This window comes from Promicromonospora sp. NPDC050249 (assembly GCF_040656015.1).
Lineage (GTDB): Bacteria > Actinomycetota > Actinomycetes > Actinomycetales > Cellulomonadaceae > Promicromonospora.
In genome coordinates this window covers 57,672-112,488 of sequence record NZ_JBFAKY010000018.1, presented here as the reverse complement: position 1 = coordinate 112,488, position 54,817 = coordinate 57,672, and the positions used below count along the sequence as shown (strand labels likewise).

Genomic DNA, 54,817 nt, shown 5'->3' with positions numbered 1-54,817 from the left:
ACGAGGTCGACGGCGATCGCCTCGACGTCGGTGCCGGCGAGCAGGGCGAGCCCGTCGCCCGCCGCGCTGCGCAGGTCGCCGTACGGCGCGGTGACCAGGATCGCGGGGCGTTCGGCCGTACCGGTCGCCCCGGCAGCGGGGGACAGGTCCGTGGCGAGCCGCGCGTAGGCCCGGCGGACGGCGTCCGCCACCTCGTCGAACGGGACGTCGAGCAGGTCGGTGACCAGCGCGGGCTCGTCGAGCTGCACCCAGGGAGCGCCCGCGGCGGCCAGCGCGCGCAGCACGTCGGCGTAGGCGGCGACGACGTCGTCGAGCCGGTCGAGCGGGTGGAAGCCGTCGGGCGCCTCGTCCGCCGGCTTGCTCAGGAGCAGGAACGTCACCGGTCCTACGAGCACGGGGCGGGTCACGACCGCCTGGCCGCCGTCGGCGGGCCGGGCGAGCTCGGTGAACTGGTGCACGACGCGGTCGTCCGCGAACCCGATCGGGGTGTCCGGCCCGATCTCCGGGACGAGGTAGTGGTAGTTCGTGTCGAACCACTTGGTCATCTCGAGCGGCGGCTTGTCGCCCTCGCCGCGGGCCAGCGTGAAGTAGCCCTCCAGGGAGAGCGCGCCCGTGGCCTCGTTGGTCGAGCCTGTCGAGACGAGGTCCCGGAACCGCTCGGGCACCGCGCCCAGCAGGGCGACGGCGTCGAGCACCTGGTCGTAGAAGGAGAACGAGCCGGGTACGGCGGCCGTGCCGTCCAGGCCCAGTCCGGCGAGATGCCGAGCGGTAGCCAGCCGCAGGTCATGGGCTGTGGTCTCCAGCTCCTCGGCGGTGGTGCGCCCGGCCCAGAAGGACTCGACGGCGCGCTTGAGCTCGCGTCGTCTGCCGATGCGCGGGTAACCCAGGATCGTGGCGTGGGGAAGGTGCGTGAACTCGACTGCCATGCGTATCAGCTCCATCGGACCTGGCGTTAGCACCTTGCCCGGAATTGGCGCTCCGGAGGCAGGTTGCTGCGGTGTCGTTGAGCCAGGACTCTCGACCGCTCTGGATGATTGACCTGGATCGTAAGCATGACCGCGATGTGAGCGGAAAAGCGTCCACCCCTCGGGACGATGCCATCTGGGCTGGTCAGCCGCCGAAAAGTGTGCCACGCGGCCGACCGCGCACCTGCTGCCCGACGCGGCCCCGATCTGGCAGCAGGTGCATGGTCAAATCGGTGTCATAAGCAGGGTTATGGCCGCGCCGGGCCGACCCGGCATTCGGTGATGGATCCTGGCGTTCTGGTCAGAGCCGCGACACACCGCGGCGTCCCTGCCGGCACGACCCGGCGGGCATCCCTCACAGAGAAGGTCGGAACCACCGATGTCGAAGATCCTGATGGTCCTCTCCGCCGCGAACAGCCTGCGCCTCGCCGACGGGACCGCCCACCCCACCGGCTACTGGGCCGAGGAGGTCGCAGCGTCGCACCGCACGCTGACCGCCGCCGGTGCCACGGTCGTCCTCGCGACGCCCGGCGGCGTGCGGCCCACCGTCGACGAGGTCAGCCTGGACGAACGGGGCGGCGTTGCAGCGGCCGACGCCGCGGAGTACCGGACCTACCTGGACACCGTCGCGGACCAGCTGGCTCGCCCGCTCGCGCTGGCTGACATCCGCGCCGACGACTACGACGCGATCTACATCCCCGGCGGCCACGCCCCCATGGCCGACCTGGTGTCCGACGCCGACCTCGGCCGGCTGCTGGTCGCCGCCAACACGCGGCAGACGACGGTGGCCACGCTCTGCCACGGCGCCGCCGCGCTGCTGAGCGCCGAGACCCCGGACGGCGCCTTCGCCTACGCGGGCCGCGCGCTCACCTCCTTCACGGACGAGGAGGAGCGCCAGGGCGGCCTCGGGGACGGCACGCCGTTCCTCGTGGAGACCGAGCTGCGCGAACGTGGCGCGGTCCTCAGGACCGGCGCGCCCTGGAGCAGCACCGTGGTCCAGGACGGCAACCTCATCACCGGGCAGAACCCCCAGTCCAGCACCGCGACCGCCGAGGCGGTGCTCAAGGCGCTCGCCGCCCGCTGACCGCCCGCCGTCGTGCCGACATGGTTAGCCTGAGCACCAGGCAGGGCTGGGCCACGACCTCGGGGGACGGATGGTGACGCGGGTGCCGGGACTCGACCTCCTCGCGACGTTCCTTGAGGTCTACCGCACCGGCTCGCTGTCCGCGGCGGCGGAGCGCCTGGGCGTGAGCCAGCCCGCCGTCACGGGCCAGCTCGCGCGGCTCGAGGAACAGCTCGGGGCGCGGCTGTTCGTGCGGTCGCGCAGGGGTGCCGAGCCCACCGAGCGGGCAGTGGCGCTGGCCACCCAGGTGGGCCTGCACGTGGACGGGCTCCGGGCCGCGCTGGGCCCCGCGGACGAGGTCCCGGCGGTCCGGGGGCTCGTCCGCCTCGGCGGCGCGGCGGAGCTGATGACCGTCCGGGCGCTACCAGCTCTCGCGCCCCTGGTCGCCCAGGGCCTGCAGGTCCGGGTCATGCTCGGGCTGGGGGACGAGCTGCTGGCCGCGCTGGCCGCTGGGCACCTCGACCTCGTCGTGTCCTCGGTGCGTCCCCGGCAGGACGCCGTCGTGGCGACGCCGCTGGTCGACGAGGAGTTCCTGCTCGTGGGCCCGGCGTCGCTGGCCCACACCGTGGACCCGGTGCGGCTCGCCGCCGACCCGGTCACCGCGCTGTCGCACCTGCCGCTGGTCGCCTACGCGGAGGAGCTCCCGATCGTGCGCCGCTACTGGCGCAGCGAGTTCGGGCTCCGGCCGCCCAACCTCACGTCCGTCGTTGTCCCGGACCTGCGCGCGGTGCTCGCCGCCGTGACCGCGGGGGCCGGCGTCTCCGTGCTGCCGCGGTACCTCGTCGCGCCGGCGCTGGAGAGCGGGCAGGTCGTGCAGCTCCACCATCCAGCGGCGCCGCCGCTGAACACGCTGTACCTGGCGGTGCGGCGGGGCGCGCCGCCCAGCCCGGCCCTCGCCGCCGTCCACGCACGACTCGCCCAGGCCGCCGAGGAGTGGGGCAGCCTCTGACGGCCGGGCCGGGGACCCCTGTGGTCAGCTCGCGGCGCGGCACCTGCCGGCCGGATGACCATGCACCTGCTGCCGACCAGCGCGCCATCCTGGCAGCAAGTGCATGGTCAGAAAAGTGTGCCAAGCGGCTCGGCCAGAGCGGCCGCGTCCCGGTCAGCTCGGGGGAGCGGTGGCCCGGCATCGGCTCGTCGCGGACCAGAGCGCGGCGGCGATGGCGGCGAACGACGCGCTGACCACCAGCGGGCCCACGAGCCCGAGTGGCCCGATGGCGAGGCCGCCGAGCAGCGGACCAACCAGTGCGCCGAGGTTCAGCGCGACCGTCGAGAACGCGCCGCCCATGGTCGGGGCGCCGTGGGCCGAGGCCATGCCGCGGGCGATCAGCGTGCCGCCGACGGCGAACGAGAGGGCGCCCAGAACGGGCGCGAGCACCCACACCGCGGACGGGCTCGCCGCGAGAACGGCCCACAGGACCCAGCCCGCGACGAGAACAGGGATGCCGATCCCGAGGACCAGGTGCCCGTGCGCGTCGGCCAGGCGCCCCGCGGCCGAGACGCCGGCGAAGGCCCCCAGCCCGAACAGCGCGAGCACCACCGGCACCAGCGACGAGCCGAGCCCGGCGCCGTCCGTGACGAGCGGCGCCAGGTAGGTGAACGCGCAGAACGTCGCGCCGTTCACCAGTACCCCGAGCGCGAGGTAGCGCAGCAGGCCGGGGGAGCGGAGCGTGCCGAGCTCGGCCCGGAGCTCCACCCGGACGATCGGCACGCGAGGACCGGGCCGCTCCGGCGTCAGCGCGGCGACGGCGGCCAGGGCGAGCGCCGAGACCCCGGCGATCGCCCACAGGGCCGAACGCCAGCCCCAGACCTCGCCGAGAAGGGCTCCGGCCGGGACCCCGGCGATCAGGGCGAGCGTCGTGCCGCCGAGGATCGCGGCGAGCGCCCTGGCCTGCTTGCCGGCCGGGACGATCGTGGTGACCGTCGAGAGCGCGACGGCGAGGAACCCGGCGTTGGCCAGTGCGGCCACGAACCGGCTGACCAGCAGCACGGCGAACTGGTCGGTGAGCGCGCCCGCCGCGTGGGCCGCGACGAAGACCAGCAGGCAGCCGGTCAGGGTCCAGCGCGGTGGCAGGCGGCGGCCGAGTGCCGCCGTCAGCGGTGCGCCGACGACCATGCCGACCGCGAAGCCAGAGGTCAGGTAGCCGGCCTGGGCGATGGTGATGCCGAGGTCGGCGGAGATGCCGGGCACGAGCCCGGCGAGGACGAATTCCGACGTGCCTTGCGCGAAGACCGCGACGGCGAGCACGTAGAGCAGGACAGGCATGGATGCCTCCGAAGGAAGGGGAACGGGTAGGCCTGAGCGGCACTACGGGGCCCTTCGGATGCGCGGGGAGGCGGCCGAGCGGCAGCTCGGCGGTCTCTACAGGGGCATCTCGGGCTACCGGAGTACCGGCAGCCCGAACCTGGATGCTTCTGGAGACCTCATGTGCCGAGCCTAGACGGCTGGACTATCCGGCGGCGAGCCGCGCGCCGGAATCGGTACGCGCGGGCAGCGGCCGGTGCCACGCGACCTCGCGGTCCAGCTGCCCGGTCGAGCGGAACAGGCGCACCTGGTGGGCGTCGGGGAGCGCGGCGGCGAGGTCATCGGTGGTCGTGTTCGTGAAGCCGAGCTTCTGCCAGAAGCCGCCGGAGCGGCGGGAGAACAGCCAGGCCTGACGCGCCCCGGCGTCGGCCGCCCGGTCCAGCGCGAAGCGTGCCAGGCGCAGCCCGTCCCCGGCACCCCGGAGGTCCGGCCGGACGGCGACGCTGCGGACCAGCGCGTGCTCGCCGCTCGCCCCGAGCTCGAAGCCGGTGGTCGTGCACACGGCGCCGTCGTCGTCGCGGTCGAGCCACAGGTGCACGGCCGGTTCCGCGAGGGCGGCGACCGTCAGGTCGGCCGAGCGCAGGAACGCGGCCAGGTCGTCGAGGTCGCCGGGTGTCGCGGGGCTGAGCACGCCGGAATGCTACCGGGAGCGACTCCCCGGGTCGGCCGGTCCCGGGTCGCCGTCGGTGGCCTCCGGGGTCGGGCTGCTGCTGGGGCTGAAGCACGACGTCCAGTGGAACTCGCTGTGCACCTGGTACCCCTTGCCGCCGTCGGACCTTGCCCAGGTCTCCGCGGTGTACGGGAGCCAGGTGGCCGTGTCGACGACCACGTCGATCCGGGTCACCTCGCCGCCGAGCACGAACTTGCCCGGGGGTGTGAACCGGATCCGGACCATGGTCCGGCCGTTCTCCTCCTCCAGCAGGAACTCGTCGTCCAGGCGGTGGTCCGTGCCCTCGAGGCCGGGTAGGTCGAGGGCCGCGCCGACGGTCGCGAGCTGCAGCGCCTCCAGCGGCTGCGTGCTCAGCGGGATCGGCTTCGGTGTCCCGGTGTCTGTCGCGGGGCCGTCGAAACGGGTCGCCGACTCCGTACCGAGCGTCGAGCGAGTCTTCACCGCGCAGTCGGCGCCGGCCACAGCGGGCGCGGCGCGGTCGACCACCTCGGACGGCGTCAGCGCGATGGTCGGCGACGGTCCCGGCTCGGAGGTGGTGGTCGGCGAGGGGCCGCTACCGGGCGACGAGCCGGGCTGCACGCCGGGCGCCGGCAGGTTGACGACGGTCACCACGACGGCGGCGGCTGCCGCTGCCGCGACGCCCCACACCAGTGCCCGCCCGCGGCGTGCGCGGGACGGGCCGCGCCGGGGTTCCGTGTCGAGGTCGTGCAGCAGGATCTCGACGCGCTCGTCCGTCGCCCAGTGGTCCTGCGCGTGCTCATGGCTCTGCTCGTACAGGGTCTCGTCGCCACGCAGGTGGTCGCGGACGCCGTGCGCGCGTGCCCGCGACTCGGCGTACACGCGCGCCAGGTCGAGCTCCGGGTCGACCCCCCGCAGGGCGCGCCGTGCGCGGGTCAGCTCTTCGTCTTCCACTTCAGGAACCTTCCTCGGTGAGCCGTTCGTAGGCCGCGCGCAGACGGCGGCGTGCCCGGTGCACCCGGGTGGCCGCCGTCGCCGTCGTGCAGCCGAGGACCTGGGCGACCTCAGGGGTGGACAGCTCAGCGGCCGCGAGCAGGGCGATCACCTCGCGGTCCGCGGGGCGGAGCAGGGCCAGCGCCCGGCGCAGCTCGTCCAGCTCGCCGACCAGCCGCACGCCGTCGTGGCCCGCCGGGGCCGGATGGGCGCGGACCCGCTCGACCAGAGCGTTGCGCCGCTGCTGGGCGCGCACCTGGTTTGCCATCACCTTGCGGGCCACCCCGAGGAGCCAGGCACGCGGGTTGTCCGGCGGCTCGCCCTTGCGCCACGCGACGGCGAAGACCTCGGCCACCACGTCCTCCGCCTCGGCGGCAGGGAGCCGCGAACGCGCGAACCGGTACACGGCGCTCGCGTGCGCCACGAACAGTGCCTCCGTCAGGGCAGGCGTGAGGTGGGCAGGCGTGTGCCTGCCCGGTTCGAGGCGCTGTGGCTCGGTGTTCGTTGCCAGGGTGGACTCCGGAGACGAAGAGACGTGCTTCCGACTCAGTGTGTCCGGCAGGAGCGCCCCCATGACACCTCACGGATGTTGTCCACGTCACAGCCCGCCGCTGTCATCGCGGTCCGCGCCGTGCACACCAACGCTGATGTGACCGTCTCCTTCGTCCGTACCCGTGGCCGCGCCCGTGTCCGCCCGGCGGGGCCTGGCGCCGTCGTCCTCGTCGCCAGCCTGCTCCTGGCGGGCTGTGCTGCCGCCGACCTGGGCAACGAGGGGGGCAGTGTGACCGGGGCGGAGCCGCCGGCCACCGCATCCGGCCCGGCGGAGAAGCCGGGAGAGAAGGGCCCGGCCGAGAAGCCGGTGGAGAATCCGGAAGGTGCCCGGGCGCCGCAGACCGAGCCGAGCCCGGTGGCGGCCCCGGCGGAGGGCCCCGTCGACGCCCCGCCACCGGCCACCGGCCTCGACCTGACGGAGCACTCGACCAGCGATCCCGCGAGCCCGTGGGTGGTCGTCAACAAGCGCACTCCGCTCGACCCGGTCGACCACGAGCCCGACCTCACCACCGTGCGCGGTTACCTCGTCCGGCCGGACGCCGCCCCCGACGTCGCCGCGCTGCTCGACGCCGCCGACGCCGACGGTGTGCGCCTCACCCTGCGCAGCGCCTACCGGGGCTATCCCAAGCAGGTGGCGGTCTACGAGGGGTGGGTGGCGCAGCTCGGTGCCGCGCGGGCGGACTCCGTCTCGGCCCGCCCGGGGCACAGCGAGCACCAGACGGGCCTCGGGGTGGACGTCGGAGGGACCACCCGGCCGGAGTGCGACTTCGAGGCCTGCTTCGGCGAGACCGTGGAGGGTCGCTGGGTCGCCGAGCACGCCGCCGAGTTCGGCATGCTGGTCCGGTACACACGCCAGAACAGCGCGGTCACCGGTTATGCGCCCGAACCCTGGCACCTGCGCTGGGTCGGCCGGGAGCTGGCGGCGCACATGCGAGCCACCGGCGTCACGACCCTGGAGGAGGTCTTCGACGTGCCGGGCGGGGACTACGCCGACTGAGCTGTCGACCGGGCCGTCGACCGGGCCGTCGACCGGGCCTGGTCCCGCGGCAGGAGCACCAGGGCTTGACCCTGCCCCTGCGGCAACCCTGCACCCTGCCTACATGACGACCGCCGCCAGCACGTCCGCAGGCAGCAGGAGGAGACTGGCCACATGCTGACGATCAGCCAGCTCGCGTCGTACGCCGGGGTGACCACGCGCGCCGTCCGGCACTACCACGCCAAGGGCCTGCTGCCGGAGCCCGGGCGCGACCACTCGGGCTACCGGCGGTACGACGCCCAGGCGGCGGTGGACCTGATCCGGATCAGGGTCCTGGCGGAGGCGGGTGTGCCGCTCGCGAGGGTCCGGGAGCTGCTGCGCGCCGACGCTGAGGAGTTCGCGGCCGCCGTCGCCGAGATCGACGCGCGGCTCCGTGCGGAGATCGACGACCGGGAGCGGCACAGAGAACGGATCGCCAGGCTCGCCGCGGGCGACAGCCTGGCGCTGCCGCCCGAGGGCGCTGCCTACCTGGACCGGTGGCGCGCGCTCGGCCTCCCCGAGCGCGTGGTCGAGATCGAGCGGGACAGCTGGATCCTCACCCTCGCGGTGCTGTCGCCGGAGCAGGTCGCCGGGGCGATGGAGCTGAAGGGCAGGCTGCTGGACGACGAGCAGTTCGTCGAGACCCTGCGGCGGCTCAGCGCGGCGGTCGACTGGATGCCCGATGACCCGCGGCTGCCCGCCCTGGCCGACCAGGTGGCCGCGATGCTCGACGAGCACGCCGCCTGGTCGGACGGCTCGGCGAGCGAGCTGGAGGCGGGGCTCGTCGACCTCTTCGACTCGCTGGCCCTCGACTCCTTCCCCGCCGGCCGCCGCCTGGAGCAGCTCCTGGAGGACCGCGGCTGGTCGGGCTGGACCCGACAGGAACGTACGGGCTGAAGCCCGCCGGAGCCGTCAGAAGGGCAGCCAGACGACGGCCGCCAGGGCGGCCAGGTAGAGGGCCTGCTCCGCCAGGCGGCGGCCGACCGGGGTGGCCGGCTTGCCGCCGAACAGGACACCGCGCCGGGCAGCGGAGATGTTGGCCGGCGTCATGGCCAGCGTGAGGAGCCCGAGGCAGATCGCGGCCGCCGGCGCCGTCGCGGGGACGAGCAGGCCCACCGCTCCGGCCAGCTCGAGGACCCCCGTACCGGCGACGAGCAGGTCGGGGCGGGGGAGCCCTGGCGGCACCATGCGTTCGAGGTCCTGGCGTACCCGCGGGACGATCCTGCCGGACGCCGCCAGGAGGTAGACGGCAGCGGCGCCGACACGGGCGGCGTCGTGCCAGGAGTCGAGGGCAGGTACCGCGACGAGACCGACCAGGCGGGCCAGGGCGGTGACGCCGAGCAGGAGGACGGGAAGCGGGACGGGCATGACGATCCAATCTTGACGGCGACAAGTTCGGACGTCACCTCACCACCCGCACTGCTATCTTGTCAATGGAAAGATGAGTCGGGGAAAAGGCGGACGGGCGCAGCGCGCCGGACAGGAGCGGGATGAGCTACCACCACGGAGACCTGCGGCGCGCGATGACCGCCGCGGCCGCGACAGCCGTCGCCGAACGGGGACCTGCCGCGCTCAGCCTGCGCGAGCTGGCCAGGATCGCCGGGGTGTCCCACGCGGCGCCCGCACACCACTTCGGCGACAAGGCCGGAGTGCTCACCGCGGTCGCCACCGAGGGGTACACCCTGCTCGCAGAGGCCCTGCAGGAGGCCGGCGACGACCTGCTCGCTGCAGGCATCGCCTACGTGCGGTTCGCCGTCGACCACCCGGGACACTTCGCCGTCATGTTCGACCGCAGCCTCCTGCACGCGGACGACGCCGGCCTGCGCGCGGCCGAGCAGGCGTCAGCGGCGGCGCTCGCGGGTCTGGCGCCCGACGCCGACGCCTCCCGCGCCGCGTGGTCCGTGGCGCACGGCTTCGCGAGCCTGTGGCTCTCGGGCGCGATCTCCGGGCCGGACGTCGTCGCGGCGGCCGAGCCGGTGCTGCGGCGGATGGCGCCGACGCCCGGATAGAGTTCGGACCGTGCGGCTGGATCCGTTGCCCGACGTGTCCGCCTGGACCCACAGCGGGGTCCGGGCAGGATTCGAGGTGCTCTTCGCGGAGCCGGCGGTCGACGGGTATCTGCTCCGCGGGCACACCACCGCCGTCGAGGGGCCGCAGGCGTGGTCCGTCGGGTACCGGATAGAGGTGGACCCGCAGTGGTGCACCCGCCGGGCCGAGGTGCGGGCGGTGTCGGCGGTCGGGACCGTCCGGACCACCCTCGAGCGGACCGGGCAGGGTGATGGCGCCGGGTGGCTCGTCGACGGCGTCCTACGCCGCGATCTCGACGGCTGCCTGGACGTGGACCTGGAGTCGTCGGCGGTGACGAACACGCTGCCGGTCCACCGGCTTGATCCCGCCCCGGGGGAGCCGCACCCGGTGCCGGCGGTCTTCGTCCGGGCGGGCGACCTGGGGGTCGAGCGGCTCGAGCAGGAGTACCGGCTCAGGAGCCGGACGCCGGCCGCGATCAGGTTCGACTACGCGTCGTCGACCTTCGACTTCGAGTGCGTGCTCACCTACGACGCCTCGGGTCTGGTCCTGAAGTACCCGGGAATCGCCGTCCGGGAGCGGTGAACCCGAGGCGCGGCCGAGCGCCGACCAGGGCCTGACCTGCGCGAGCGGCTCTCCAGCCGTTGAGACGCGAGTTCCAAAATGTCCCAGTATGGGTCATGATGTTCCCACCACCTATCACCAGGGGAATATCGTGACCGCGACCACCTCCGGGGCCGCAGCACTCTCGGACGTGCCCACGTCCACACCCGCTCTCGTCGCCTGCGACGTCGAGGGCACACTCGTACGCGCCGGACGCCGGCCGACCGGCGCGGTGCTCGACGCGATAGCCGCGGTGCGCGCCGCCGGGCACCACCTCGTGGTCGCCACGGGCCGGTCGCTGTCGGGCGCCGTGCAGGCGGCCCGCCAGCTCGGGATCAGCGACGGCTGGGTCGTCGCGGCGAACGGCGCGGTGACCGCGCGGCTGCGCCCGGACGGGTACTCGGTCGTCGACGTGACCGCCCTGGACGCGGGGCCCGTGTGCCGGCTCGTCGCCAGGACCCGGCCCGACCTGCGGCTCGCCGCTGAGGTGGTCGGCACCGGGTACCGCGTCAGCAGGCGCTTTCCCGACCGGCTGCTCAACGGGCACCAGGAGGTGCTGGGCTCGCTGGAGGAGATCTGGGCGCGTCCGACGCCGCGGGTGGTGGTGTACGGGCAGTGGGCACTGCGACTCGCGCCGGCGCTGCGCGAGTCGGGCGTCACCGCGGTCGCGGCCCGGGTGGACTGGGTGGACGTCACCGCTCCCGAGGTCACCAAGGCGACGGCGCTCGAGCGCATCCGGGTCGAGCTGGGGGTCGCGCCCTCCCGGACGGTCGCCGTCGGCGACGGCGAAAACGATCTCGAAATGCTTCGGTGGGCCGCCTTGTCGATCGCGATGGGGCATGCGCCCGCGACGGTCCGCGCCGTCGCGGCCCGGATCACGGGCACGGTGGACGAGGACGGCGCCGCGGCCGCGCTCGTCGATGCGCTCCTGCTGCCGACCGCCTGACCCCGGACCGTCCCGCTCACCGCGCCCACGGCGTGGCCTTGGGTGAGGATGTGCGCATGGCGCACGCTCACTCCCACGGCACGGTCGGCTCGGCCGCGCCACGCACGACGTTCTTGCTGGTCGTGACCCTGGTCTCCGCTCTTCTGGTGACCCTGGCCGGGCTGTGGCTGCTGTGGCCGAACGCCGGGGACGTGCCCGACCGTGTGCCCGCCCGCGCCGAGGGCACGTCGTTCGTCGACGTCACCGTCACCGGGCCCGCCGACCCCACCACCGGCAGCATCCCGGTCGAGCTGCCCGGCGGCGAGGCGTCCCGGATGCAGTCGCCCGGGCCGTCGATCCCGCTCGCCGAGGGGGACCGGATCACCGCCGTGGACATCTCCCAGGTCGCGCAGCCCGGCGTCGACCCGCTGGTGTTCATGGACTTCCAGCGTGAACTGCCGATCGCGCTGCTGGCGATCGTCTACGCCCTCGTCGTGCTGCTGGTCGCGCGCTGGCGCGGGCTGGCCGCCATGGCGGGGCTGGGGCTCGCGTTCGTCGTGCTCCTTGGCTTCACCATGCCGGCGCTCCTGGCGGGGGAGTCCGCCATCGGCGTCGCGCTGGTGACGTCGTCCCTGGTGATGTTCGTGACGCTGTACCTGGCGCACGGCCTGTCGGCCCGCACCTCGACGGCGCTGCTCGGCACGCTCGTCGGCCTCGCGCTGACCGCCGGGCTCGCCGCCTGGGCGTCGGGGGCAGCGCAGATCACCGGGACGAACGACGAGATGTCGGCGTTCCTGCCGTCCAGCGCGCCGGGCGCCGACCTGCGGGGGATCGCCCTGTGCGGCATCGTCCTGGCCGGGATGGGCGTGCTGAACGACGTGACCATCACCCAGGCGTCCGCGGTGTGGGAGCTGCGGGCCGTCGCGCCGGCGGCGTCGCGCTCCGAGCTGTTCACCAGCGCCATGCGGATCGGTCGCGACCACATCGCGTCGACCGTCTACACCATCGCGTTCGCCTACGTCGGCGCCGCGCTGCCGCTGCTGATGATGGTCTGGCTCGTCGACCAGTCGCCGGCCACCGCGCTGACCTCCGGCGAGATCGCCGAGGAGGTCGTGCGCACGCTCGTCGGTTCGATCGGGCTGGTGCTCGCCATCCCCGTCACCACCGCCATCGCGACGCTCACCGTCCCCGGGCCGGCGGGGGAGGGTTCGACGACTCCCGAGCCGGCCTCCGACCCGGAGCTGATGGCGCCCGTGTCCGAGGCGTGGGCCGCGGGGCCCGCTCCCGGGACGGCGGCGACATAACGAGTCACGGCGGTGCCAATATCCTGCCTGGATGCCTGCCGGAGACGAAGGAGAACGCGATGCGCGCGGTAGTTTTTGACGAGTTCGGCGGCCCCGAGGTCCTGCACCTGGGGGAGGTGCCGGAGCCGGAGGCCGGTCCGGGCCAGGTCCGCGTCCGGGTGGAGGCCGTCGGCGTCAACACGTTCGACGGGAAGGTCAGGTCGGGCGCCATGGAGGTGGCGTTCCGCACGCGGCTCCCGGCGGTCCCCGGCCTCGAGGTGGCGGGCATCGTCGACCAGGTGGGGGCCGACGTCGCCGGGGTCGCCATCGGGGACCGGGTCGCCGGCCCGGCCGGCCGGGGCGCCGCGGAGCTCGCGGTCCTTCGCGTCTGGGCGCCGGTGCCCGACGGGATGGAGGTCACCCAGGCGGCGGCGCTCCCCGTGGTCGCCGAGACCTCCCGGCGCGCGCTGCGGATCCTCGCCCTGTTGCCGGGGGAGACGCTGCTGGTGCACGGTGCGAGCGGCGGTGTCGGTGGGCTGGCGACGCAGCTCGCGGTCGCGGCGGGCGTGCACGTGATCGGTACAGCGTCGGAGGCAGGCCAGGAGCGCGTCGCGATGTACGGCGCCACGCCCATCGTCTACGGCGAGGGGATCGTCGACTGGGTCCGGGCGCTCACGCCAACCGTGGACGCGGTGCTCGACGCTGCGGGCAGGGGCGTCCTGCCGGACAGCATCGAGCTGCGGGGCGGCACCGACCGGGTGCTGACCCTTGCCGACCCGGCGGCTCACGAGCTGGGCGTCGAGTTCTCGGAGCAGTCCGAGCACTCGGCGGAGGTCCTCGCGGAGGTGATGGGGTTGGTCGCCCGCGGCGAGGTGTTCGTGCCGGTCGCGAAGGTGCTGTCCTTCGCTGAGGCCGCGCGGGCACAGGCCCTGGTCGACGGCGGCCACGCGGGCGGCAAGGTCGTCCTCGTGCCGTGACGGGTCCGGGGCGAGGGCTCCGTGCGGTCACAACCGTGCCAGCAGGGCTGAATCTCGCCCACGTACCCTCGCACCGTGAGCACACCGCAGCCGGTCGAGGTCCCGCAGGTACTCGCCTCCTCGTATGCCAGGAGCTTCGGCGACGAGGGGCGGGCCTGGCTCGCCGCCCTACCGGCCCTGGTCGCCGACCTGCTCGACCGGTGGGAGCTCGTCCGGGACGGTGCCGCCGCGGCCGGAGAGGCCTCGCTCGTGCTGCCGGTGCTGGGACGGGACGGCACACGTGCGGTCCTCAAGCTGCAGCCGCACCGCGCCGAGACGGAAGCCGCGCTCATCGGGCTGCGCACCTGGGACGGAGACGGCGTCGTGCGGCTGCTCGACCACGACCCCGGCAGCGGCACCATGCTCCTGGAGCGGCTCGACGGCGCGCGTACCCTCGCCTCGCTCGCGGACGACGACACGGCGATCCAGACCCTTGCCGAGCTCCACGCGCGGCTGGTCGCCGTCCCGGCGCCGCCCGCACTGAGGAGCCTCGGCGACATCGCGGCCGCGATGCTCGAACAGGTTCCCCGGGCCGTGACGTCGCTGGTCGACCCGGCAGACCGGCAGGTGCTGCTGGGCTGGGCCGCGGTCGTGGCCGAGCTGGTCGACGAGCCCGGCGACCGGATGCTGCACTGGGACCTGCACTACGACAACGTGCTGGCGGGCGAGCGCGAACCGTGGCTCGCGATCGACCCGGAGCCGCTCGCCGGGGACCCGGGCTTCGACCTGTGGCCGGCCCTGGACAGCCGGTGGGCCGACGTCGTCGTCGCGAGCGGCGATCCTCGACGCGTGGTCCGGCGACGCTTCGACGTGCTCACCGAGGTCCTCGGGCTCGACCGGTTCCGGGCGACGGGCTGGACGCTGGGGCGGCTGCTGCAGAACTCCCTGTGGGACGTCGAGGACGGCGCGACCGCCCTGGCGCCCGCCTCCGTCGTCCTGGCGGACGCGCTGCTCGACCGCGACTGACCTGCCGCCGGGCTCGCCGTGCCGCCGGGTTCGCCGACGGGCCGGTACCGGACCGGATCAGGTGCGCGCGGCCTCGCGGACCAGGCCCTCCAGCTCGGCGGCCAGCAGGCGCTCGCCGTCGAGCCCCATGGTGCCGAACGCGCCGACGATCTCCAGGGATACGAGTCCGTGCACGCGGTACCAGGTGGACAGGGCCAGCCGGAGCACCGCCGGTGCCGCCACCGCCGGAGTTCCGAGGGACCTGCCCCAGCGGGCCAGATCCTGGTCGAGCACCGATACCTCGGCAGCTTCGTCCGCGTCGGCAGTGACACCCGTTCGGGCCGCGCCGGCAGTGACAGCCGCGCCCGCCTCCGTGCCGGAGGCGACCTCCTGGATGGTCGTGACCAGGGCGAGCATGCTCTGGCTGATCGCGCCGACGCTCTCCAGGGGGTCCACCGCCTCGCGCCGGCTGCCGGTGAAGAGCATCGAGTACCGGCGCGGATGGTCCAGGGCCCAGCGGCGCCAGGCACCGGTGATGGCGGCCAGCCGGTCCGCCGGGGACCGGTCCTGCGCCTGTCGTACAGCGACCTCGACGGCGGTACCCAGGTCGGCGTACCCGGCCAGGACCAGGGCGTCGAGCAGCGCCTCGCGGGACGCGAAGTAGTGGTAGAGCGCCGGCGGCGTCATCCCTACCACCTTGCCGACCGAGGCGAGCGACAAGCCGTGCGCACCGCCGTCGTCGACGAGCCCCAGTGCCGCCTCGACGATCTCGTCGACGGTCTGCCGCCGGAGCCGTTCGCGCCGGGTCAGGGGCCGGGTGTCGTCGTCCTCGGGCATGTCGCGAGCCTAATGCCAAAGGCGAGTGCCGACACGGCGCCCACCTGGCACGATGTCGCCCATGACGGTTGAAAGCGCGCATGTGGACGCGGCACCCGGCCGGGCCTGGTTCGTGACGGGCGCGAGCCGTGGACTCGGCCGTGCCATCGCCACGGCGGCCCTGGAGCGCGGCGACCGGGTGGCGGCGACGGCGCGCGACGTCGCCGCGCTGGACGACCTGGTGGCCGAGCACGGCGACGTCGTCGTACCGCTGCGGCTGGACGTGACGGACCCGGCCCAGGCCACGGCCGCGGTGCGGGCGGCGGCCGAACGGCTCGGCCGCATCGACGTGGTCGTGAACAACGCGGGCCACGGGCTGTTCGGGTACGTCGAGGAGATCACGCCCGAACAGCTGCGCGAGCAGCTCGACGTCAACCTCTTCGGCGTGCTGCACGTGACCCAGGCGGCGCTCCCGGTGCTGCGCGCGCAGGGTTCGGGGCACGTGGTGCAGGTGTCCAGCTCCAGCGGCGTCGCCGCGTGGCCGGGGCTCGGGGGTTACAGCGCGTCCAAGTGGGCGCTGGAAGGGCTCTCCGAGGCGCTCGCCCAGGAGGTGGCAGGATTCGGGATCCGGGTCACGCTCGTCGAACCCGGGCCCGTGGACACCGCATGGCGTGGGGAGTCCGCCGTGCGGGCCGAGCAGCTGCCCGCGTACGACGCGCTGCGGGCGTCCGCGTGGCACCCGCCCGGCTCGTCGTCCCCGGCGGACGTCGCCCGGGTGGTCCTCGCCGTGGTCGACGCGGACGAGACGCCGTTGCGGATCCTGGTGGGCGACCTGGCGGCGGACGCCGTCCTGCCCCTGACCGAGGACCGGCTGGCGGGCTGGCGACGCTGGGAGGACCTGGGCCGCTCCGCGGGCTGACGGCCTGGCGACAGCCTGACCACGGCCGGCAGCCCGCTCGGGCGCCGCCGAGTTTCGTATCGCCCCGGCCTCCCACGTCATAGCCTGACCGGCATGGCAGCACACGCGCACCGGACCCAGGCGGAGCAGGTTCAGGCCGAGCTCGAGGCGGCACAGGAGGCGATCTTCGAGCACGCGCGGCTCAGCGGTCGCCGCACGACCGCGGAGTCGGCGCTCGCCGCCGCCCGGGCCGAGCTGGCGCGGGCGGCCGAGGCACTCGAGGGTGAGGCGGCGGACGTCCAGAAGCTCGAGGACTTCAGCCCCACGCTGATCTGGGCGACCCTGCGCGGCAACAGGGACGAGCGGCTCGAGGTGGAGCGGGCGGAGCACCGCGCCGCCGACTACCGGGTGGCGGCCGCGCGGGCGGCGGTGAGCAGCGCCGACCGGGAGCTGGCGGAGGTCCGCCGCGCGCTGACCGCCCTGGGTGACGTCGCCGCCCGGCAGACCGCTGCGCTGGCGGCCAAGGAGGCGTGGGTGGTCGCGACGCGGGCCGACGGCGCGGACGAGCTGGGCAGCCTGGCTGAGAAGGTCGGCACGACCCGCGGCGAGCTGACAGAGCTGCGCGAGGTGGTCGGCGCGGCGGAGCGGGCCGGACGAGCGCTGACCAGCGCCCTGGGCCACCTGGACAGCGCCGGGAACTGGGCGGCGTACGACACGTTCGGCGGCGGCGGGTTCCTCACGGACATGATCAAGCGCGAGAAGATGGACCAGGCGGTCGTGCTGATGCGGGACGCCGACGAGGCGCTGCGCGCCCTGACCCGCGAGCTCGGCGACCTCGGCCAGGACGGCGTCGGCGGCATCACGTCCGACAGCCTCGAGGACATGTTCGACGTCTGGTTCGACAACATCTTCAGCGACTGGTCGGTCATGAGCCGGATCGGCGAGGCGCGTGACCGGGTGCGCGCGGCGCTGAACGCCGTCGACGAGGTGCAGCAGCGGGCGGCCAGCCGTGCGGTGGCGCTGGAGGGCGGCCTCGCGAACCTCGGCAGGCGGCGGGAGCAGCTCCTGACCGGATCATGACCGGATCAGCCGGCTGAGGGAGCCCGCCAGCCTGGGAGGAGGCGTTCCAGGGCGTCGGCCAGCGAGATGGAGTCGCCGTCCTTGCCTCCCGCGCCGAGCAGCAGCGGCGGACGGCGCGGCTCCGGCCGCACCCCGCGCACCCGGTCGAGCAGCCCGATGGGTGCGGTGAGCACGTAGAAGTCGCCGTCGGTGCTGATGCCGGACGTGCGGTCCACCCGCAGGTACCAGCCCCGCAGCGGGGTGCGAGCGGTGCCGCGGCCGCCGTACCCCTGAACCTGCAGGGGCTCGGCGGTGAGCCCGGCCTCGCGGGCAGCGGCCACGAACTCCCGCAGCAGGGCCTCGGCGCGGGTGTGCTCGGCGTCCTGCCGCGCCTGCAGGCGCTCGGCCTGCAGGCGGACCGCTTCCGCTCGCTGCTGGGACCACTCGTCGTCGCGCATGGCAGGAAGTGTGTCAGAGCAGGAAGGCGTCAGAGCAGCTGCAGCGGCGTGCGGTACTCCGGGACGACCACCTCGGTACCCGGCGACAGCCGCCGGATCTGGTCCCTGAGGCGGGCCATCCGGTCGCGCGTGCCCTCGCTTGCCAGGGGCGGGTTGGTCAGTGGCGACTCGAAGTCGTCCCAGTGCACGAGGACCACCTGGCCGGGACCGTCCAGCGCGGCCAGGAGCCGGCCCGCGTAGTCGGCGGTGACGTCGGTGCTCGGCACCGGCAGCGCCACCGTGTCGACGCGCAGCCCGCGCAGGGCCTGGTCGTCGTAGTCGCTGCCCCCGAGCAGCAGCACCGACCGGCCCTGCGGTGAGCGCAGCAGGTAGGACAGGGTGTCGCCCTCCGGCAGGTCGGCGATCGTCCGTGGCCTCGTCGGCACCGTCGTGCGCAGGCCGGGGAAGAGGAGTGCGCCGGACGCGGTGCGGCTGTGCAGGGCCGGTACCACGCGCATGACCAGGTCCCCGAGGTGCATCTCCTCGCCGCCACGTACCACCGCGAGCTGCTTCTGCGGCACGCCCAGGGCGAGCGCGAGGTGGTACCCGGTGAGGGTGGTGAACACGGTGGCCCCGCGGGTGCGGGCCAGGTGCGGCACGTCGGCGAAGTGGTCCCAGTGCGTGTGCGTCACCAGTATCGAGTCGACGGCGCCCTCCGGCGTCCCGGGTGTACCGAGGGCCGCCTCGAGCGCCGCCGGGTCGACGCGCAGGCGCGTGGTCGCACTGAACTTCCCGGCGGCGAGCCCGGTGTCGAACCGCGTCAGGTACGGGTCGAGCAGGACGGTCGTGGTGGGTGTGCGGATCCGCCAGCCCGACGTGCCGAGCCAGGCGAAGGACGCGAAGCCGGCCGGGGCGGTCGGGGGCTGCGTGGGTGTCGCGGCTGGGGCCGGGGTGGTCGCCTGGTCGGTGCCGAGGGCCCGGGCGCCGGTCACACCGCCGAGCACGCCGAGGGCCGCCCCGGCGCCGGTCAGCAGGGTGCGGCGGCTGAGCGCGCGCTTCGGAGTCGTGGGGTTCGTCATGCGGCACACCCTCGCGGGAGCTCGCGACGAGAGTCAAAGAGTCTTGTGGACGTGACCCGAGACGTTTTTGATATGGGGCGCCGTTAGGCTCCCGGGCGTGGATCTCCTGAAGCATCTCGGCTTCTTCAAGGCAGTCGCCGACGTCCGGCACTTCGGCAACGCGGCCGCCGACCTCGGCATGACACAGCCGCCGCTGTCGCAGGGCATCCGCAGGCTGGAGCGCCACCTCGGGGTGCGGCTCTTCGACCGGGACGCGCGCGGCGTGCGGATCACCGCGGCGGGACGCCGGCTCCTGCCCGCCGCGCGCGACCTGCTCGACGCCGCGGACGACCTCGTGTCCACCGCCCACGACCTCGCCCTGCCCGAGCAGGTTCGCCTCGGCGTCGCCGCCGACCTGGAGGACGGCGTGCCGCAGCTGCTCCGCGCGCTCACCGCGGCGCCGTCGACGGCGCCGGGCGAGCCTGCCGAGACCTCGGTTGTCGAGACCTCCCGTGCCACCTGGACCTCGATCGCGCCCACCGTCGCGGGCAGCGTCGAGCTGGTCGACCTCCTGCGGGACGGCCTGCTCGACGTCGCCGTCGTGCGGCATCCTGGTGTGCTCGACGGGCTGACAGCGGGCCCTGTGCTCGTGGTGCCGACCCGGCTGGTCCAGACGCCTTCGGTACAGGCACGGGACGACGACGGCGCGCACAGCAGCGGCCGTGAGCCGACGCCGGCCGACGTACGCCTGCCCGTCGCCGTCCCGCCCCGGCACCACCAGCCACCCGCGCACGACCAGCTCGTCGATGCCCTGCGGCGCGCGGGGCACAGCGGCGAGGTGGTCGAGGCGCGGGACGCGGCCCAGCGCCAGGCACTGGCCGCGGCCGGCCTGGCGGCGGGTCTCGTCCCGATGTTCCGACGCCCGATGTTCCGACCCCCGGTGTTCCAGGACGAGCCCGGGACCCCGGGAGCGGCGGCGGACGGCCCAGCGGGACCGCCGCTCCGGCTGCGGGTGGCCCTGCCGCTCGCGGCGCAGCGACGGCCGGAGATCGACCACGAGGCGGTGGCGGAGGCGGTTCGCGCGGCGCTGAGCCCGGCGTCCGACCCGGCCCTCCGGCCGACACCGGATCCAGCTCGGCGCACCTCGCGCGGCCACGCCGGATGAGCGCTCAGGAACCGGCGGTGACCGCCGCGCTCCGGGCGGTGGCGCGCGAAGCAGGCGTCACCGCCCGCGTGCACGCGACGCGCCTGGCCGGCCCGCCCGGTACCGTCGCGCTCGACGACGCCGAGCCGGTCGCCATCGCCTCGCTCTACAAGCTGCCGCTCGCGCTCGTCTGGGCCGACCTCGTGACGGCCGGGCGCCTCGCCGCGGACGCGCCGGTGCGGCTGCCTGCGTCGTCCCGCATGCCCGGCCCGACGGGTGTGGCGATGCTGCTCGACGACGTGGTGCTCACCGCGCGCGACACCGTGCGCCTGATGCTCGCCGTGTCCGACAACGCCTGCGGCGACGCGCTGCTGGCACTCGTGGGGCGCGAGCGCGCGCACGAGCGGCTGGCGGAGCTGGGCCTGCCTGCGACCCTGGTGCGGCAGGGTTCCGCCGACGAGACGCGCGTGCTCCTGCGGGACACCGGCACCGCTACGTGGGCCGGCGCGCAGCGGGCCCTGGCCGACCCGGACCGCGCGGCCGGGACGACTCAGTACGACCCGGCGCTCGCGAGCGCCGCGACCGCTGCCGAGCTCGGACAGGTGCTGCGCCTCCTGTGGTTGCGTCACGGCCAGGCGTACGACCTGGTGCGGGACGCGCTCGCGCACCAGGCGTGGCGACACCGGGTCGGCAGCGGGTTCCCGCACGACGACGTGGCGCTGCACGGCAAGACCGGGACCCTCGGCAGGCTTCGGCACGAGGCGGCGGTAGTCGGGTTCCCGCACGAGCACCCGGTGGGCGTCGTCGTGCTGACGTGGGCGGCCCGTCCGGAGCGGCACCTGCCGGGCGTCGACGCGGCGATCGGTGAGCTGGCCCGCCTCGCGACGGGGCCGCTGCGGATGCCCGACGACGAGACAGGGTGACGAGACAGGGCGACGCGACAGGGTCGGGACAACCCACCGCAAAGGACGGTGGCCAGCCGGATTCTCCCGGAGCCGCGTCCTGACCAGCATGGACGTATGACCGAAACCAAGCTCCGCACACTGTCGGCGGCCGCCTTCACGCTCGCCGTCCTCGCCGGGATCGCCGAGGGTGTCGTCTCCGTCGCGGCCATCCACGCCCAGCAGGGCATCGACGGCGGTCTCGTCACCCAGATGGCCATCCGTGGCCTGATCTTCGCCGCAGCGCTCGCGTGCGCCTGGTACCTGGCGGCCGGACGCCGCTGGGCCTGGTGGGCGCTCCTGGCGGGCCTCGGCGTGCTCGGCCTTGCCTCGATGGTGGTGCCCATGGCCGCCGACCTCGCCGGCGGCGCGACCTGGTACTCCACGCTCGGAGGCGACGTGTCCCCTGTGATGCCGGCGATCCGGGTGCTGCACATCGGCTTCGTGGTGGCCGGCGTCGTGACCATGCTGCAGCCGCGGGTGCGGCTGAGCCTGGACGGGGCCGGGCGCCCGGACCGCACCGCGGCGGCCTGAGCGCCCGGGCTCCCGGTCAGCAGGGGAGTCCGGGCGCTCAGGGCCGGCGGAGGAACTCGCTCACCGCGGCGAGGAACTCGGCGGGTGCCTCGTCGTGCACCATGTGGCCCACGCGGATCTCGACGAGCCGCCCGTCGGCGACACCCGCCGCGAAGTCCACGAGGTCCGCCTGGTCGACGTTGCTCGTGGGGCCGCCCGCCACGACCAGGACAGGGACGGCGATCCGTAGCCCGGCCTCCCACCACGCGGGGTCGGGTTCGCTGCGCTCCGCGCGCAGCGCGTTGACCAGCGGCCAGTCGAACGGCACCGGGTGGTCCGGCTTCTCGAACGGCTCGAACGCGGGCCCGCCCGGGCGGACCGGGGTGGCGTCCTCCAGGACGAGGCGCGCCACGCGCCCGGGCGAGCCGTCGGTCAGGAGCGTGGTCACCAGGGCGGCGGTCGCCGCGCCCATCGAGTGCCCGACGACGGTGACCGCGGCCGGGGCGGGTGCCAGCGCGTCGCAGAACGCGACGGCGTCGGCGGCCAGCAGCTCGTAGCCGTACGTGCCCGGACGGTCGCTGTCGCCGTGGCCCCGCGCGTCGGGCGCGAGGACGTAGTAGCCCAGGGCCGCGAGGTCGTCCAGCAGAGGGTCCCAGGAGAGCGAGCTCTCGCCGAGGGCGTGCAGCAGGAGCAGCGGGGGCGCCGCTGGGTCGCCCGCCTCGCGGTACGCGAGGCGCAGCCCGCCGACGTCGACATGGTGGACCGGGTGAAAAGGTGCGATTGTCATCCGGGCAAGTATGCCGACCTGGCGCGGGTCCCCGCGACGAACCGCAGGGACCCGCGCCGGCTCCGGCCCAGTCGGCCCGGCCCGGGACGGTCAGTGGTGGTGGTGCTCGCCCGCCGTCACCGGCGTCGCACCTGGTCGGGTCCACTGGATGGCGGGCCGCCCGCCGTTCCAGCTGTTCCCGACGCCGTCCTCGTCAGCGCGCCAGAACCAGCCCGCCGCCTTGCCCTCGGGCCAGCCCTCGGGGTAGTCCTGCCAGGCCTCCATGCGGCCCCGTGCCGTCATGTCGAGCAGGGCGAGCGCCGGCATGGTCGCCTCGGCCCCGCGTCCCGTGACGGTGTTGGTGAGGAACACCCGGTCACGTGCGCGCAGGAAGCACATCCAGGTGCCGAAGTCGCCGCCGCCCACCGTCTCGTCGTCGGAGTCGAAGACCGAGTACCAGTGCTGCGGGTACCCCATGAACTCGACGAACGGCGCCAGCTCGGCGTACGGCGCCTTGGCGAACACCGCGAACGACACGCCCCGCGCCTTGAGGTACGCCGGGTTCTGTACCGCCCAGTAGGTGAGGGTGCAGCCCTCGCACTGGTTCTCGAACGGCTCGCCCAGGTGCCACATGTGCTTGTAGACGATCAGCTCCTCGCGGCCCTCGAACAGGTCCAGCAGGGTGGTCGGCCCCTCCGGGCCGACGACGACCGCCGCACCGTCAACCTCGGTCATCGGCAGCCGGCGCCGGGCCGCGGCGATCGCGTCGCCCTCGCGGGTGTGCGCCTTCTCGCGCACCAGCAGCTCGTCGCGCGCGGCCTGCCAGGCCTCCCGGTCGACGACGGGCGGGACAGCGGCAGTCCCGGCCTGGTCGGTGTGGCTCTCGTGCGTTGTGGTCATGACGTCTCCTCGTTGGCCGTGATGGCGGGTCCCTCTCCCGGGACTACTGACGACCGGCCGGAGAGAAGTTCATCGGTCGGGCGCCCACCACTTCGACGAACGAGCCCGGCGCAGATCGACACGGACCATCCAGATGGGCCATCGACATGGACCGTCCGCCCGGAACACCGCACGCGACGGGGCAGCCGTCGCCGTCGAACCGCAACGTGGGGGTGTGTCTGTGCGTCGAACCGCAACGTGGGGGTGTGTCTGTGCGTCGAACCGCAACGTGGGGGTGTGTCTGTGCGTCGAACCGCAACTTGCGGGTGTGTCTGTCCGTCGAACCGCAACCTGCCGGTGTATCTACCCGTCGAACCGCAACGACATGCCGAATGTGAACGCAGTACCGGCGTGTCGTTGCGGTTCGACGCACCGATGCACGGGCAGCTTGCGGTTCGGCGCACCGATGCACGGGCGGGTTGCGGTTCGGCACGGGGCAGGATCGCTGAAGGTGGCCTACGGCCGCTACCGACCCGCCGCTACCGCCGGCCGCCACCAGCCGGCCGCTACCGACCCGCCGCTACCGACCCGCCGCTACCGACCCGCCGCCACAGACCCGCCGCCCACAGACCCGCCGCCACCGACCCGCCGCCACCAGCCCGCCGCTACCGCAGCGCCGCCGCGACGATCTCCAGCGCCTCGGCCCGGCCGATCCCGAGCGCGCGGACCGTCTCCGCGTACGTGGACGCCGCGGCCTGAGCGAGGGAGAGGCGCTGGTCGCCGGCCGCGCTCACGAAGGTCCCGGCCCTGCCGCGGGTCTCGACCAGGCCCGCCGCCTCCAGCTCGCGGTACGCACGCGCCACCGTGTTGACGGCGATGCCGAGCTCTGCCGCGAGCGCCCGTACCGTCGGCAGGCGTGTGCCGACGGGCAGGGTCCGGTCCGCCATCTGCTGCGCGAGCGTGGTGCGCACCTGCTCGAACGGCGGAACGGGGGAGTCGGCATCGATGCTGATCACGGCACCCACAGTACAAGCGCCGGTCGTTCACCACTGCGCGTTCGCGGTTAGTCTCACGTCCATGAGCGACGCCTACCAGCGACCCGAACCCACCGAGCAGCGCACCCCCGAGGCGATCCCGCTCGGCACCGCGCCCCGGCCCGCCGACGCCGCCGATCTTGTCGCCCGCGTGCGGGTGGCGCTCGCGGAAGCGCTGGGCGGCCGGGCGGTCGGGCTCGAGCGGGCTGCCGTCAACGCGGTCCTCGACGGCGCCGACGTCGCGTCCGCTGACATCGACCTGACGGGCGTCGTCGTCCGCGCGGACGGCGCCCCCGGGCAGGCGGGCGCGTCCGGGCCCGCCGATGCCGCGAACCAGTGGCGCCCCGAGGTGGTCCGGCGCGAGCCGGGCACGCTGCGCCGTCTCCGCGTGGACGCGCACCGGCTCGTCGCGGTGGACCTGCCGATCGACATCACCGCCGAGGTGGAGGGGCTGCGGTTCGACTGGGTGGAGGGCTCCGACGGACGCGTCGGCATCCAGCCGGTGGAGCCCAGCGAGGCGCACCCGGTGGCGGGTCACTCGCGCGTCGCCGTCGACAAGGCAGGCCTGGTCGCGACGGCCCGCGGGCTGCTCACGGTGGTGCTGCTGCAGCAGGGCGTCACGCTGACCGGGCTGGACGTCGACCTGGTGTCGCGGGGCCCGCGCGCTGCGGCGCTCCGGGTCGACGCCGCGATCAAGAAGGGCATGTTCCTCTCGGCCCGGGTGCAGGCCACCGCGTCGGTCAGCGTCGACGAGAACATGGTCCTCGCGGTCCGCGACGTCCAGCTCGCGAGCGGCAACCCCATAGTGGCCGCGCTGCTGGGCACCATCAGGGGCCGGGTGGAGGCCGCCACGAGCCGGGACATCGACCTCGCCGAGCAGCTGCCCGACGGCGTCCGGCTGGCCGACGTGCGCCTCGACGTCGGCCAGGAGCTCGTGGTGAGCGCCAGGCTGGCCTGACGGGTGGCAATCTAAGCCTCAACCTGAACCTGAAGGTTGGCCAACTCTCAACCTCGACTCGAACCTCAGCGCGCCATCGCGGGCGTTCAGCTCTGCGACGTTCGGGGCCGGCCGAGCGCGACACCACGTCCGGCGTAGAAGCGGTCCAGGTCGGACCAGCGGACGCGGGCGTACTCCTGCGACCGCCCAGGGAGCCCGGACGGGTCGTGGATCACGACGTGCTCCTCGTCGGCGCCGACGGCGAGCACCAGGTGTCCACCGCGGCGGGGCGGAGCCGGGTCGAGCGAGCGGATGGTCCGGTAGACCGACAGCATCACCAGCTCCCCGGCAGCGACGTGCTGGGTGATCTGGTCGATCGGCAGGTCCGGGTAGACGTCGGCGACCAGGCCCCACCGAGCCCGCACGTAGGCGGCGAAGGGAGCGTAGATGAGGCCGTCGAGACCGCCGTCGTCGCGGTGGACGTAGGCGCCGACCTCCACGCAGTCGGCGGCGAGCTGCATCGGGTTCGGGACGTCCAGGTCCCAGTACCCCAGGGCCATGCGCAGGCACGCCACGCCGCACAGCTGGTCGGCCCACCACTCGTACTCCTCGGCGGTGCTCGCCCCGTACTCGGCCCATCGTGGGTCGTCGGCGGCACGCATGGTGCCGCCGACGATCGCGGGCACGAGCTCGGGGGAGGCCCACTGCGAGTAGTACGGGACCTGGTGTCGGACGGCGGGCGAGGCGGTGTTGGTCACGGCGCCATTCTCGCGTGTCCGACACGTGACCCGGCCCCGGGGTCAGTACGGGTTGTTCACGTAGGCGCGGTCCAGCGCCTCCGGGATGCGGAAGTAGTTCGCCGCGAGCCCCGCCGGGTCGGTCGCGAGGGCGCCACGGCCCGGGCCGTCGTTGCCGTCGTCCCAGCCCCACGGCGCGTTCGCGGAGTTCTGCGAGCAGGAGATGCCGCCGTCGCCGCAGCTTCCGGAGCCGTCGCCCGCGAACGTGCCGTGGCTCGCGAACAGCGACGTGCTGGTGCGCTGCGACCAGAGCCCGCCGGGCGCGTGCACGTCCACCAGGCGGTAGGAGACGTTGCGGTCGTCCGGGTGCTCGGGCACCTCGGCGCGGCCCGCCGGGTAGTAGACGACGCCGTCGCCCCGGATGTCGTAGCCCGGGCGGGCCTTGAGGCCGTGCCCCTTGGCCTCCTGGGCGGTGACGGGGTGGGCCAGCCCGTCGTGCGGGCTGGTCGCCGTCTGCAGGGTGCCGTCGAGGCTCTCGGCGCCGGCGCCCCACGTGCTGCCCGCCGGCGTGTACGAGAAGAAGTCGGTGTGCGCCACGGTGACCGCCGCGCGCAGGACGCCGTACGTCGAGCCGTCCTTCTGGACGGCGACCATGACGCCCTCGGCGTCGTTCTCGTGCTCCGTGTCGAAGATCGAGTCGGACCAGTCGCGCGGGTGGAAGAACATGTAGGTGACGAACCAGTGGGTGCCCGTCTCCAGCACCGAGTAGTAGGCGGTCGCGGCCAGGGAGTGGTTGCCGGTGTTCTCCCAGTTGTTGCGGGCGTCGAGGTCGCCGTCGAAGTCGTAGGCCGCGAGGTAGTCCGACCGGCCGCCCAGCGCGTTGGTGCCGGTCTGGTCGACGTCCTGGTAGTGGATCGGCGCCCAGCGCTGCGCCAGGTCGGCGCTGCTCGCCGCGGAGAGCTCGGCGGGCACCGGCATGTTCGCCGTCGTACCCGCCGCCGCGGATCCCGCGGCCGTGACACCCAGGGCGACCACGGCCGCCGTCGTCCCCATCGCGAGCTTCAGTGTTCGTGCAGGTCCAGACATGTTTTCCCTCGTCCCGATCGGCAGTGGCCATCGTCAAGGGAAGACTTCACCCGCGGCATTGCCGACGGGCAAAGTGCGCATGGCAAACGGGTGACGACTTGTCGGGACCAAGATCGTCCCGGACTTTCCGGTACAGACCGCCGCGTATGCGATACGTTTCGAACGACGACGTACCGTGCGCCTCTGGCGCGTCGAGAACCGAGAACCATGACAGTCACGACGACCACTCTGGCCGAGCGCCTGACCGACCTGGCCGACCTGACGCCGCTGACCGAGACCACCAGGAGCCCGGACCCAGCCGCGGTGTACGAGCGGCTGCGCGCCAGGTGGGGCAACGTTGCCCCGGTGCTCCTGGAGGGCGACGTGCGGGCCTGGCTCGTGCTGGGGCACCGGGAGCTGGCCACGCTGCTGCGCAACGAGAGCCTGTACTCGCGCGACTCCCGCAACTGGAGCCTGGTCGCGGCCGGCGGCCTGGACCCCGGCAGCGGTGTCGGCGCGATCCTCGCCCCGCGGGACAGCGTCTACTACGTCGACGGGACGCGGCACCGCCACCTGCGCCGTCTTGTCGACGACGCGTTCGAGGGGTTCGACGAGCGCCGCCTCGCCGTGACCGTCAGGCAGTGGTGCGAGAGCACGCTGGACCGGGTGGCGGCCAGGGGCGAGGCCGACCTGGTCAGCGAGTACGCGTGGGCCGTGCCGCTGCTGGCGATGTCGACGATGTTCGGGCTCGACGCGGAGGAGGCGCGGGCGATGCTGGGCCACGCGCGCCGGATCTTCCGGGCTCAGGGTGCGGAGGGCGCCGAGGCGCTCACCGCGCAGAAGCGCCTCATCGTCGACCTCGTGGCCCGGCGCCGGGCGCAGCCGTCGGACGACATGACCTCGGCGATCCTGCGTCACCCGAGCCGGCCCTCCGACGAGGACGTGCAGAGCGCGGTCTCCACGATGCTCGTCCTGGGCAGCGAGTTCGAGGTCGCGTGGATCACGCAGGCGCTCCGGCTGCGGCTGACGGACCCGCGGTTCGACGGACGGTCGGGCGGCATGCTGTCGGCGTCGGACACGCTGGAGGCCGTGCTCGGCTCCATCCCGCCCGCGAGCAACACCGGGCCGCGCTACGCGATGGCGGACACGATGCTGGGCGGTCGCAGGATCGCGGCGGGCGACGCCCTCGTGCCGGGCATCCTCGGCGCGAGCGCGGAGTCGCGCGGTGCGTCGGGGAACGACCTCTGGCTCGAGCCCGGCAACCTCGCCTACCTCACCTGGGGTGCGGGCCCGCACGCCTGCCCCGTGCGGCGCCCGGCCAGGGTGATCGCGCAGGTGGCGGTCGAGGTGGCGCTGCGCAGGCTCGGCGGGGTGACGCTCACGGTCCCCGTCGACTCGCTGCCCGTCACGGGAACCCTGTGGTCGTCCATGCCATGGCAGCTCCCGGTGCGCTTCGAGGTGCCCGGCTAGCGCCTGGCCTGCTCGGCCTGGGGCGCCCACCCGTCGGCGCCGGCCAGGTAGTCGTCGATCTCGTGGTCCGCGGCCTCGGCGTCGGACAGCTGCGGCCGGTGCTCGTTCGCGACGGCGCCCGGTCCGTGGTTGTCGTGCTCGGCGTTGCTGCCCGCGGTCCAGTCGAAGCCCGACATCGTGGTCCACGGGTCGGTCTTGAGGTAGGTGCCGAGCCGCGTGTCACGGACGACGGCGCGCGGGTTGTTGTCCGGGGCGCTGGACGGGTGCCAGGGCCGGCCGAGGTAGTACGAGCCGTCCCGTGCGTCGGACACGATGGAGCTGTCGATGACGAGGAAACCGCGGGAGAACCCGGCTGAGGTGCTCGGCGCGAGGACGTAGCCGCTGGGGTCCGAGGCGCGGGGCAGGGCATTGATCGTGGTGTCGTCCAGGACGGCGGTGGCGCGCCCGAAGATGAAGTCGACGTCGCCCTCCACGTAGCTGTCGTGCACGTACACGCGTGCTGGCGTGGTCGCAGAGGGGGAGTCCAGGTAGAGCGTGTCCTGGTTGCCGAGGAACCGGACGTCGTCGAACACCACCCGGTCGGCGGCGGTCTTCACGGCGACGGCCTGGTGGCCGGTGAACTCCGGGTGCGCGGCCTCGTCGAACGCGTTCTCGAAGGTCACGGCTTCGGCGCGGAAGTCGGCGCCCTGGATCGTCACCGACGCGCTGCCACTCGTGCCCCACGTGCCGCCCTCGGGCCTCGGTGTGCCCGCTGCGCGGTCGTCGGTGAGGACGACGTCCTCCGGATCGCCCGTGGAACCCACGAACGAGAGCCGCTGGTGCGCCGGGTCGACCACCACGCGTCCCGCGTACCGGCCCGGCTCGAAGACGATCTCCACCCGGCCCGCGAAGTCGGTGGGCGCCAGGTCCACGGCCTCCTGCGCGCCGGTGGCGTCCCCGCTGCCGTCGGCCGCCACGACGATGCGCACGACGTCGTCCGCGGGCGACGGCTTGCACGCCGACGACGCGGCACCTCCCAGCAGCGGCGCCAGCGCGAGCGTGGGGGAGAGGAACAGGGCGAGCGCGGGCAGGGCGAGAGGTGCGGGCATCGTTGCCTCCAGGGCTGTGCTTTCCTGTGCCGAGAAACCGGTTTCTCGGTACAGGAAAGCACAGTGCGAGGACCGGGACAAGGCCCCGGGTTCATGACGTTGCATTGGACAGGAGGTACATTCCGCCTAAAAGCCATGGTGCCCGCATGCAGCTCACCGACCCGCGGTTCGACGGGCGGTCCGGAGGGCGGCTGTCCGCGCCCGATACCCTGACCGCGGTGCTCGGTTCGGCACCACCCGCGCCCAACACCGCACCCCGCTTCGCCCTCGCGGACACGACGCTCGGTGGCCGGAAGATCCTGGCCGGCGACGCGGTCGTGCCCGGCATCCTCGGCGCGAGCGCGGAGTCGCGCGCCACCGGCGACGACATCTGGCTCGAGTCCGGCAACCTCTCGTACCTCACGTGGGGCGCCGGCCCGCACTCCTGTCCCGCACGCCGGGCCGCCACGGTGATCGCCCAGGTGGCGGTAGGGGCCGCGCTGCGCCGCCTCGGCGGCGTCGCGCTGACGGTCCCGCCCGAGGAGCTGCGCGCCACCGGGACGCTGTGGTCGTCCGTCCCCCGCGAGCTCCCGGTCCGCTTCGAGGAGCAGCGCCCGGCGCGGTGACCTCGGGGGGCCGCTAGGCTTCCCGGGTGCAGCTGACCCGGCCCGACCTCGCGCGGATCCTCGACCGATCGGCTGCCGAGCAGCCGACCGCCGAGCTCGGCTGGCTCGACGCACCACCCGCACGTGCCCGCGTGCTGCGCGAACGGGTGGTGCTCGGCCCGGACGTGACGGCGGCCGCCACCGCCGACGCGCTCTTCGGCTGGCAGATCCACCGCGGCGCGGGGCTCGTCATCGTCCCGAGCGGCCCGGCCGACGTCGGCGTGACCGTGGTGCAGGCCGTGCGGGCGGGGCCGCTCTGGTTCGCCGCACCGTGCCGGGTGGTCGACGTCGTCCGGACCCCCGACGAGACCGGCTTCACCTACGCGACGCTGCCCCGTCACCCGGAGACAGGTGTCGAGTCGTTCCGCGTGCTGCGCGACGGGGACCGGCTCGTCTTCGAGATCCACGCGGTGGCCCGGCACGACTTCTGGGGCTCCCGGATCTTGCCGCGCGTCGCCCACCGTGTCCAGGACCGGGTGACGCGCGGCTATCTGAGCGCCGCCGGGCTCAGCCCCGGAACTCGGCCAGGAAGTCCGTGATCAGCGCCGTCACCTCGTCCGGACGTTCGAGGTTGGGCAGGTGCCCGGCCCAGCCGAGCTGAGTGTGCTTCGCGCCCGGGATATGGCCGGCGAGGTGGTTGGCGATGGCGCGGAAGTGGTCGAGGTCCTGGCCGCCCGAGACGACGAGGGTGTGAGCGGTGATCGACTCCAGGTCGATCTCGGGCCCGGCCTCCTGGTTGATGTCGTCCCCGGCGGCGAGCTGAACGTCGAACGCACGCCGCTGCATGGTGCGCACCAGCTCGCGGGCGTCGTCGTCGGCGTCGGGCCCGAGCCAGGTGGCGACGTTCAGCTCGGTGGCGCCGTCCACGTCGCCCGCCTCGAGCAGCGCGTCCTCGCGCCGCCCGAACCGCTGCACCGAGCGGGTGGGGGGCAGCGCGAAGGCCGAGTTCAGGAGGACCAGGTGGGACACGAGGTCCGGCCACTCGGAGGCCAGCTGGAGCGCCACCTTCCCGCCCGCCGACGCCGCGACGATCGCCACCGGGCGCTCGCCGAGCGAGCTGAGCAGCGCCCGCACGTCGCCCGCGTTGTCGAACGGTTCGCTGGTCAGCGGTGTGGCGCCGTAGCCGCGCAGGTCGCACCGGATCACGCGGTGGTGCTCGGCGAGATGTGACCGCTGCGGGTCCCACATCCGGGAGTCGGCGACACCTGCGTGCAGAAGCAGGACGGCGGGACCGGAGCCCGTGACGTCGTGGCTGAGAATCATCCGCTGACCGTAACCGTGGCGGCGCGGAACTTGCTAACGCATTCGATGGACGCCGGTGCGGGTGACGGGTAGGATCGAACGCATGTACGAATCATCGGAAGGTCAGGTGCCCGGCCGACCAGGCGCGCAGGCGGTGGGCTCGCCGGTCGACGCGGCGTTCGCCGCGCTGCTCGACGGGCTGTTCGCCGGCCCCCGGGTCACGTACCCGCCGGTCCGGGAGTCGGCCACGTACTACGGAGGTCATGCTCACGGGCGTCGTCGGCACCGGCGCTTCGTGCTGCGCGCCGGTGCCGATCTCGACGATCCGCGCTGAGCTACAGCACCACCGCGAGCACCGCGGCCACCAGGGCCAAGGCGATGCCGACCCAGGCGAACGTGGTGGCGGTAGCGGCCTTCTTGGTGGCGGCGTCGGCAGCTTCACGCGCAGCGTGTGCGGACGTCGTCGCGGCGTCGGCGGCGGCCTGAGCCGCTGAGGCGACGGCGCGCGCCGAGTCGAGGTCGGTGCGCAGCGCGCCGGTGGTCGAGGTGAGCTCGTCGATCCGCTCCCGCAGCCGCTCGGCCTCCTCGCGGGCAGCGCCGGCGGACTGCTCGATCGCGGTGGCGAGCTCGCCCGCCGCGGTCTCACGCGCCTGCTCGATCGCCTGGGTGAGCGCCTGCTCGTGGGCCTTCGCCTGCGCGACGCTCTCCTTGGCGATGAGCTCGCGCAGGTCCGTGGCCTGTTCCTTGAGGTTGACGGTCAGCTCGGCGCGGACCTCCTCGGGGGTCAGGGGCTTGTCCGGCTTGGCGAGGTAGGCGTCCGCCCAGGTGCGGCGTGACCTGCTCGGCCGGCCGGACTGCGCGCCGTCGTCGGCGGCAGGCTCCTTCTCCTCGTCGCTGAGGCGGTCGAGAGCCTCGGCCGCGGCCTTGACCGCCGGCGGGGTCTCGACCGGCACCTTGGCGCCCTTTGCCGCCTTGGGTGCCGCGGCCGCTGCCACGGGCGCGGCGTAGTCCGCGTCCTCGCTGTCGTTCGACGCGGACTCGGGAATCTTGATGGGCTTGGTCAACAGTGCCCGGAGGCGGTCCATCCGCTCGGCCTTCTCGCCGCCCTCGCTCGGAGGCGCGTCGCTGTCGCTGCTCATGCGCAAAAGGTACTGCTCTGCCCGTTCTAGGTCGACTACCTCGACGGGCGCGGCGTTTACCTGTGCCGATGCTTCACCCTTTTTGGGCGGCGGTGGACAGGAATGGCCTTCAGTGGACATCTGAAACCCAAACTTTGCCCAACGGGATCTGGGTGGGGTGGGCGATCGATCGGTGAGCCGTTGCCACTGGCGGGCGGTGGGTGCGGGCGACACCTGGTGGGTGGGGAGGGACCACCCATGGCCAAGACCTTGAACTGCCGCACGTTTGGTGCGCTGGAAGCGCACAAGCACCCGAAGACGGGCAGGGTGACAAGTTGGCGCGCTCGGTGCAGACGTACCTGGCTATGTCCTACAAAGGTTCCAAAGTTCCTGGCGTCACTCCGAAAGGATCGTCGGAGGAGTGAACGACCGAACGCCCACCTCCGCGGCGATCAGGCGAGACAGGAAATCGTGCGGACGACGGTCTCGGTCCGGCCCATGGGCGCGACGATAGGGACGCGCCACGACGCTACAAGCTGCCCGCGGCGGTGTCATCGCACCGGTCGAGCGGGCGCTGGACGCCCCGGTGGTCCTCGCGCTGATGATGGCGGCGACCATCAGCCGGGTAGTTCGTACGCCACGAGGTGGACGTGCCCCATCTTCTCAGCCGGCCTGGTGAGCGCGTAGACCACCTGGCCGTCCGGCACGAGGTCAAAGGTCATGACATCGGCCGTCTCGGGCAGAGCACCCGCGTCGACCAGGGAGCCGTCGCGCGGGTCCAGCCATCCCAGGCGCTGGTCGTACTCTCGGACGCCTGCGCCGTTGTCGGCCCATGCGGGGTACTCCACGAGTATCTGCGCGTCGCCCGGGCGGTGCCAGAGGCTGGGATACCAGTCGCTACCGGGCAGCATCGCTCTCCACAGCTGTTGGCCGGTCTCCAGGTCCCAGCCGGCATAGTGGGGGTACCTCGGCGTGGACTGCTCAGAACCGCTCAAGCCGACCACCGCCGAGTCGGTGACGACCGCCTGCGTGCCGGCGGACCTTCCATCCGGCACCGTGATCTCCTGGGTGACCTCGCCGTCGTCGTCGAAGACGACCAGCGTCTCGTCCTGCCAGAGAGCCAGGCGTTCTCCGGGCACGACCGCCAGGCCGTCAAGGAGTACGGGGCCGGGGATCGAGAACAACAGGTCGCCGCTCTCGGTGTCGAAGACGTAGGCGCCGACCTCCTCGCAGTTCGTGACCACGACGCTGAACCGGGCCGAGTGCTGCCACCCGTACGGACGGCAGGTCTCGGCCGCCGGTACCTTCAGCGCGGGCAGCCGCTCGCCACTGTCGACCGAGAAGCGGAAGTAGCCACCCCGCCCGCCAAGGCTGACCGTGATCGCCTCGAGGCCGGCACTGACACCGGAGACGATGGCGCGGCCGTGCGGGTCGCTCAGCGGCTGGCTCCACAGCACCTCGCCGATCCCTGCATGCACGGCGGCCACAATTGAGCAGGTTCCCTCGTCCCTCGAGGTGTAGAGCACCGCACCGATATCGTCACCGTTCAGCGTCGTGCTCGACCAGCACGGCTCACCGGCACCCTCGGGGGACTGCAGATGCCACAGCTCTTCGCCGGTGTCCGGGGCGTAGGCCGACACACCGCCGGCCGTGACGGTGGCGACCGTCGTACCCGTGATCCAGATGGTGTTGACCGAGTTCTCCGTCTTCACCTCAGGAGTCGACCAGAGCCGCCGGACGTCGCCTGCGTAACCGCTGACGTCCTGGGGCAGGGGTGACTGGGTCGGGGCCCGCCCGGCGTCGGTGGAGGAGGTCTGGCTCGGGTCCTCGTCGCCCGCCCCCCACCTGGTCTCCCCACCGCTCGTGCAGCCGGCAAGGAGCAGGGCGCCGACCGCAACGCCCGCCACCCATCGGATCCAGCTCGGACGAGTCGGCGCTCCATCCCTCCGCATGGCCCGCATCTTGCCACCACCGAACCGGGACCCCTCCCAGCCTCGCGAGTCGATGTGGCGCCGCCTCGTATCAGAGCGTGGCTCACGTCCGCGGGCTCTCACGTCGAGGCTTCGTGGCTCTCGTCAGGTGCCAGCCGCTGCGCGACGGCGGACTCCTGTGCGAGGCGTCTCAGGGCTGAGAGGACAGCGTCGCCGAGCACGGTCGCCGCGACGACGGCCTCGGCGCGAACCTCGTCGCCGTCCAGAGCGAGGAGCTCATCCACCTCGCGGCGCGCCAACGACTCGGCGGCATCCGCGTACGAGTCGAGCGCCGCGAGGAGCTCGTCGCGGCCGACCTCCTGCAGCCTCACGAGGGCAGAAGCAAGGGATGCCCGCGCGGGATTGTGGTCGCGTACGCGCCATCCGCGCCGCGCGATGAGGTCGTCAACCTGCTCGAGCGCCGCCGGCGGAAGATCGGCGACGGACGGGCTGCGGCCGGCGGACAGGCCGTACTGCACCTGCCCGAGCACGCCGAACTCGTTCCCGGACTTGGCCTCCATCGCCGAGATGACGCCTTTGGCGCCCTCCACCGACAGCCCTCCGACCTCGAGCAGCGCCCGCACCAGGCGTAGCCGGCGCACGTGCGAATCGTCGTACGCGGCCTGGTTGGGGCTGGTCAGGCGCCCTGGAGGAAGGAGGCCTTCGCGCAGGTAGTACCTGATCGTGGGAGCGGGTACGCCGCTTCGCTCACTCAACTCCGCCATCCGCATGCGGCCATCCTACTTCCGAAAAGAAGTGGGGATACATGTAGTGCCGCTACATGTATTTATGCTACACATGAGTCCTCGCCCTGGTTGGAGGAACTCATGACCATCCCTGCTCGCTTCTCGTCGCCCGGACCCACCTCGACGCCGCCCTCGTGGCCCCTTCGGATCACCCTGGGGCTCATCGGGTTGCTGACGATGACGCCCGCGCTGGCACTCGTCTCACCCGGGCAGCTCGCCGGCTACGGAGTGATGTCCCCTGACGCCGTGGTCACCACGCTGCTGCAGCATCGAGGCGCACTTCAGCTCGTGCTCGGAGCCGCGATCATCTGGGCAGGCTTCGACCGCCACGTGCGCGTACCGATCCTCCTCGCCGCAACCTTGACAAAAGGCGTCGGCGTCCTGCTCACCGTCACCCGGCCGGCCGTCTTCGAGGCGTCGTCCGGCAACGTCGGCCTCTGGTTCGACATGGTGTGTCTCGTCGTTCTCCCGGCGATCGCGGTCGTGACCCTGCGCCGTCGGCTCCGCGAGCACTCCCGATGAGCAGGACGACACGGCGACGGCTCAGCGGCACGGCCGGCCGCGGGCGCGACCAGGTAGGCAGCCGCGCCCGCTCCCCGCGTCACCGCGTCCATGGGTGGACGACCGCGATCGTCGTGGTCCTCGCTGTCCCCTTCGTCGCGCTGGCGGTCTTCCTTCTGACCGTTCCCGCGCCGGTGGAGGGGTTCGACCCCGAGCCGTGGCGACCGGACCGAGCGATCGACCTGCCCGAAGAGGCCACGACGCGCGCCCAGGTGGAGGACCTCACGGCGGAGGTGATCCCTGGCCCGGAAGACATCGCGACAGACGCCGAAGGGAACCTGTACACCGGCGACCGGGACGGCGTGATCTGGCGCTACACCCCAACAGGCGACGCGCCCGTCCGGTTCGCCGTGCCTGATGGCCGGCCGCTCGGGCTGGCCTTCGCCCCTGACGGGCGGCTCATCGTTGCCAACCACGGGGTCGGCCTGCAGGCCATCAGTCCCGACGGCAGCGTCGAGACGCTCGTCGACGAGGTCGCCGGGGAACGGATCCTCTTCGCGAACGACCTCGATATCAGCGATACCGGCCTCGTGTACTTCAGCGACTCCAGCTCCCGCTACAACACCACGACCCTCGGCGACGAGTCCTCGTCGTACCTGCTTCCGGATGCCATCGACGGGCGCGCGAGCGGACGCCTGCTCGTGTACGACCTCGGCACGGGGCGCAGCGAGGTTCTGCTGGACCGTGTCTACTTCCCCAACGGTGTCGCGCTGACCGCCGATGGTTCGGCGCTGTGGGTGGCCGAGTCGAACCGCTACCGGGTGCTCGAGTACGACCTCGCCACCGGCGCCACCAGGAGCGTCTACGAGAACCTCCCGGGAACGCCCGACAACATCGATCGCGACGCGGATGGACGGATGCTGGTGGCGATCTACGAACGCAACGCTGCCCTGGACAACCTCGTCCTGCCCTACGCGATCTCACGCGAGATCCTCATCCGCCTGCCCAGCGACCTCTTCGTCAATGAGGAGGACCCGCTGAGCGGCAGCATCCTGGTAGCCCGCGACACCGGAAGCATCGTCGAGTTCCTCACGGGTCTGACTCCGGCCGCCACGAGCGTCCATCCCGACGCAGAGCGCTGGTATCTCGGCGCGCTCCTCGGCCAGCCCATCCGATGGATGCCGGCGCCATGACGGGCAGGGCCCTGAAGTATGGGCGGATCCACCGCTGCACGCGCAGGGGACTCCTCTGCGCGAGGGGCTGCAGGACTGGCTGGCGAGACCCATCTGTGCCGGCCTTTCGTGTCGTGCGGTACAGGCCCGAGTGCGGTGGGCACTTCAGCTGGCGACCGGCCGGGCGCGGTCGAGCATCCCGCGGGACGGCTCGTGCACGCCGTCCTGCCGGCACACGAGGCCACATCTGATCAGACGAACGACTCACTGTCGGCCGGGCGAGCCTCTTCAGTCGTGCTCGCGCTGGTCTCCGGCGGTGTCCCCGGGGCGGGCCATCGACATCGCGAAGGTCGGTGCGAGACCGGCTCCGAGCGCAATGCCGATCGCTATGCCGAAGATGCCCATCGACGGGACGAAGACCATGCCGAACGCAATGCCGACGCCGATAGCGAGCCCGACGCCGGCACCCCAGTTCCAGCGCCGGTGGGGCGGGCTTCCTGCGTCATCGCGGGGCTCGCTGGATTCGCTGTCCTCCATGAGATCCACCGTAGAACGGGAGGTCGGCCAAGTCTTCCTATCTGCTCCAGAACGCGACCTGTTCGACCGAGATTCCACCAGGGCCACGTCTACCCCTTCCCCGGAATCGGGGTCACGCTCGCCGCAGGGTACGGAAGGCACGGAAGACGGGGCATTGTCATGGCGGACCACCATCGACAGAGGCGGTGGGGTCGCCTGCTGCGTGAAGGTGGAGGACTCCTCGGACCGGTGGCTGGAATCTAGCGACTAGGTGGGCTCGTGGGTCACCTTCTGACGGTGCCTAGTTCTCTTCTTGCCGGGCCGGACCGAGTGATCGACGGCACGATCATCGGACCACCACCCCGTGAGGCCGAGGCCCGGCTCTACCTCGCCGGACCGCGGCTGAGGAGCACCGCGGATCCGCTGCTGCACCTCGCGGCGGCGGGTGCCATGGTGCTGATCGGTTGATACGAGCGCGAAAGGGGCCGTTGCCGGCGGGGCGACTTGGGCGGGGCTCGGCCGTGGTGTGCAGGGATGTGGCCCCGTTGGACCTGCTTTGTTCGCGGGCGAGCAACCTAGGGCTGCTAGGTTTCACCCGGCCGGGAGGTTTCCGGCATTCGCGCAAGAAGCGCGCGAGCCTTATCAGTGAGAGGCCTCGTTCGTCATGCCCGCAATCGACCACTTCACCTTCGGGTTCCTGACCCCCGTCCTGGCGTACGCCATCTCGTGCACCGGCGCGGCGACGGGCCTCGCGTGCACCTCGCGGGCACGTGCCGCCACCCCCGTCGCGCGAGCGGTCTGGCTCGTCCTGGGAGCTATCGCCCTGGGTGGTACCGGGATCTGGGTGATGCACTTCGTCGCCATGCTCGGTTTCTCCGCCTCCGGCGTCGAGATTCGCTACGACATCCCGCAGACGCTGCTCAGCGCCGCCGTCGCCATCGTGATGGTCGGTACGGGCCTGTTCATCACCGAGCTGGGCAAGCGCAAGCTGCCCGCCTTGGTGCTCGGCGGCGTCCTGGCGGGTGTCGGAGTGGCTGCCATGCACTACATGGGCATGGCGGCCATGGAGATGTCGGCGCAGATCGCCTACGCCCCGACCTACGTCATCGCCTCGGTCGTCATCGCGGTCGTGGCCGCCACCGCGGCGCTGTGGTGCACGGTCCACATCCGCGGCACGCTCGCGACCATCGTCGCGACACTGGTCATGGGGATCGCGGTGACCGGTATGCACTACACCGGCATGGCCGGTGTCTCGGTGGTCAATCCGGTCGACACCGTGCCCGCGGGTGCGTCGACCATGCAGTTGCTCGTGCCGCTCGTGATGGCGGTCAGCATCGTCACGTTCCTCCTCATCCTCGGGATCGGCCTCTGGCCCACCGAGGATGAGCTCCGCGAGCAGATCGCGCTCGAGAAGCGGCTCCGAGCCCAGGGGCAGGCGGTCGGCCAGGCCGCTGGTCTCCCGGCCAACGAGCAGGATCGCGCCACCCAGCGGACCCGCATACCCCAGGTCTACTGAGCTTCCCGCAATCGCGCTCGAACTGCTCCGCCTTGGGTCACGAACGACCTCGACCTCGCGGGCATCTCCACGGCGTGGCCGAGCGGGTGCCAGCTGAGACCCTGAAGCTCGGCACGCACGGGCCGGACCGCCTGCTCGCCACCTGCTGAACTCGGCCCGACTTCCCGGCGCCGTTCGGCCCGAGGAACCCGGTGACAGCCCGGGTCGGACGGAGAAGGACAGGTCGTCGACGGCTGTCTTCTCGCCGTAGCGGCCGAGCCAGCAGATTGTCTCTGCGTCGGTAGGATCGTGGGCAACCAGTGGTTGGGTGTGCTTTCCATTGGGTGCTGAGTCGAGGAACAAGAAACGCCCGCAGTCGCGGCCAGGTCACACCGCCTCTGCCGACGACCACCTCAGCGCGCTGCGCGCGCCGCCGTCGGAACGCCACCTGACGTCGTCAGGGTCATCGCGCGAGAGAGCACTTCACCGCTCGTCGAACCACTCGGACAAGCCTCCGAGGTCGTCTGCCGGAGGCTGTTGGCTGACACGGTTCGTGACACAGCTGCCCGCCTCAGGGCCTGCATGGCACGCGAAATGACACATTTGCAGTACCCACCGATGCCCACGGTTGCCCACTGTCGGGTCGACGCGGCACACATGGGCCATGTAGCCCGGGAACGGCAGTATCAAGCCGTTCTTACCGTCCAATGCGGCCGGACGGCACGGATTCGGAACGCGCCTCGCGAGCGGCAACGGTGGCTTCCTGCGGAACAGATGTTCCGCGGCAGATGGGCGCCGTCGGGGCAGCAAGGGCGACCTCCACCAGGCGAGAACCCGGTGCTGTCGAAAGCCCCACTGTTCTTACCGGGCGGGTGAGAGGCGTCTCAGCAGCACTGCATGACGAAGCGGATGTTGGTGAAGTCGCCGCGGGCGAGGTCTTCGGGGCGGGCGAGCCAGTAGAGGGTTCCGGCGTCGCCCCACATGAGGTCGTTGTCCGAGTCGACTTGGAACACCAGCACCCATTGGTCGGTCTCTGCGGCGATCGTGTCCTGACCAGGGCGGTGCGGGCCGGTCAGGCCGCTGTCTGCCGAGCGTCGACGTCGAACCTCGTCGTGAGCGGCTTCGAGTTCCACAGGTCCTTGGACTGCGATGGCCCACCCGCCGACCTGGTGGCGAGGCAAGTGCCCACGCAGCCGCTCCATGGCGTCGACAAAGTCTGCGCTGTTGACGGGATGGTCGAGCCACGCCCGGTAGTCCGCGTCGGCGTCCACGCCGAAAGTGACTGGCAGGATGGGGTGGAAGGCGTCCGGCGCGGTGAGAGTGGGCCGCCCGGTCAGTTCCCGCTCTGCGTAGGTCCGGGTGCCCGCGGGTGCGGCGGTGACGGGAAGCCCATCGGTGGACACGTACAGAACGTGGAAGCTGTCCAGGTGGGCGGCGTCGGCGAAGCCGTCGTCGTCCGGATCGTCCAGGACGAAGAACGCCAGCCGCCCCGTCGCCGGTAGCGAGACACCTGGATCGTGGCCTGTGGCCGAGAGGGCCGCCAGGTCCACCTCACCGACGAACGACAGCGGTCCGACACCGTGCCACACGGGCCAGGGCGTCCCAGCCGGCAGGTGTGGTTGCCCACCCAGGCGGGCGACGACGACTTCGCCAGGGCTTGCCTCGTCCAGCGCGACGGCCGGGCGAACCAGGTCGAGCCACGTCGCTGCGGACCGCGGATCGAGATGCTTGTTCGCGATGGTGGCGGCCTGGGCCAGAAGGTCGGACATGCCGTACAAAGTAACGGGACTCTCTGACGGGACCGGGACCAGCAACGCCGGCGTCTTACCGAACAGCGTGCTCTACTCCCCAAACCGCTACCTGGATGGGGACGGTTTCCGGGGTAGGCATCACTGCGGATGCTCGAGGCCACGGCGGACCACGTGGATGCCGTCGTTCCGGGTCACGGCTCCATCGGCAGGGCCGGCCAGGTGCGCTCACGGGTCGAACTGGATCACGCGTATATACACGCATTGCGCGACGGCCGTGATCCCAGCGACCCGCGCATCGGCCCCGCCGCCAAGCCTGGCTGGGAATGGGTGAGTGACTTCCACGCCGGCCAGGCCCAGAGCGTCGCTCAGAGTAGCGAGCGCGACGGACACCCGGCTAAGAGGTCGCACGGGTAGGGTGCGGCGTGGCACCGACCCGCCCCGGGTAGACCGCCGCGAGCTGGGGCGTCAAGCGGTCCCTGCTGACCGGCGGCGGCATCGGCGGTAACCGGCACGACTCCGCGCTGCTACGCCTACCCTGAAGAAGCTGGGCATGTTCGGGTTCCACGGATCCCAGCAGACGGGCGCCCCGGAGCTTGGGCTGGGACACCCAGCCCAAGCGTTCTGGAGCGGTGACGGATCTTCCTTGTCTTCCAGGGTTGACGTTACCGCCTGGTCGTTCAGGGAGAGACGCAAACGCGCTGTTGTCAGCGGCTCTCGCTCGAGACCGCAGGCTTGGCCTGGTCACGGTAGCGGGTGGCTTTCGCGAGTGCCTCGCGCATCTGCGTGGCGTTGCGCCGCACCCCGTAAGCGGGCAGGTCGCGTTGGAAGCGCCACCCTTCGGCGAGCGGACCGACGTCGACGACGTCGAAGCCGAAGCTGTCGATGAGTTCGCGGACGACAACCTTGGCGTCGAGGTCGTCCCCCGCGATCGCCAGGGCCCTGCGGTCGCTGGACCCGGCCGGGCTGCCGTCCGTGGTGAGGTCGGCGGCCGACAGGTTGTTGAGTGCCTTGACCACCGATGCGCCCGGCAGGGCGGCTTGGAGGAGCTCGGACGTCGTCGTGCGCTCGTCGTCGAGCTCCGGGATGTTGCCGTTCCACGCGGGGTAGTAGTTCCCCGTGTCGATCACGACCTTGCCGACGAAAGCGTCCGCGGGAAGCGCGGCGTACGCGTTGATCGGCAGAGCGACAACCACGATGTCTGCGTCTTTGACGGCGTCCGCGACTGACGCTGCCACGATTGCGCGCTCTCCGAGCTCGGCGACGAGCCCGTCGAGGCCCTCACCGTGACGCGAGTTCGCCAGGACGACGCTCTTTCCGGTGCGTATCGAAGCTCTCGCGACTTGTGCCCCGACGTTTCCTGCTCCGATGATGCTGATCGTTGCCATGATTTTCTCCGTCTCCTGCATTGCGGTCGTTGTCGAGACAGCGTCAGTCGCTGTCGCGCGTCTCAAGAATCAGCAGCCAGTCGGCCGGGAGCCGATCTGCCGGTCCAGGCGCTGGCTGGTCATCGGGATGGCTATGCGGTGGGGCCAGGACCGGACCGTCGGCGAATCGCTCGACCTGGTAGTCCCAGAACCAGTCCTCCCCGGGTTCGAAGCTCTGGATGACCGCGTGACCGGTCTCCTGGGCGTGGGCGCTCGCGTGGCGGTGCAACGAGTCGTCACAACAGCCCACGTGACCGCATGCGGTGCATCGTCTGAGATGCACCCACCATGAGCCGGTCTCGTCGCACTCGACGCAACCGTTTCCGCTCGGTGGCACCTCGGTGTTGATGTCAGTCATGCGACTCCTCTTGGTGCGAGACATCAGGCAGCAGGGCGGGAGCATGCCCGCCCTGCTGCGGGTGGATCAGGCTGACGCAACGACGACGCAACCCGGGGGCCGACGCTTCGACTCCCGTGACGAGCGCCTGTCGGGTCAGCCTTCTAGCAGGGTCCAGAGTCGCCCGATGCGGTTCTCCTCGAGCAGCACGACGTCCAGACCGCGTGCGACCGGCTCGCCGCCGGCGGGCGCGAGGGCCCATGGCCGCATCCCGAGGTCGCCCGTACCACGGAACGGCCCGGTGTGGGTGAACGCGAGGCCGGGAGCCTCGTCGAGCAGCCGGGTCACGGTGGCGGCCAGGTCGTCCCGTCCGCGTACCGTCCGCTCACCATCGGCGAAGACGACGTCCTCGGTGAACAGCTCGGCGATCACCTCTGCCCGACGCGCTGGGTCGGGCTCGTTGAACACCTGCTGGATCATCCGTTCCAGCAGCTCGGACTCGTCCGCCATGTCGGTCAGTCCGTTCCGAGGACGTCGCGCAGGAAGGCGATGCCCTGCTTGATGGCGGCCTCGGCGGCATAGGTCTCGCGCAGCGGGTTGAGGCCGACGAAGTCGTGCACGATGCCGGCGTAGCGCACGGCGGTGACGTGCACGCCTGCCTGGCGCAGCTTCGCGGCGTAGGCCTCGCCCTCGTCGCGCAGCACGTCGGCCTCGCCGACGATGACCAGCGCCTTCGGCAGCCCGGTCAGGTCGTCGAGGGTGGCGCGCAGGGGGGAGGCGGTGATCTCCGCCCGCTTGGCCGGGTCGGTGGTGTACTGGTCCCAGAACCACTGCATGCCCGCGCGGGGGAGGAAGTAGCCCTCGGCGAACTGGTGGTACGAGCCGGTCTCGAAGTTGGCGTCGGTGACCGGGTAGTACAGCAGCTGTCCGGCGAAGGTGATGCCCCCGCGCTGCTTCGCGAGGATGGTGGTGACGGCGGCCATGTTGCCGCCGACGGAGTCCCCGGCGATCGCGACGCGGCTGGTGTCCAGGTTCTGCTCGGAGCCGTTCGCCGCGATCCAGTCCGCGACGGTGTAGACCTGCTCGATCTGCGTCGGGTACTGGTGCTCAGGGGCGAGATCGTAGTCGGGGAAGACCACGGCGGCCTGTGCACCGACGGCGAGCTCGCGGACCAGCCGGTCGTGCGTCTGCGGGCCGCCGAAGACCCAGCCGAGGCCGTGCACGTACAGGATCACCGGCAGGACGCCGGTGGTGCCGGCCGGGCGCACGATCCGGACCCGCACGGATCCCGTCGGGCCGCCCTCGACGGTCAGGTCGGTGACGTCGGCGTCAAGAAGGACCGGCGGCGGGTCGCTCTGTACACTGTCGACGATCTTGCGACCCTCTTCCGGCGAGAGCTGGTAGAGGAACGGCGGGTTGGCGTTGGCGTCGCTGAACACCTGTGCCGGCGCTTCGAGCACGGGCTTGATGGGCTCGGTCATGGGATGGTTCCTTTCGGTCTTCACACGCTCGATCGCGTGCCAGACCAGCCTCAGCGCAGTGTCCATCGAATGCATCAGTCAGATGACGGTCCCTGTCCGTCCGTCGTCGGTATCAGAACGGCCCGCCGGGCCCAGCAAGGAGGGCAGCCATGATCGGGCGGTCCCAGGAACTGAACACTTTGGTCGGCCTGATCACACAGGTTGCTGGCAGCGGCAGGGCGGTCGTCGTGCAGGGCGACGCGGGAATCGGCAAGACGGCGCTGGTCGAAGCGGCTGCGGAACGTGCCGTTGACGCCGGCTACCGCGAGCTGCGGTGCACCGGGGTCCAGAGCGAGACGGTGGTCGGGTTCGCCGGCCTGCACGAACTGCTGCACCCGGTGCTCGGGCTGGTCGACTCGCTGCCCGCACGCCAGCGAGCCGCTCTGTCCACCGCGTTCGGCCTGGCCGAGGGCCCCGCTCCTGAACGGCTGCTGATCAACCTGGCAGTCCTCGGTCTGCTGGAGGAGGTGGCCTCGACACGACGGCTGCTCATCGTCGTGGAGGACCTGCAGTGGCTCGACAGGTCCACCGTCGAGACCTTGACCTTCGTAGCACGCAGACTCTCCAACGCGCCCATCCTGCTCCTGATCAGCGTCCGCACCGGAGTGGACGACCTGGACATCCACGAAGAACCGTTGTCCGGGCTGTCGGTGACCCGCATCCCACTCGTTCCGCTGGGCCCCGAGGAGGCCGGCGAACTGCTTGACGCGTTGCCGGTGCGCTTGAGCGCGCAGGCGCGACGCCGTGTGCTGGCCGAGGCAGGCGGCAATCCGCTGGCGCTGAAGGAGTTCGCGTCGTCGGTCAGCGCCCCAGGCGACGACACCCGGCTCCAGCCGCCCGGCTTGCTCCCGACCACCAGGCGTCTGGAGCAGGCCTTCCTCGGTACGGCCGCGATGCTGCCGCGAGCCAGCGGCCGCATGCTCCTTCTCGCCGCGACCGCCCACGACGCCGCGGTCAGCGAGCTGTTCGCGGCGGGACGCATGCTGGGCCTCGCGGAGGCCGACCTGGACGCGGTCGAACGAGCGGGACTGGTGTCGGTCGCCGGCGATCGGCTGACCTTCCGGCATCCGTTGGTGCGCTCGGCGGTCTACGGCGCGGCCACCACGGCCGAGCGTGCCGAGGTGCACCGCGCACTGGCCACCGTGACGGCAGACCTGAGCAGGGCGGCCTGGCATCGGGCGGCGGCGACCTACGAGCGTGACGAAGAGGTGGCTGCCGCTCTCGAGCACGCGGCCGAGGCCGCCCGGCAACGAGGGGGGCAGCCGGAGGCTGTGGCCGCTCTGCACCGAGCAGCTGCCTTGTCCCCGGAACCGGTCGAGCGTGCCCGCAGACTGGCGGCGGGGGCGGAGATCGCTCGTCGCGCGGGGGCGACCGCGGTTGCGGGGGAGCTGATCGACGAGGCGTTTCCTCTGGCCACCGACGCGAAGGTGCTCGTAGAGCTCGCGACGACGCGGTTGCTGCTCAGCAACACCGCGGGCACGCCAGGGCCCAGCCCGAGCGACCTGATCGCGCTGGCGCGCCGCCTCGCCGGTCCTGACGGTGAAGGACACCCTGAGGAGCGGGTCGCCGTTCTGTGGGGTGCCGCGATCGAGTGCTTCGGCAAGGCGCTGCCGGAGTCCGAGCGGCGCGCCGTCGAGGCGGAGCTCGTCGCGATCGATCTGGGTCGCTGGGACCCGGTCCAGCACATGGGGCTTGCGCTGCTGGACCCCGTCGGCAGGGCTGGGGAGGAGCGGCCGCAGCTGGGCCGGCTGGCCACCGTGATGTCTGAGGACCTCTTGGGCCAGCAGATCCTTGCGCTCACTGCAGAGTCGTTGCAGGACCTGTCCATGGCCTACCGGATCTGGTCCAGTACCGCGGATCTGGCGCGCCGGACCGGGTTTCCCAATGACGAGTGCCAAGCGCTGCGTGGGCGTGCCAACACCGGTCTGATGCTGGGTCGGTTGGTGCCGGCGTCGGACGATGCCGAGCATGCGCTTCGGATGTTCGAGGAGATGGGGCTGCCTGTCAGTACCGCTGCGACCGCCGCGGTCGCCGCCCGGGTCTGGGCCTGGCGCGGCGACCTGGTGCGCGCGTCCACAGCGCTCGCCCGTAGCCGGGAGCTCTCGGCGCGAGCGCCGCTCGCCCTGGTGACGGCGGACCAGGCGTGGGCCGGCGGAGTGATCGCACTGGCAGAACAGCGGTACGCGGATGCCTGGGCGGAGCTGAGCCACGTGTCCGTCCACCCGACGACGGCGCTCTGGGCGCTGGGCGACCTCACTGAGGCCGCCGTACGGGTGGGGCAGACGGACGCGGTGGCCGCCGCAGTGGACGCCGCGGGGGAGGCGGCTGCGGCGTTCGGTTCGGAGCACCTCGAGATGCTGGTGGCGCGTAGCCGAGCGTTGCTGTCCGACGGCCCCGCGGCCGGAGAGCACTTCCAGGAGGCGGTCGCCAAGGGCCAGGCTGCCGGGACGCCTCTGGAGCTGGCTCGTACCAGGCTGCTGTACGGCGGGTGGCTGCGCAGGCAGCGTCGTTCCCTGCCCGCCCGCGAACAGCTCGGCGAAGCGCTGCATCTGCTGGACACGGCGGGTGCACGACCGTGGGCGGAGCGGGCAGCCTCTGAGCTGCGTGCCGCCGGAGTCGCGCCCGTGCGCGCAGGGGGTGGGCCGGACCCGACCGGGCTGCTCACCCCGCAGGAGCTGCAAGTTGCGCGACTGGCCGCGCGCGGTCTCACGAACAAGGAGATCGCCGACCAGCTCTACCTGTCGCACCGCACCGTCGGGGACCACCTCTACCGGATCTACCCCAAGCTGGGCATCACCGCTCGGGGCCAGCTGCGCGACGCGCTCGCGGGAGCGGCCCGTCGCGGGTGAGAGGTCTCAGGGGCATCGATGCCGGAAGTACCGAGCCGGTCGTGAGAGGCGTTACCGGTCACTGACCAGTCATTTGACTGATGTTCGGTCATCGGAGCGCGACGACGATGAGGTCAGCCGCACGGCCCCGTGCGGCGGGTTCCTATGTTCGGGCTGACCGAACCGTGAATGCGAGACGATGACCCCGCTGCTCGACGCCCATGATCTGACCGCGACGTTCTCGGGTCCTACCGACGGCCCACCGGTGAAGGCGCTCCGAGGCGTCTCGCTCCGCGTGGAGCCGGGGGAGATGGTGTCGATCGTCGGTCCCAGCGGTTCGGGCAAGTCGACCTTGCTGTACTGCCTGTCCGGGCTGCACCCGGTGACGTCGGGCACGGTCCGGCTCCTGGGGCGGGACCTGTCGACGTTGCGGCGTGGCCAGCTCGCCCGCCTGCGCAGGGGACGTGTTGGCTTCGTCTTCCAGGCGTACAACCTGATCCCCGCCCTGACCGCGCACGAGAACGTCGCCCTGCCGGCACGGCTCGCCCGCCGGAGCCTCAGCGCCACTGACGTGGACCGGGCCCTGGCTCAAGTCGGTCTCGCCGACCGTGGCGGTCACCGGCCGTCGGCACTGTCCGGAGGACAGCAGCAGAGGGTCGCCATCGCCCGGGTGCTCGCCACCGGCCCGGAGCTTGTCTTCGCCGACGAGCCGACCGGTGCGCTGGACACGGCTGCCGGCGTCGAGGTGCTCGACCTGCTCCGCGAGACGGCATCCGGCGCTCGTTCGGTGGTGCTCGTCACGCACGACGTCACCGCCGCCGCCCGCGCCGACCGGGTCCTGGTACTCCGTGACGGGCTGGTCTTCAGGGAGCTCGTCCGACCGACCCCGGACGAAGTCTTCGCCGGGATCACCGACCGAGAGAAGGTCTGAACGTGTTTCGCCTCCTGACCCGGGACCTGGTGTTCAACGCGCGCATCTGGCTGGGGCTCGCCATGGTCGCCGCCGCCGGCGCGGCTTCCGTCGCCGTGAGCGCGAGCACTGCGGACGCCGCCTACCGTGCAACGGGTAACACCGCACTGGCCCTGTACGGGATCAGCGGTTCCTTGCTGGTCTTCACCTCGGTCGCGGCTGTCGTCGTGCTCAGCTCGGTAGCCGGCCTGACCGTGGCGCTGCACGAGCGTGACTACGCGCTGTGGCAGCTGGTGGGCTTCGGGCCCGGCGCGATCAGGACCGTCGTACTCGCGCAGCTGGCGGCCGTCGGGCTGGTCGGGGCGTTGGCCGGCTGCCTGGCTGCGGCGCCGTTGCTGCAGCCCTTCGCCGACTACGTGTTCGCGGGCTCCTCGGGGTTGGGCCGCGTGCAGCTGCGGCTGGGAGCGGTCGGCACCTTCGCGAGCGTCTTCGTGGTCGTCCTGCTGCTGCTCGCCGGTGGCTCGCGGGCAGCGCGCAGGGCTGGGCGCGTGACCGGCCTCGAGCTGCTGCGTGAGGCAGCGGTTCCCCGCCTGAGGATGACATGGTCGCGCTGGGTGCTGAGCGCAGGGCTCCTGACCGTGGTGACCTCGATGGCGCTGGGGCTGTTCGGCCGCGATGTCGCCGACCTGGAGACCTCGCTGTCACTGATTCCGCCCATGGTCGCGGGGCTGTTCGTGGCCGGGTCGCCGCTCGTGACCGCGCCCCTGACTCGGGCCTGGACCGGGCTGGTCCCCGCACGAGCGTCCGTGGCCTGGTACCTGGCCAGGAACGTCGCCTTCGCAGCCCTGGACCGCAGCACTGCCGCGATCAACCCTCTTGTGGTGACGATCGCACTCACCGGTGGCCTGTACACGGCGCACGGCATGGTCGCCTCGGTCGAGGCCGCGCAGACGGGCGCGCCGGCGACCGGGCTCCCGGCGCAGTTCGTCGTGCTGCTGCTGGGTGGTCCGCTGCTGCTGGCCGCCGTGGGGGCCGCGGCGACGGTCGCCATGTCGGGCAGGGCGCGCACGCGGGACGCCGCCCTGCTGGAGGCCGCCGGCAGCACCCCCGGGACGGTGGTGGCGTCAGCGGCCTTGGAAGCGGTCATCCAGGTCGGCACCGCGGCGCTGCTGGGCGTCGCAGCCGTCACGTGCGGGGCGCTGGCCGGCGCATCGGCACTCGGCTGGCAGACGCTGGGCGCCGCCACCACGGGGATCTCCGCGGTCGTCGTCACGGGCGCCGGCGGTCTGCTGCTCGTGCTGGCCGCGACCGTGATCCCGGCCGTCGTGCGCCTGCGGCAGGACCCGGTACGAGTGCTCGCCACCGAGTGACATCCATGGCCGCGCGACTGGAATGTCGGGAGCGCGACCAGAGTTATGGACGCGTCAGTCAAGACCATGCACCATCCACCCACAAGGAGCACAAGTGTCCACTATCGGCGATACCGGAAAGCGTCGCGAAGAAATCGCCATCGACTACTTCCGCAGGGTGGACGCGGGCGACCCCACGGTCATCGACCTCTTCACGCAGGACGCTCAGATGTTCTACCCCAAGTTCGGGTTCGCTCGTGGGAGGGCGCAGATCGGAGCGTTCGCGCAGGGCCTCAACCTGGGAATTGCGACACTCCAGCACGAGATCGAGGGCTTCACCGTGCTGTCATCCGGAAACTACGTGGTCGTTGAGGGCGCGGAAAACGGAACGACGCGTTCGGGCGTGGACTTCCCTGATGGTGTCACTTCCTTCGGACTGTTCTGCAACGTGTTCGAGTTCCAGGGTGACTTCATCAAGCGGCTCCATATCTACGTGGACCCAGACTTCGCCGGAACGCACGACGAGGGCGCGGCCTGGGGCAGATCGGTGCAGGACGGCGTCGGCAGCCTGTAGGCGTTCGCCAGCCTCAGGTCCCTGCCCTACGCGCGACGCCACGTTCGACTGTGCGTTGACCGTAGGGGCCTAGGCGGTCTCGTGGGCGGCGTCCGGTCGAAACAGGTAGGCGAGCTGTGCCCGGGTGGTGACACCCAGCTTCGGGAAGGCTCGGTAGAGGTGGGCTCCGACTGTGCGATGCGACAGGTAGACCTGGTCGGCGATCTCTTTGTTGGACAGCCCTGACGCCGCGAGCTGTGCGATCTGCAGCTCCTGCGGTGTCAGATTGCCGGCCACGTCCGGCGCGTTCTTCGACGCTGGCGAAGGTGCCCGTTTGCTTCCGGCGGCCCGGAGCTCCGCCGCAGTCCGGTCGACGAGCCCGACGGCACCGACTTGTTCGAACTCGCTCAGCGCCGCCTTCAGGTGTACGCGTGCGTCGACGATGCGACGGCGACGGCGTAACCACTCGCCGAGAGCAAGCTGCGACCGCGCCGCCTCGAAGGGAGCCTGCGCACGGCGGGCCTCCTCGATCGACCGCAGATAGTGCTCCTCGGCGTCAGTGCCCTCGGCAAGGATGGCCCGGGCTCTGTGCACGATCGCCCAGACGAACGGCGCACCGAGCGCTTCGGCCTGTTCCTCGGCCTGCGCGACGAGCACGCGGACTGCATCGGTCCTGCCGGTGCGAACCCCCGCCTCCACCCGGTCGGCGAGAGCCCACAACGCCGTCGACGGATGGCTGGAGACTCTGCTCAGCTCCAGCCACGCATCGGAGTAGCGGCCCTCGCCCATCGCGACGAGACCGGCCGCCCAGCGCGCGCGGGTGCTGATGAGCGCGTGCTCGTGGCGCCCGCTCAGCTCGTCGGCGTCCCGCACCCGGTGCAGCGCTTCGGTGGACGCGCCACGTAGTGCGTGCACGAGGGCCGCCACCGCTGCTGATGCCGCGGCGGTCCGCGGCGAGCCGGTCATCTCGCTGAGCCGGATCGACTGCTCGCAGTCGGCCAGGGCTCCGGCGAGCTCGCCGGCGAGCAGCAGGATCATCGAGCGTGCCTGGAGCGCTGTCGCCTCGTCGGAGGCCGTGCCCGCATCCTGGTTGAAGGTCAGGTAGTCGTCCGCCGCCCGCCGGGCGGTGACCAGGTCGTGCACGCTCTCCGCGACCCGCTGCATGAAGGCCAGGTACTGACTGGTGCCCGGATCGCGCTCCCTGCCGTCGACCAGGGCTGCCTCCTTGATCCCGTCGTAGACCTGCGCGAGCTGCGGTCGGATCGTCGGTGCCTGGGACACCGGATCGGCCAGCGTGAGCACGATGCGTTGCAACAAGCCGTCCTCGGCGGCCACCAGCTGCCGGGCGCTCTCACGGATCCGTTCGACCAGCTCGTCGTCGGCCCCCATCGTCCAGGCGCGGGCCACGACCGACCCCAGAGCGCGGGTGCGCAGCATCAGGGTCTCGGCCCGGGACGGCGCCTGGAGACCGGCGGCGACCACCAGCAGCTCGTCCAGGCCGCGCGCAGGCATGCCGTCGGTCATGGCGAGCATGGTCTCGGTGGTGACCAGGAGATTGATGTCGGCCGCGGACTCGGCGACGGGCAGGATCTCGTCCAGGATGTCTCGGGCCTCTGCCGCTGCGCCTGCCTCCCGTGCGTACTCTGCCGCGACCGCCAGGCGGTGGATGCGATCGGCCGGTGCAGGCGAGAGCACTGCCGCGCGGCGCAGGGCAGCGACCGCCTCGGGAAGCGCTCCGCGCAGCCGCGCAGTGTCGGCCATGGCCGCCAGCTCGGCGGCGACTGCCTCGTCCTTCGTCAGGGTTGCCGCGGCACGGTGCGACACCGCCCGAACCGGGTCACCGGAGACGGCCGCGAGCCGACGGTGAGCGGCGGCCCGCTCGCTGGTCGAGGCCGCACCGTAGACGGCGGAACGCACCAGCGGGTGCCCGAAGACCACATGGTCGCGATGAACGCTGACGAGCCTGCTGTGCTCGATCGGGCCCAGGTCGTCCACGGTGATGCCCAGATCCCGGCCGGCGAGCAGCAGCTCGGGCAGCGAGGCCCGGGCATCGTCTGCCGACGCGAGAAGCAGCAACTGACGACTGGCGTCGGGCAGGGAGGCGAAGTCCCCGAGGAACGACTGCTCGAGGCGGCGGCTGGTCGGCAGGCGCGCAGGCAGCAGAATCCGGTCCGCGTCCTTGCCCGCCAGGACGGTGGAGAACTCCCGGATTGCCAGCGGGTTGCCGGCGGCCTCGGCGACGACCCGCTCACGCAGCCGGTCCGGGAGGAGAGGGCGGAAGTGGGCAACCAGATCTGCGGCCCGCGCGTCATCGAGCGGTTCCAGCCGGAGGGCCGAGCCGGCGGACGGGAGAGTCGTAAGGCCCCCGACCGCGGGCCGCAGGGTCGCCACCATCAAGATGGGCGCGTTGCCCAGCCGGCGCGCCACGAAGTCCAGTACGACGATGCTCGACCGGTCGACCCAGTGCAGGTCCTCGACGACCACCACCAGCGGTCGTGAGCTCGCTGCATCCTCGAGCAGGCCGAGTGCCGCCAGGTTGATCAGGAGCGGATCCGGCTGCCCCCCGTCCAGCTCGCCGAAAGCGGTCAGGAGCGCATGCCGATGACGTGCCGGGAGATTCGACGCGGCGCCCAGCAAGGGGTGCAGCAGCTCGTGTACGGCGGCGAACCCGACGTCGAGCTGACCCTCACTACCCGCGCAACGGATCACCTGGAGACCGCGTTCTGTCGCCAGCGACGCGAGCCCGTCGACAAGCGTCGTCTTCCCGATGCCCGGCTCGCCCTCCACGACGACCACCTGACCTCCTGGCCCAAGAGAGTCCAGTGCCCCGAGAAGCTCCGCCAGCTCGTCCTCGCGTCCGATCATCGTCTGCTCGCGCCTGCACCTTCCGGCAACTCTCGGCACTTCCGGGCACTCACCCGACGAGGTATGTTCGACACATGACGAACTATAACGCCGGAGGTGATCGATTTCCGGAACCGGCAGCGGAGACGCTCGACCTCGTCGCCGTGCTCAAGGCGCTCGCGGACCCTGTGCGTCTGGTCATCCTCCGGAGGCTCTCGGACGGCGCGACGCACTCGTGCACCGTGACGGAATATGGCGTGCAGGTCAGCAAGTCGACGCTGTCGCACCATTTCAAGACGCTCCGCGAGGCGGGGGTGACGCGGACCCATGTGACAGGCAGGGAGCACGCGGTCGAGCTGCGACGGACGGACCTGGACGCCCGATGGCCAGGGCTGATCGACGGCGTTCTCGCCGCAGTGGCCGTCGAGGGAATAGTTCGACGCTGATCGAACGTTGTCTCGTCTGTCGCAGCCGATCCAAGGGCTGCCCAGGTCAGAAAGCTACGAAGAGATGACTGTTCCGAGCGCCGTGGAGACCACAACGGTCCCCGCCGTCATCGAAGACAACCGCGCAGCGCTGCGCCCTGACATCCCGAGCGCCGGCCGGATCGCCATCCTCACCGGCGACCAGGTCGAGGACACCGAGTTCTTCTACCCCTACTACCGGTTCACCGAACAGGGCTATGACGTCGACGTACTCACCGCCGACGGCCAGGGGTTCACCGGATACCGCGGCCTGCCACTGCGCACCGGCACCAGCCCGATCGAAGGCGCCCACGCCGGCGACTATGACGCCCTCTTCATCCCCGGCGGCCTCGCACCCGCGGCACTTCGCCAGGACCCGCAGGCACTCTCCTTCGTCCGATCGTTCGCCCAGACGGGACGCCCGGTAGGCGCGCTGTGCCACGGTCCGCAGGTCCTGATCAGCGCCGGCCTGGCCCAGGGGCGCCGGATGACGGCATGGCGCGACGTGGCGCCCGAGATCAGCCAGGCCGGCGGCATCTACGTCGACGAGAGCACGGTCGAGGACGGCCAGTTCCTGACAGCACGCAAACCCGGGGACATGCCGCGCCAGCTGCACCGCTTCCTTGCCATGATCGAACAGGACAGGAGCAACCGTTGAAGACGCGAACCCTGGGCAACGCCCTTACGGTCCCCGTGCAGGGCTTGGGTGCGATGGGGATGAGCGCCTTCTACGGCCCGTCCGACCAGAACGAGGCCGCGGCGACCATCCGCGGAGCGCTCGATCTGGGCATCACACTGATCGACACGGCTGAGGCCTACGGTCCGTTCCGTAACGAGGAGGTCATCGGTCGGGCCCTGGGGTCCCGCAGGTCAGAAGCCATCATCGCCACCAAGTTCGCCACCGAGTTCGACGACGAGGGGCACCCCCACGGTCTCAACGGACGACCCGAATACGCGCGCCGCGCAGCAGAGCGGTCCCTGCGCCACCTCGGCACCGACGTCATCGACCTCTACTACCTACACCGCGTAGACCCTGCGGTCCCCATCGAGGAGACCGTCGGAGGCATGGCCGAGCTGGTCAAGGATGGCTTGGTGCGACACATCGGCCTGTCGGAGGTCTCCTCGGAGACCATCCGACGAGCGCATGCGGTACATCCCCTGACCGCCGTCCAGTCCGAGCTCTCGCTCTTCACCCCCGATGTGCTGCACAACGGAGTTCAAGACACCTTGGACGAGCTCGGAATCGGCCTCGTTGCGTTCTCACCCCTCGGCAGGGGATTTCTCACCGGTCAGATCACACGGATCTCCGACCTGGCCGACGGCGACGCACGCCGCGGACTGCCGCGGTTCCAACCGGACGCCATCGCCGCGAACCTCGAGGTCGTGGAACGGGTACGTGAGATCGCGGCCCGGCTCGGTGCCACCCCCGGGCAGGCTGCCATCGCCTGGGTCCAGGCAATGGGAGCTGTTCCAATTCCCGGCACCCGCCACCGTCGCCGGCTGGCGGAGAACGCGGCCGCTGCGGACCTCGTGCTGAGCGCGGACATGCTCGCAGAGCTGAACGGAGCCGTCGCTCGAGCCGGTGTCACCGGCGCGAGGGACACTGACGCGGGCCTCGCCAGAATGCACGCATAGATCCAGTGAGCCGACGGCCGGCTGAGATCTGGCTGTCACGCACCACTTCCGGGCGACGTCCAGGTCCGGCCGGTGTGTGACGGCGCTCCGCAGGAACATTGCCGCCGCGATCAGTCATGGCGCAGGGCTTGGAGGCAAGACCTACGCGCTGGACAAGGACGAGCTCGCCGAAGGTCTCGGCGCGCCGCCGCTCGCGGACGTTCACCGCTGAGTCAAGCGAGAGACGCTACGAGCCCCATTTTGGACTAGCAAGTCCAGAACATTGTTCGTAGGGTCGTACCGTGAAGCTCACGCCGAAGGGACAGGCGACCCGGCAGCGCATCATCGTCGGGACCGCCGAGTACCTGCGCGGCAACGACGCCGGCGCCGTCACGCTGGACGACATCCGGGCGGTGACCAGCACCAGCAAGGGGCAGCTCTTCCACTATTTCCCCGACGGCAAGGAGGAACTGCTGCTCGCCGTCGCCCAGCACGAGGCAGACCGTGTGCTGATCGACCAGGAGCCGTACCTGAGCAGGCTTGACACCTGGGAGTCATGGCAGGCGTGGCGCGATGCCCTCCTCGCGCGGTACCGCGCA

59 protein-coding genes and 1 riboswitch (2 of these 60 only partly in view) are annotated in these 54,817 nt (G+C 72.0%); of the genes, 33 read left to right on the top strand and 26 right to left on the bottom strand.

What is annotated here, in order from left to right:
• A protein-coding gene (gene metE, locus AB0I32_RS16405; protein WP_357507790.1) for a 5-methyltetrahydropteroyltriglutamate--homocysteine S-methyltransferase crosses the window boundary here: on the bottom strand, positions 1-926 show its beginning. The gene continues 1,483 nt to the left of window position 1, outside the view; 926 of the gene's 2,409 nt are visible here — the first part of the coding sequence; it begins with the start codon at positions 924-926; its stop codon lies off the left edge, out of view.
• Positions 927-934: 8 nt separating this feature from the next.
• Positions 935-1,037: riboswitch (SAM riboswitch) on the bottom strand.
• Between the two features lie 307 nt (positions 1,038-1,344).
• Here metE and AB0I32_RS16400 point away from each other — a divergent pair.
• Positions 1,345-2,049, top strand: a complete 705-nt coding sequence (locus tag AB0I32_RS16400; RefSeq protein ID WP_357507788.1) for a type 1 glutamine amidotransferase domain-containing protein — start codon at positions 1,345-1,347, stop codon at positions 2,047-2,049.
• A gap of 82 nt (positions 2,050-2,131) precedes the next feature.
• Positions 2,132-3,037: a LysR family transcriptional regulator gene (locus tag AB0I32_RS16395; RefSeq protein ID WP_357507786.1), complete on the top strand. Its 906-nt coding sequence runs from the start codon at positions 2,132-2,134 to the stop codon at positions 3,035-3,037.
• 153 nt (positions 3,038-3,190) lie between these two features.
• Here AB0I32_RS16395 and AB0I32_RS16390 read toward each other — a convergent pair whose 3' ends face one another.
• The 4 genes from AB0I32_RS16390 to AB0I32_RS16375 all read right to left on the bottom strand — a co-directional run bounded on the left by AB0I32_RS16390 (position 3,191) and on the right by AB0I32_RS16375 (position 6,438).
• Positions 3,191-4,354 carry a Cmx/CmrA family chloramphenicol efflux MFS transporter gene (locus AB0I32_RS16390; protein ID WP_357507784.1) on the bottom strand — a complete coding sequence of 388 codons (1,164 nt, stop codon included), beginning with the start codon at positions 4,352-4,354 and terminating at the stop codon, positions 3,191-3,193.
• 184 nt (positions 4,355-4,538) lie between these two features.
• Positions 4,539-5,024, bottom strand: coding sequence for a GNAT family N-acetyltransferase (locus AB0I32_RS16385; protein ID WP_357507782.1), 486 nt, complete (start codon positions 5,022-5,024; stop codon positions 4,539-4,541).
• 9 nt (positions 5,025-5,033) lie between these two features.
• Positions 5,034-5,975: a hypothetical protein gene (locus AB0I32_RS16380; protein WP_357507780.1), complete on the bottom strand. Its 942-nt coding sequence runs from the start codon at positions 5,973-5,975 to the stop codon at positions 5,034-5,036.
• Position 5,976: 1 nt separating this feature from the next.
• Positions 5,977-6,438, bottom strand: coding sequence for a sigma-70 family RNA polymerase sigma factor (locus AB0I32_RS16375; RefSeq protein ID WP_357507778.1), 462 nt, complete (start codon positions 6,436-6,438; stop codon positions 5,977-5,979).
• 162 nt (positions 6,439-6,600) lie between these two features.
• Here AB0I32_RS16375 and AB0I32_RS16370 point away from each other — a divergent pair, with 162 nt between their 5' ends.
• Positions 6,601-7,563, top strand: a complete 963-nt coding sequence (locus AB0I32_RS16370; RefSeq protein WP_357507776.1) for a D-alanyl-D-alanine carboxypeptidase family protein — start codon at positions 6,601-6,603, stop codon at positions 7,561-7,563.
• Positions 7,564-7,716: 153 nt separating this feature from the next.
• Positions 7,717-8,478, top strand: coding sequence for a MerR family transcriptional regulator (locus tag AB0I32_RS16365; protein WP_357507774.1), 762 nt, complete (start codon positions 7,717-7,719; stop codon positions 8,476-8,478).
• A gap of 15 nt (positions 8,479-8,493) precedes the next feature.
• On the opposite strand, the gene AB0I32_RS16360 is transcribed toward AB0I32_RS16365, so the two are convergent.
• Positions 8,494-8,949: a DoxX family protein gene (locus AB0I32_RS16360; RefSeq protein WP_357507772.1), complete on the bottom strand. Its 456-nt coding sequence runs from the start codon at positions 8,947-8,949 to the stop codon at positions 8,494-8,496.
• 122 nt (positions 8,950-9,071) lie between these two features.
• Here AB0I32_RS16360 and AB0I32_RS16355 point away from each other — a divergent pair, with 122 nt between their 5' ends.
• The 6 genes from AB0I32_RS16355 (at position 9,072) to AB0I32_RS16330 (ending at position 14,399) form a co-directional block, all read left to right on the top strand.
• Positions 9,072-9,590 carry a WHG domain-containing protein gene (locus tag AB0I32_RS16355; RefSeq protein ID WP_357507770.1) on the top strand — a complete coding sequence of 173 codons (519 nt, stop codon included), beginning with the start codon at positions 9,072-9,074 and terminating at the stop codon, positions 9,588-9,590.
• Between the two features lie 10 nt (positions 9,591-9,600).
• Complete coding sequence (locus tag AB0I32_RS16350; RefSeq protein ID WP_357507768.1) at positions 9,601-10,191, top strand: putative glycolipid-binding domain-containing protein; 591 nt, start codon at positions 9,601-9,603, stop codon at positions 10,189-10,191.
• Between the two features lie 130 nt (positions 10,192-10,321).
• The gene (locus AB0I32_RS16345; RefSeq protein ID WP_357507766.1) at positions 10,322-11,155 is read left to right on the top strand and encodes an HAD family hydrolase; all 834 of its coding nucleotides are present in this window, start codon (positions 10,322-10,324) and stop codon (positions 11,153-11,155) included.
• A 56-nt stretch (positions 11,156-11,211) separates the two neighbouring features.
• On the top strand, positions 11,212-12,438 hold the full coding sequence (locus AB0I32_RS16340) for a YibE/F family protein (RefSeq protein ID WP_357507764.1): 1,227 nt from the start codon (positions 11,212-11,214) through the stop codon (positions 12,436-12,438).
• Between the two features lie 59 nt (positions 12,439-12,497).
• Positions 12,498-13,394, top strand: a complete 897-nt coding sequence (locus tag AB0I32_RS16335) for an NADP-dependent oxidoreductase (RefSeq protein WP_357507762.1) — start codon at positions 12,498-12,500, stop codon at positions 13,392-13,394.
• Between the two features lie 75 nt (positions 13,395-13,469).
• Positions 13,470-14,399: an aminoglycoside phosphotransferase family protein gene (locus AB0I32_RS16330; RefSeq protein WP_357507760.1), complete on the top strand. Its 930-nt coding sequence runs from the start codon at positions 13,470-13,472 to the stop codon at positions 14,397-14,399.
• Positions 14,400-14,456: 57 nt separating this feature from the next.
• Here the strand turns inward: AB0I32_RS16330 and AB0I32_RS16325 are convergent, their stop codons facing one another.
• A complete protein-coding gene (locus AB0I32_RS16325) occupies positions 14,457-15,215 on the bottom strand; it encodes a TetR/AcrR family transcriptional regulator (protein ID WP_357507758.1) in 759 nt (252 codons plus the stop codon).
• 61 nt (positions 15,216-15,276) lie between these two features.
• On the opposite strand from AB0I32_RS16325, the gene AB0I32_RS16320 reads away from it, so the two are divergent.
• Positions 15,277-16,113, top strand: coding sequence for an SDR family NAD(P)-dependent oxidoreductase (locus AB0I32_RS16320; protein ID WP_357507756.1), 837 nt, complete (start codon positions 15,277-15,279; stop codon positions 16,111-16,113).
• Between the two features lie 93 nt (positions 16,114-16,206).
• A complete protein-coding gene (locus AB0I32_RS16315) occupies positions 16,207-17,172 on the top strand; it encodes a hypothetical protein (RefSeq protein WP_357507754.1) in 966 nt (321 codons plus the stop codon).
• Positions 17,173-17,177: 5 nt separating this feature from the next.
• Here AB0I32_RS16315 and AB0I32_RS16310 read toward each other — a convergent pair whose 3' ends face one another.
• The gene (locus tag AB0I32_RS16310; protein ID WP_357507752.1) at positions 17,178-17,609 is read right to left on the bottom strand and encodes a hypothetical protein; all 432 of its coding nucleotides are present in this window, start codon (positions 17,607-17,609) and stop codon (positions 17,178-17,180) included.
• Between the two features lie 29 nt (positions 17,610-17,638).
• Positions 17,639-18,667: an MBL fold metallo-hydrolase gene (locus AB0I32_RS16305; RefSeq protein ID WP_357507750.1), complete on the bottom strand. Its 1,029-nt coding sequence runs from the start codon at positions 18,665-18,667 to the stop codon at positions 17,639-17,641.
• 97 nt (positions 18,668-18,764) lie between these two features.
• On the opposite strand from AB0I32_RS16305, the gene AB0I32_RS16300 reads away from it, so the two are divergent.
• The 3 genes from AB0I32_RS16300 (at position 18,765) to AB0I32_RS16290 (ending at position 21,265) form a co-directional block, all read left to right on the top strand.
• The gene (locus AB0I32_RS16300) at positions 18,765-19,811 is read left to right on the top strand and encodes a LysR family transcriptional regulator (protein ID WP_357507748.1); all 1,047 of its coding nucleotides are present in this window, start codon (positions 18,765-18,767) and stop codon (positions 19,809-19,811) included.
• Between the two features lie 17 nt (positions 19,812-19,828).
• On the top strand, positions 19,829-20,713 hold the full coding sequence (locus tag AB0I32_RS16295; protein ID WP_357507746.1) for a serine hydrolase: 885 nt from the start codon (positions 19,829-19,831) through the stop codon (positions 20,711-20,713).
• A 96-nt stretch (positions 20,714-20,809) separates the two neighbouring features.
• On the top strand, positions 20,810-21,265 hold the full coding sequence (locus AB0I32_RS16290; protein ID WP_357507744.1) for a hypothetical protein: 456 nt from the start codon (positions 20,810-20,812) through the stop codon (positions 21,263-21,265).
• Between the two features lie 37 nt (positions 21,266-21,302).
• On the opposite strand, the gene AB0I32_RS16285 is transcribed toward AB0I32_RS16290, so the two are convergent.
• The 3 genes from AB0I32_RS16285 to AB0I32_RS16275 form a co-directional block, all read right to left on the bottom strand.
• Positions 21,303-22,031 (bottom strand): alpha/beta hydrolase, encoded by a 729-nt coding sequence (locus tag AB0I32_RS16285; RefSeq protein WP_357507742.1) that lies wholly within the window; start codon positions 22,029-22,031, stop codon positions 21,303-21,305.
• 90 nt (positions 22,032-22,121) lie between these two features.
• The gene (locus AB0I32_RS16280; RefSeq protein ID WP_357507740.1) at positions 22,122-22,910 is read right to left on the bottom strand and encodes a DUF899 family protein; all 789 of its coding nucleotides are present in this window, start codon (positions 22,908-22,910) and stop codon (positions 22,122-22,124) included.
• A 644-nt stretch (positions 22,911-23,554) separates the two neighbouring features.
• Positions 23,555-23,914, bottom strand: coding sequence for a GntR family transcriptional regulator (locus AB0I32_RS16275; protein ID WP_357507738.1), 360 nt, complete (start codon positions 23,912-23,914; stop codon positions 23,555-23,557).
• A 52-nt stretch (positions 23,915-23,966) separates the two neighbouring features.
• Between AB0I32_RS16275 and AB0I32_RS16270 the strand changes: the two genes are divergently transcribed.
• Entirely contained in the window at positions 23,967-24,881 is a 915-nt protein-coding gene (locus tag AB0I32_RS16270; RefSeq protein WP_357507736.1) for a hypothetical protein, read from the top strand.
• Positions 24,882-24,967: 86 nt separating this feature from the next.
• On the opposite strand, the gene AB0I32_RS16265 is transcribed toward AB0I32_RS16270, so the two are convergent.
• Positions 24,968-25,618 carry a C39 family peptidase gene (locus AB0I32_RS16265; protein WP_357507734.1) on the bottom strand — a complete coding sequence of 217 codons (651 nt, stop codon included), beginning with the start codon at positions 25,616-25,618 and terminating at the stop codon, positions 24,968-24,970.
• A gap of 42 nt (positions 25,619-25,660) precedes the next feature.
• Positions 25,661-26,683 carry a hypothetical protein gene (locus tag AB0I32_RS16260; protein WP_357507732.1) on the bottom strand — a complete coding sequence of 341 codons (1,023 nt, stop codon included), beginning with the start codon at positions 26,681-26,683 and terminating at the stop codon, positions 25,661-25,663.
• A gap of 207 nt (positions 26,684-26,890) precedes the next feature.
• On the opposite strand from AB0I32_RS16260, the gene AB0I32_RS16255 reads away from it, so the two are divergent.
• A complete protein-coding gene (locus tag AB0I32_RS16255) occupies positions 26,891-28,132 on the top strand; it encodes a hypothetical protein (protein WP_357507730.1) in 1,242 nt (413 codons plus the stop codon).
• Here the strand turns inward: AB0I32_RS16255 and AB0I32_RS16250 are convergent.
• Positions 28,129-29,220, bottom strand: a complete 1,092-nt coding sequence (locus AB0I32_RS16250) for a pectinesterase family protein (RefSeq protein ID WP_357507728.1) — start codon at positions 29,218-29,220, stop codon at positions 28,129-28,131. The genes AB0I32_RS16255 and AB0I32_RS16250 overlap by 4 nt on opposite strands.
• Positions 29,221-29,366: 146 nt before the next feature.
• Between AB0I32_RS16250 and AB0I32_RS16245 the strand changes: the two genes are divergently transcribed.
• Complete coding sequence (locus AB0I32_RS16245; protein ID WP_357507726.1) at positions 29,367-29,825, top strand: hypothetical protein; 459 nt, start codon at positions 29,367-29,369, stop codon at positions 29,823-29,825.
• A gap of 26 nt (positions 29,826-29,851) precedes the next feature.
• Positions 29,852-30,403, top strand: coding sequence for a DUF1990 domain-containing protein (locus tag AB0I32_RS16240; protein WP_357507724.1), 552 nt, complete (start codon positions 29,852-29,854; stop codon positions 30,401-30,403).
• On the opposite strand, the gene AB0I32_RS16235 is transcribed toward AB0I32_RS16240, so the two are convergent.
• A complete protein-coding gene (locus AB0I32_RS16235) occupies positions 30,372-31,127 on the bottom strand; it encodes an alpha/beta fold hydrolase (protein WP_357507722.1) in 756 nt (251 codons plus the stop codon). The genes AB0I32_RS16240 and AB0I32_RS16235 overlap by 32 nt on opposite strands.
• A gap of 82 nt (positions 31,128-31,209) precedes the next feature.
• On the opposite strand from AB0I32_RS16235, the gene AB0I32_RS16230 reads away from it, so the two are divergent.
• Complete coding sequence (locus AB0I32_RS16230; RefSeq protein WP_357507720.1) at positions 31,210-31,440, top strand: hypothetical protein; 231 nt, start codon at positions 31,210-31,212, stop codon at positions 31,438-31,440.
• A gap of 1 nt (position 31,441) precedes the next feature.
• Here the strand turns inward: AB0I32_RS16230 and AB0I32_RS16225 are convergent, their stop codons facing one another.
• From AB0I32_RS16225 to AB0I32_RS16215, 3 genes are all read right to left on the bottom strand, one after another.
• Positions 31,442-32,245 carry a hypothetical protein gene (locus AB0I32_RS16225; RefSeq protein ID WP_357507718.1) on the bottom strand — a complete coding sequence of 268 codons (804 nt, stop codon included), beginning with the start codon at positions 32,243-32,245 and terminating at the stop codon, positions 31,442-31,444.
• A gap of 596 nt (positions 32,246-32,841) precedes the next feature.
• On the bottom strand, positions 32,842-34,131 hold the full coding sequence (locus AB0I32_RS16220) for a PQQ-binding-like beta-propeller repeat protein (protein WP_357507716.1): 1,290 nt from the start codon (positions 34,129-34,131) through the stop codon (positions 32,842-32,844).
• A 143-nt stretch (positions 34,132-34,274) separates the two neighbouring features.
• Positions 34,275-34,919 carry a MerR family transcriptional regulator gene (locus tag AB0I32_RS16215; protein ID WP_357507805.1) on the bottom strand — a complete coding sequence of 215 codons (645 nt, stop codon included), beginning with the start codon at positions 34,917-34,919 and terminating at the stop codon, positions 34,275-34,277.
• 102 nt (positions 34,920-35,021) lie between these two features.
• On the opposite strand from AB0I32_RS16215, the gene AB0I32_RS16210 reads away from it, so the two are divergent.
• Positions 35,022-35,462: a hypothetical protein gene (locus tag AB0I32_RS16210; RefSeq protein ID WP_357507714.1), complete on the top strand. Its 441-nt coding sequence runs from the start codon at positions 35,022-35,024 to the stop codon at positions 35,460-35,462.
• Positions 35,459-36,634, top strand: a complete 1,176-nt coding sequence (locus AB0I32_RS16205) for an SMP-30/gluconolactonase/LRE family protein (RefSeq protein ID WP_357507712.1) — start codon at positions 35,459-35,461, stop codon at positions 36,632-36,634. The genes AB0I32_RS16210 and AB0I32_RS16205 overlap by 4 nt, the downstream gene beginning before the upstream one ends.
• Before the next feature lie 267 nt (positions 36,635-36,901).
• On the opposite strand, the gene AB0I32_RS16200 is transcribed toward AB0I32_RS16205, so the two are convergent.
• On the bottom strand, positions 36,902-37,150 hold the full coding sequence (locus tag AB0I32_RS16200; protein WP_357507710.1) for a hypothetical protein: 249 nt from the start codon (positions 37,148-37,150) through the stop codon (positions 36,902-36,904).
• 258 nt (positions 37,151-37,408) lie between these two features.
• Here AB0I32_RS16200 and AB0I32_RS16195 point away from each other — a divergent pair, with 258 nt between their 5' ends.
• Positions 37,409-37,597, top strand: coding sequence for a hypothetical protein (locus AB0I32_RS16195; protein WP_357507708.1), 189 nt, complete (start codon positions 37,409-37,411; stop codon positions 37,595-37,597).
• Between the two features lie 196 nt (positions 37,598-37,793).
• A complete protein-coding gene (locus AB0I32_RS16190) occupies positions 37,794-38,645 on the top strand; it encodes an MHYT domain-containing protein (RefSeq protein ID WP_357507706.1) in 852 nt (283 codons plus the stop codon).
• A gap of 863 nt (positions 38,646-39,508) precedes the next feature.
• Here the strand turns inward: AB0I32_RS16190 and AB0I32_RS16185 are convergent.
• From AB0I32_RS16185 to AB0I32_RS16165, 5 genes are all read right to left on the bottom strand, one after another.
• Positions 39,509-40,393: a YwqG family protein gene (locus tag AB0I32_RS16185; RefSeq protein ID WP_357507704.1), complete on the bottom strand. Its 885-nt coding sequence runs from the start codon at positions 40,391-40,393 to the stop codon at positions 39,509-39,511.
• Positions 40,394-41,079: 686 nt separating this feature from the next.
• A complete protein-coding gene (locus tag AB0I32_RS16180) occupies positions 41,080-41,781 on the bottom strand; it encodes an NAD(P)-binding domain-containing protein (RefSeq protein ID WP_357507702.1) in 702 nt (233 codons plus the stop codon).
• 22 nt (positions 41,782-41,803) lie between these two features.
• Positions 41,804-42,157, bottom strand: coding sequence for a UBP-type zinc finger domain-containing protein (locus AB0I32_RS16175; RefSeq protein ID WP_357507700.1), 354 nt, complete (start codon positions 42,155-42,157; stop codon positions 41,804-41,806).
• A 135-nt stretch (positions 42,158-42,292) separates the two neighbouring features.
• Entirely contained in the window at positions 42,293-42,646 is a 354-nt protein-coding gene (locus tag AB0I32_RS16170) for a nuclear transport factor 2 family protein (protein WP_357507698.1), read from the bottom strand.
• A gap of 5 nt (positions 42,647-42,651) precedes the next feature.
• A complete protein-coding gene (locus AB0I32_RS16165; RefSeq protein ID WP_357507696.1) occupies positions 42,652-43,617 on the bottom strand; it encodes an alpha/beta hydrolase in 966 nt (321 codons plus the stop codon).
• A 149-nt stretch (positions 43,618-43,766) separates the two neighbouring features.
• Between AB0I32_RS16165 and AB0I32_RS16160 the strand changes: the two genes are divergently transcribed.
• The 4 genes from AB0I32_RS16160 to AB0I32_RS16145 all read left to right on the top strand — a co-directional run bounded on the left by AB0I32_RS16160 (position 43,767) and on the right by AB0I32_RS16145 (position 49,317).
• Complete coding sequence (locus AB0I32_RS16160) at positions 43,767-46,505, top strand: AAA family ATPase (protein WP_357507694.1); 2,739 nt, start codon at positions 43,767-43,769, stop codon at positions 46,503-46,505.
• 178 nt (positions 46,506-46,683) lie between these two features.
• The gene (locus tag AB0I32_RS16155) at positions 46,684-47,415 is read left to right on the top strand and encodes an ABC transporter ATP-binding protein (RefSeq protein WP_357507693.1); all 732 of its coding nucleotides are present in this window, start codon (positions 46,684-46,686) and stop codon (positions 47,413-47,415) included.
• 2 nt (positions 47,416-47,417) lie between these two features.
• A complete protein-coding gene (locus AB0I32_RS16150; RefSeq protein WP_357507691.1) occupies positions 47,418-48,764 on the top strand; it encodes an FtsX-like permease family protein in 1,347 nt (448 codons plus the stop codon).
• Positions 48,765-48,858: 94 nt separating this feature from the next.
• Positions 48,859-49,317, top strand: coding sequence for a nuclear transport factor 2 family protein (locus tag AB0I32_RS16145; RefSeq protein WP_357507689.1), 459 nt, complete (start codon positions 48,859-48,861; stop codon positions 49,315-49,317).
• Between the two features lie 69 nt (positions 49,318-49,386).
• Here AB0I32_RS16145 and AB0I32_RS16140 read toward each other — a convergent pair whose 3' ends face one another.
• Positions 49,387-52,161 carry an AAA family ATPase gene (locus tag AB0I32_RS16140; RefSeq protein ID WP_357507687.1) on the bottom strand — a complete coding sequence of 925 codons (2,775 nt, stop codon included), beginning with the start codon at positions 52,159-52,161 and terminating at the stop codon, positions 49,387-49,389.
• A 74-nt stretch (positions 52,162-52,235) separates the two neighbouring features.
• On the opposite strand from AB0I32_RS16140, the gene AB0I32_RS16135 reads away from it, so the two are divergent.
• From AB0I32_RS16135 to AB0I32_RS16115, 5 genes are all read left to right on the top strand, one after another.
• Positions 52,236-52,586, top strand: coding sequence for a helix-turn-helix domain-containing protein (locus AB0I32_RS16135; RefSeq protein ID WP_357507685.1), 351 nt, complete (start codon positions 52,236-52,238; stop codon positions 52,584-52,586).
• A 64-nt stretch (positions 52,587-52,650) separates the two neighbouring features.
• A complete protein-coding gene (locus tag AB0I32_RS16130) occupies positions 52,651-53,262 on the top strand; it encodes a type 1 glutamine amidotransferase domain-containing protein (protein ID WP_357507683.1) in 612 nt (203 codons plus the stop codon).
• Complete coding sequence (locus AB0I32_RS16125) at positions 53,259-54,239, top strand: aldo/keto reductase (RefSeq protein WP_357507681.1); 981 nt, start codon at positions 53,259-53,261, stop codon at positions 54,237-54,239. The genes AB0I32_RS16130 and AB0I32_RS16125 overlap by 4 nt, the downstream gene beginning before the upstream one ends.
• A 76-nt stretch (positions 54,240-54,315) precedes the next feature.
• The gene (locus AB0I32_RS16120) at positions 54,316-54,450 is read left to right on the top strand and encodes a hypothetical protein (RefSeq protein WP_357507680.1); all 135 of its coding nucleotides are present in this window, start codon (positions 54,316-54,318) and stop codon (positions 54,448-54,450) included.
• 70 nt (positions 54,451-54,520) lie between these two features.
• On the top strand, positions 54,521-54,817 hold the 5' portion of the coding sequence (locus AB0I32_RS16115; RefSeq protein WP_357507678.1) for a TetR/AcrR family transcriptional regulator. It continues 288 nt past the right edge of the window; only the first 297 of its 585 coding nucleotides appear in the window; the start codon lies at positions 54,521-54,523; the stop codon falls past the right edge of the window.

Excerpts from the sequence above, each read along its gene's own strand:
- AB0I32_RS16400 (WP_357507788.1), top strand. The coding sequence starts at position 1,345 with ATGTCGAAGATCCTGATGGTCCTCTCCGCCGCGAACAGCCTGCGCCTC.
- AB0I32_RS16390 (WP_357507784.1), bottom strand. The coding sequence starts at position 4,354 with ATGCCTGTCCTGCTCTACGTGCTCGCCGTCGCGGTCTTCGCGCAAGGC.
- AB0I32_RS16370 (WP_357507776.1), top strand. The coding sequence starts at position 6,601 with ATGTTGTCCACGTCACAGCCCGCCGCTGTCATCGCGGTCCGCGCCGTG.
- AB0I32_RS16365 (WP_357507774.1), top strand. The coding sequence starts at position 7,717 with ATGCTGACGATCAGCCAGCTCGCGTCGTACGCCGGGGTGACCACGCGC.
- AB0I32_RS16360 (WP_357507772.1), bottom strand. The coding sequence starts at position 8,949 with ATGCCCGTCCCGCTTCCCGTCCTCCTGCTCGGCGTCACCGCCCTGGCC.
- AB0I32_RS16355 (WP_357507770.1), top strand. The coding sequence starts at position 9,072 with ATGAGCTACCACCACGGAGACCTGCGGCGCGCGATGACCGCCGCGGCC.
- AB0I32_RS16340 (WP_357507764.1), top strand. The coding sequence starts at position 11,212 with ATGGCGCACGCTCACTCCCACGGCACGGTCGGCTCGGCCGCGCCACGC.
- AB0I32_RS16335 (WP_357507762.1), top strand. The coding sequence starts at position 12,498 with ATGCGCGCGGTAGTTTTTGACGAGTTCGGCGGCCCCGAGGTCCTGCAC.
- AB0I32_RS16325 (WP_357507758.1), bottom strand. The coding sequence starts at position 15,215 with ATGCCCGAGGACGACGACACCCGGCCCCTGACCCGGCGCGAACGGCTC.
- AB0I32_RS16320 (WP_357507756.1), top strand. The coding sequence starts at position 15,277 with ATGACGGTTGAAAGCGCGCATGTGGACGCGGCACCCGGCCGGGCCTGG.
- AB0I32_RS16315 (WP_357507754.1), top strand. The coding sequence starts at position 16,207 with ATGGCAGCACACGCGCACCGGACCCAGGCGGAGCAGGTTCAGGCCGAG.
- AB0I32_RS16310 (WP_357507752.1), bottom strand. The coding sequence starts at position 17,609 with ATGCGCGACGACGAGTGGTCCCAGCAGCGAGCGGAAGCGGTCCGCCTG.
- AB0I32_RS16305 (WP_357507750.1), bottom strand. The coding sequence starts at position 18,667 with ATGACGAACCCCACGACTCCGAAGCGCGCGCTCAGCCGCCGCACCCTG.
- AB0I32_RS16290 (WP_357507744.1), top strand. The coding sequence starts at position 20,810 with ATGACCGAAACCAAGCTCCGCACACTGTCGGCGGCCGCCTTCACGCTC.
- AB0I32_RS16285 (WP_357507742.1), bottom strand. The coding sequence starts at position 22,031 with ATGACAATCGCACCTTTTCACCCGGTCCACCATGTCGACGTCGGCGGG.
- AB0I32_RS16280 (WP_357507740.1), bottom strand. The coding sequence starts at position 22,910 with ATGACCACAACGCACGAGAGCCACACCGACCAGGCCGGGACTGCCGCT.
- AB0I32_RS16270 (WP_357507736.1), top strand. The coding sequence starts at position 23,967 with ATGAGCGACGCCTACCAGCGACCCGAACCCACCGAGCAGCGCACCCCC.
- AB0I32_RS16260 (WP_357507732.1), bottom strand. The coding sequence starts at position 26,683 with ATGTCTGGACCTGCACGAACACTGAAGCTCGCGATGGGGACGACGGCG.
- AB0I32_RS16255 (WP_357507730.1), top strand. The coding sequence starts at position 26,891 with ATGACAGTCACGACGACCACTCTGGCCGAGCGCCTGACCGACCTGGCC.
- AB0I32_RS16250 (WP_357507728.1), bottom strand. The coding sequence starts at position 29,220 with ATGCCCGCACCTCTCGCCCTGCCCGCGCTCGCCCTGTTCCTCTCCCCC.
- AB0I32_RS16245 (WP_357507726.1), top strand. The coding sequence starts at position 29,367 with ATGCAGCTCACCGACCCGCGGTTCGACGGGCGGTCCGGAGGGCGGCTG.
- AB0I32_RS16235 (WP_357507722.1), bottom strand. The coding sequence starts at position 31,127 with ATGATTCTCAGCCACGACGTCACGGGCTCCGGTCCCGCCGTCCTGCTT.
- AB0I32_RS16230 (WP_357507720.1), top strand. The coding sequence starts at position 31,210 with ATGTACGAATCATCGGAAGGTCAGGTGCCCGGCCGACCAGGCGCGCAG.
- AB0I32_RS16225 (WP_357507718.1), bottom strand. The coding sequence starts at position 32,245 with ATGAGCAGCGACAGCGACGCGCCTCCGAGCGAGGGCGGCGAGAAGGCC.
- AB0I32_RS16215 (WP_357507805.1), bottom strand. The coding sequence starts at position 34,919 with ATGGCGGAGTTGAGTGAGCGAAGCGGCGTACCCGCTCCCACGATCAGG.
- AB0I32_RS16210 (WP_357507714.1), top strand. The coding sequence starts at position 35,022 with ATGACCATCCCTGCTCGCTTCTCGTCGCCCGGACCCACCTCGACGCCG.
- AB0I32_RS16205 (WP_357507712.1), top strand. The coding sequence starts at position 35,459 with ATGAGCAGGACGACACGGCGACGGCTCAGCGGCACGGCCGGCCGCGGG.
- AB0I32_RS16200 (WP_357507710.1), bottom strand. The coding sequence starts at position 37,150 with ATGGAGGACAGCGAATCCAGCGAGCCCCGCGATGACGCAGGAAGCCCG.
- AB0I32_RS16190 (WP_357507706.1), top strand. The coding sequence starts at position 37,794 with ATGCCCGCAATCGACCACTTCACCTTCGGGTTCCTGACCCCCGTCCTG.
- AB0I32_RS16185 (WP_357507704.1), bottom strand. The coding sequence starts at position 40,393 with ATGTCCGACCTTCTGGCCCAGGCCGCCACCATCGCGAACAAGCATCTC.
- AB0I32_RS16180 (WP_357507702.1), bottom strand. The coding sequence starts at position 41,781 with ATGCAGGAGACGGAGAAAATCATGGCAACGATCAGCATCATCGGAGCA.
- AB0I32_RS16175 (WP_357507700.1), bottom strand. The coding sequence starts at position 42,157 with ATGACTGACATCAACACCGAGGTGCCACCGAGCGGAAACGGTTGCGTC.
- AB0I32_RS16170 (WP_357507698.1), bottom strand. The coding sequence starts at position 42,646 with ATGGCGGACGAGTCCGAGCTGCTGGAACGGATGATCCAGCAGGTGTTC.
- AB0I32_RS16165 (WP_357507696.1), bottom strand. The coding sequence starts at position 43,617 with ATGACCGAGCCCATCAAGCCCGTGCTCGAAGCGCCGGCACAGGTGTTC.
- AB0I32_RS16160 (WP_357507694.1), top strand. The coding sequence starts at position 43,767 with ATGATCGGGCGGTCCCAGGAACTGAACACTTTGGTCGGCCTGATCACA.
- AB0I32_RS16155 (WP_357507693.1), top strand. The coding sequence starts at position 46,684 with ATGACCCCGCTGCTCGACGCCCATGATCTGACCGCGACGTTCTCGGGT.
- AB0I32_RS16140 (WP_357507687.1), bottom strand. The coding sequence starts at position 52,161 with ATGATCGGACGCGAGGACGAGCTGGCGGAGCTTCTCGGGGCACTGGAC.
- AB0I32_RS16135 (WP_357507685.1), top strand. The coding sequence starts at position 52,236 with ATGACGAACTATAACGCCGGAGGTGATCGATTTCCGGAACCGGCAGCG.
- AB0I32_RS16130 (WP_357507683.1), top strand. The coding sequence starts at position 52,651 with ATGACTGTTCCGAGCGCCGTGGAGACCACAACGGTCCCCGCCGTCATC.